The sequence below is a fragment of the Isoptericola sp. NPDC056573 genome (assembly GCF_042793335.1).
GTDB lineage: Bacteria > Actinomycetota > Actinomycetes > Actinomycetales > Cellulomonadaceae > Isoptericola.
This window is the reverse complement of the sequence record NZ_JBHTUY010000018.1, coordinates 1-57,671: the sequence shown is the minus strand read 5'-3', so window position 1 is coordinate 57,671 and position 57,671 is coordinate 1. Positions and strand designations below refer to the sequence as shown.

Annotated in this window: 38 protein-coding genes; 24 read left to right on the top strand and 14 right to left on the bottom strand. The window is 73.4% G+C overall.

The window, feature by feature from the left end:
- The first annotated feature begins 27 nt into the window (after positions 1–27).
- The gene (locus ACFQ8E_RS21165) at positions 28–3,606 is read left to right on the top strand and encodes an ATP-binding cassette domain-containing protein (RefSeq protein WP_430552538.1); all 3,579 of its coding nucleotides are present in this window, start codon (positions 28–30) and stop codon (positions 3,604–3,606) included.
- 28 nt (positions 3,607–3,634) lie between these two features.
- Here ACFQ8E_RS21165 and ACFQ8E_RS21160 read toward each other — a convergent pair whose 3' ends face one another.
- The 8 genes from ACFQ8E_RS21160 to ACFQ8E_RS21125 are packed head-to-tail and all read right to left on the bottom strand — an operon-like array spanning position 3,635 to position 15,263.
- Positions 3,635–5,671 carry an FAD/NAD(P)-binding protein gene (locus ACFQ8E_RS21160; protein ID WP_430552537.1) on the bottom strand — a complete coding sequence of 679 codons (2,037 nt, stop codon included), beginning with the start codon at positions 5,669–5,671 and terminating at the stop codon, positions 3,635–3,637.
- The gene (locus ACFQ8E_RS21155) at positions 5,668–7,731 is read right to left on the bottom strand and encodes a hydantoinase B/oxoprolinase family protein (RefSeq protein ID WP_430552536.1); all 2,064 of its coding nucleotides are present in this window, start codon (positions 7,729–7,731) and stop codon (positions 5,668–5,670) included. The genes ACFQ8E_RS21160 and ACFQ8E_RS21155 overlap by 4 nt, the downstream gene beginning before the upstream one ends.
- Positions 7,732–7,733: 2 nt before the next feature.
- Entirely contained in the window at positions 7,734–9,866 is a 2,133-nt protein-coding gene (locus tag ACFQ8E_RS21150; protein ID WP_430552535.1) for a hydantoinase/oxoprolinase family protein, read from the bottom strand.
- Positions 9,867–9,869: 3 nt separating this feature from the next.
- Complete coding sequence (locus ACFQ8E_RS21145) at positions 9,870–10,691, bottom strand: ABC transporter permease (RefSeq protein ID WP_430552534.1); 822 nt, start codon at positions 10,689–10,691, stop codon at positions 9,870–9,872.
- Positions 10,684–11,613, bottom strand: coding sequence for an ABC transporter permease (locus tag ACFQ8E_RS21140; protein WP_430552533.1), 930 nt, complete (start codon positions 11,611–11,613; stop codon positions 10,684–10,686). The genes ACFQ8E_RS21145 and ACFQ8E_RS21140 overlap by 8 nt, the downstream gene beginning before the upstream one ends.
- Before the next feature lies 1 nt (position 11,614).
- A complete protein-coding gene (locus ACFQ8E_RS21135; RefSeq protein ID WP_430552532.1) occupies positions 11,615–12,673 on the bottom strand; it encodes an ABC transporter ATP-binding protein in 1,059 nt (352 codons plus the stop codon).
- Positions 12,673–13,797 (bottom strand): PotD/PotF family extracellular solute-binding protein, encoded by a 1,125-nt coding sequence (locus tag ACFQ8E_RS21130; protein WP_430552531.1) that lies wholly within the window; start codon positions 13,795–13,797, stop codon positions 12,673–12,675. Before ACFQ8E_RS21130 ends, ACFQ8E_RS21135 begins: the two co-directional genes overlap by 1 nt.
- The gene (locus ACFQ8E_RS21125; RefSeq protein ID WP_430552530.1) at positions 13,794–15,263 is read right to left on the bottom strand and encodes an amidase; all 1,470 of its coding nucleotides are present in this window, start codon (positions 15,261–15,263) and stop codon (positions 13,794–13,796) included. Before ACFQ8E_RS21125 ends, ACFQ8E_RS21130 begins: the two co-directional genes overlap by 4 nt.
- A 184-nt stretch (positions 15,264–15,447) precedes the next feature.
- Here ACFQ8E_RS21125 and ACFQ8E_RS21120 point away from each other — a divergent pair, with 184 nt between their 5' ends.
- The 7 genes from ACFQ8E_RS21120 (at position 15,448) to ACFQ8E_RS21090 (ending at position 29,285) form a co-directional block, all read left to right on the top strand.
- Positions 15,448–16,842 (top strand): aminotransferase class I/II-fold pyridoxal phosphate-dependent enzyme, encoded by a 1,395-nt coding sequence (locus ACFQ8E_RS21120; protein ID WP_430552529.1) that lies wholly within the window; start codon positions 15,448–15,450, stop codon positions 16,840–16,842.
- A 175-nt stretch (positions 16,843–17,017) separates the two neighbouring features.
- Positions 17,018–22,879 carry a pullulanase-type alpha-1,6-glucosidase gene (gene pulA / locus ACFQ8E_RS21115; RefSeq protein WP_430552528.1) on the top strand — a complete coding sequence of 1,954 codons (5,862 nt, stop codon included), beginning with the start codon at positions 17,018–17,020 and terminating at the stop codon, positions 22,877–22,879.
- 309 nt (positions 22,880–23,188) lie between these two features.
- Positions 23,189–24,349: a multiple monosaccharide ABC transporter substrate-binding protein gene (gene chvE / locus ACFQ8E_RS21110; RefSeq protein ID WP_430552527.1), complete on the top strand. Its 1,161-nt coding sequence runs from the start codon at positions 23,189–23,191 to the stop codon at positions 24,347–24,349.
- A gap of 141 nt (positions 24,350–24,490) precedes the next feature.
- Positions 24,491–26,050 (top strand): multiple monosaccharide ABC transporter ATP-binding protein, encoded by a 1,560-nt coding sequence (gene mmsA / locus ACFQ8E_RS21105; protein WP_430552526.1) that lies wholly within the window; start codon positions 24,491–24,493, stop codon positions 26,048–26,050.
- Positions 26,047–27,225, top strand: a complete 1,179-nt coding sequence (gene mmsB, locus ACFQ8E_RS21100; RefSeq protein WP_430552525.1) for a multiple monosaccharide ABC transporter permease — start codon at positions 26,047–26,049, stop codon at positions 27,223–27,225. The genes mmsA and mmsB overlap by 4 nt, the downstream gene beginning before the upstream one ends.
- Before the next feature lie 114 nt (positions 27,226–27,339).
- A complete protein-coding gene (locus ACFQ8E_RS21095) occupies positions 27,340–28,554 on the top strand; it encodes an ROK family transcriptional regulator (RefSeq protein ID WP_430552543.1) in 1,215 nt (404 codons plus the stop codon).
- On the top strand, positions 28,551–29,285 hold the full coding sequence (locus ACFQ8E_RS21090; protein ID WP_430552524.1) for an ATP-binding cassette domain-containing protein: 735 nt from the start codon (positions 28,551–28,553) through the stop codon (positions 29,283–29,285). Before ACFQ8E_RS21095 ends, ACFQ8E_RS21090 begins: the two co-directional genes overlap by 4 nt.
- Before the next feature lie 49 nt (positions 29,286–29,334).
- Here the strand turns inward: ACFQ8E_RS21090 and ACFQ8E_RS21085 are convergent, their stop codons facing one another.
- Positions 29,335–30,717 (bottom strand): endo-1,4-beta-xylanase, encoded by a 1,383-nt coding sequence (locus ACFQ8E_RS21085; protein ID WP_430552523.1) that lies wholly within the window; start codon positions 30,715–30,717, stop codon positions 29,335–29,337.
- 186 nt (positions 30,718–30,903) lie between these two features.
- Positions 30,904–31,425, bottom strand: a complete 522-nt coding sequence (locus tag ACFQ8E_RS21080; RefSeq protein WP_430552522.1) for a MarR family winged helix-turn-helix transcriptional regulator — start codon at positions 31,423–31,425, stop codon at positions 30,904–30,906.
- Positions 31,426–31,539: 114 nt separating this feature from the next.
- Between ACFQ8E_RS21080 and ACFQ8E_RS21075 the strand changes: the two genes are divergently transcribed.
- Positions 31,540–32,154 carry an NADPH-dependent F420 reductase gene (locus ACFQ8E_RS21075; RefSeq protein WP_430552521.1) on the top strand — a complete coding sequence of 205 codons (615 nt, stop codon included), beginning with the start codon at positions 31,540–31,542 and terminating at the stop codon, positions 32,152–32,154.
- A gap of 31 nt (positions 32,155–32,185) precedes the next feature.
- Complete coding sequence (locus tag ACFQ8E_RS21070; RefSeq protein ID WP_430552520.1) at positions 32,186–33,058, top strand: VOC family protein; 873 nt, start codon at positions 32,186–32,188, stop codon at positions 33,056–33,058.
- A gap of 24 nt (positions 33,059–33,082) precedes the next feature.
- Here ACFQ8E_RS21070 and purU read toward each other — a convergent pair whose 3' ends face one another.
- The 4 genes from purU to ACFQ8E_RS21050 form a co-directional block, all read right to left on the bottom strand.
- A complete protein-coding gene (gene purU / locus ACFQ8E_RS21065; protein ID WP_430552519.1) occupies positions 33,083–33,940 on the bottom strand; it encodes a formyltetrahydrofolate deformylase in 858 nt (285 codons plus the stop codon).
- 78 nt (positions 33,941–34,018) lie between these two features.
- Positions 34,019–35,998: an FtsX-like permease family protein gene (locus ACFQ8E_RS21060; protein WP_430552518.1), complete on the bottom strand. Its 1,980-nt coding sequence runs from the start codon at positions 35,996–35,998 to the stop codon at positions 34,019–34,021.
- Positions 35,999–36,150: 152 nt separating this feature from the next.
- On the bottom strand, positions 36,151–36,819 hold the full coding sequence (locus ACFQ8E_RS21055) for an ABC transporter ATP-binding protein (protein ID WP_430552517.1): 669 nt from the start codon (positions 36,817–36,819) through the stop codon (positions 36,151–36,153).
- Positions 36,819–37,220, bottom strand: a complete 402-nt coding sequence (locus ACFQ8E_RS21050) for a hypothetical protein (RefSeq protein ID WP_430552516.1) — start codon at positions 37,218–37,220, stop codon at positions 36,819–36,821. The genes ACFQ8E_RS21055 and ACFQ8E_RS21050 overlap by 1 nt, the downstream gene beginning before the upstream one ends.
- A gap of 225 nt (positions 37,221–37,445) precedes the next feature.
- Here ACFQ8E_RS21050 and ACFQ8E_RS21045 point away from each other — a divergent pair, with 225 nt between their 5' ends.
- The 14 genes from ACFQ8E_RS21045 (at position 37,446) to ACFQ8E_RS20980 (ending at position 57,614) form a co-directional block, all read left to right on the top strand.
- Positions 37,446–38,000 (top strand): GNAT family N-acetyltransferase, encoded by a 555-nt coding sequence (locus ACFQ8E_RS21045; RefSeq protein WP_430552515.1) that lies wholly within the window; start codon positions 37,446–37,448, stop codon positions 37,998–38,000.
- Entirely contained in the window at positions 37,997–39,076 is a 1,080-nt protein-coding gene (locus tag ACFQ8E_RS21040; RefSeq protein ID WP_430552514.1) for a LacI family DNA-binding transcriptional regulator, read from the top strand. Before ACFQ8E_RS21045 ends, ACFQ8E_RS21040 begins: the two co-directional genes overlap by 4 nt.
- A 94-nt stretch (positions 39,077–39,170) precedes the next feature.
- Positions 39,171–40,607: a glycoside hydrolase family 43 protein gene (locus ACFQ8E_RS21035; protein WP_430552513.1), complete on the top strand. Its 1,437-nt coding sequence runs from the start codon at positions 39,171–39,173 to the stop codon at positions 40,605–40,607.
- A 239-nt stretch (positions 40,608–40,846) separates the two neighbouring features.
- Positions 40,847–42,484 (top strand): xylulokinase, encoded by a 1,638-nt coding sequence (locus tag ACFQ8E_RS21030; protein ID WP_430552512.1) that lies wholly within the window; start codon positions 40,847–40,849, stop codon positions 42,482–42,484.
- Positions 42,485–42,528: 44 nt separating this feature from the next.
- Complete coding sequence (locus ACFQ8E_RS21025) at positions 42,529–43,239, top strand: L-ribulose-5-phosphate 4-epimerase (protein WP_430552511.1); 711 nt, start codon at positions 42,529–42,531, stop codon at positions 43,237–43,239.
- 53 nt (positions 43,240–43,292) lie between these two features.
- Positions 43,293–44,804: an L-arabinose isomerase gene (araA, locus tag ACFQ8E_RS21020; protein WP_430552510.1), complete on the top strand. Its 1,512-nt coding sequence runs from the start codon at positions 43,293–43,295 to the stop codon at positions 44,802–44,804.
- Between the two features lie 94 nt (positions 44,805–44,898).
- Positions 44,899–45,921: a LacI family DNA-binding transcriptional regulator gene (locus ACFQ8E_RS21015; protein WP_430552509.1), complete on the top strand. Its 1,023-nt coding sequence runs from the start codon at positions 44,899–44,901 to the stop codon at positions 45,919–45,921.
- Positions 45,918–47,483, top strand: a complete 1,566-nt coding sequence (locus ACFQ8E_RS21010) for a sugar ABC transporter ATP-binding protein (RefSeq protein WP_430552508.1) — start codon at positions 45,918–45,920, stop codon at positions 47,481–47,483. Before ACFQ8E_RS21015 ends, ACFQ8E_RS21010 begins: the two co-directional genes overlap by 4 nt.
- A gap of 185 nt (positions 47,484–47,668) precedes the next feature.
- Entirely contained in the window at positions 47,669–48,676 is a 1,008-nt protein-coding gene (locus tag ACFQ8E_RS21005; protein ID WP_430552507.1) for an ABC transporter substrate-binding protein, read from the top strand.
- 85 nt (positions 48,677–48,761) lie between these two features.
- Positions 48,762–50,333: a sugar ABC transporter ATP-binding protein gene (locus tag ACFQ8E_RS21000; protein ID WP_430552506.1), complete on the top strand. Its 1,572-nt coding sequence runs from the start codon at positions 48,762–48,764 to the stop codon at positions 50,331–50,333.
- Positions 50,333–51,430, top strand: a complete 1,098-nt coding sequence (locus ACFQ8E_RS20995) for an ABC transporter permease (RefSeq protein WP_430552505.1) — start codon at positions 50,333–50,335, stop codon at positions 51,428–51,430. The genes ACFQ8E_RS21000 and ACFQ8E_RS20995 overlap by 1 nt, the downstream gene beginning before the upstream one ends.
- On the top strand, positions 51,427–52,449 hold the full coding sequence (gene yjfF, locus ACFQ8E_RS20990; protein ID WP_430552504.1) for a galactofuranose ABC transporter, permease protein YjfF: 1,023 nt from the start codon (positions 51,427–51,429) through the stop codon (positions 52,447–52,449). Before ACFQ8E_RS20995 ends, yjfF begins: the two co-directional genes overlap by 4 nt.
- A gap of 112 nt (positions 52,450–52,561) precedes the next feature.
- Positions 52,562–56,449 carry an alpha-L-arabinofuranosidase C-terminal domain-containing protein gene (locus ACFQ8E_RS20985; RefSeq protein WP_430552503.1) on the top strand — a complete coding sequence of 1,296 codons (3,888 nt, stop codon included), beginning with the start codon at positions 52,562–52,564 and terminating at the stop codon, positions 56,447–56,449.
- Between the two features lie 148 nt (positions 56,450–56,597).
- Complete coding sequence (locus tag ACFQ8E_RS20980; protein ID WP_430552502.1) at positions 56,598–57,614, top strand: LacI family DNA-binding transcriptional regulator; 1,017 nt, start codon at positions 56,598–56,600, stop codon at positions 57,612–57,614.
- Positions 57,615–57,671: the final 57 nt, after the last annotated feature.

Below are 57,671 nucleotides of genomic sequence, written 5' to 3'. Positions count from 1 at the left end.
GGGGGCGCCGCATAGGCTTCTCGGGCCATGATCGACGCCCCTGCCGCGCGCGCGGACCACGCCACGTCCACCTCGACCACGACGACCGACCCGGCCCGCCGCCTCGACTGGCGGCGGCTGCGCGGACCGGTGGCCGCGGTCGCGCTGGTCGCGCTCACCCTCGGAGCGGTGGGCGCGGCGCTCGGCACCGTCGTCGCGGGGCGCCTCGCAGAGGACCCGACGGGCGCGCTGCTGTCGCTGCTCGCGCTGTGCGTGGTCGGCGCCGCCCTGTTCGACGCGGCCGGGCAGGTCGTGTGGGCGGGCGTCGTCGACCGCGCCGAGGGGCGGCTGCGCGGCGACCTGCTCACGGCGGCGCTGCACCAGCCGCTCGCCACGCTCACCGAGCAGGCGGTGGGCGAGGTGCTCGACCGCGTCGACGACGACACGCACGCCGTCGGCACGCTCGTGCGCCGCCAGCTCTGGGGCGCGGGGCGCACGGTCGTCGGCGTCGTGCCGATGTACGTGGTCGCGGGCCTCACCTGGTGGCCCGCGTGGGCGCTCTTCCCCCTGCTGGGTGCGCTCGCGGGCGTCCTCGTGCGGCCGATGCTGGGGGAGATCGCCCGCCGCAAGGTGATCGAGGAAGCGGCCTGGACCGACCACGCCGCCGCGTTCGAGGAGTCGGTCGCCGCCCGCGACGACCTGCGCACCAGCCTCGGCCAGCCGTTCGCGGTCCGCCGCCTGGCGCAGCGCTCGGCGGACGTGCACCGCAAGTTCCGCGACGTGGTGGTCGTCGAGTCGACGATGCTGCGCCGGGCCGGCCTGGTGCTCGCCGCGCTGCTCGCCGGCGTGGCCGTGGCCGGTGCCGCGCTGGCGTCGGGCGGCACCCTGGAGGTCAAGGACCTCGTGACGTTGTTCCTGGTCACCTCGATGTTCGTGGGGCAGGTGGACAACCTCATCCACCACCTGCCGGACATCCAGGAGGGGCTGGGCGCGATCACGCGCATCAGGCAGATGCTGTCCGTGGAGCCGGAGCCGACCGGCGGTCGTGACCTGCCCGAGGGGCCGGTGGGCATCGAGCTGCGCGACCTGCACTTCTCGTACGCCGAGGGCACCTTCGCGCTGCAGGGCGTGAACCTGCGCGTCCCGGCGGGGCAGACCGTGGCGCTCGTCGGGCGCACCGGATCGGGGAAGTCGACGCTCGCGTCGCTGCTGTCCCGCGCCGTCGAGCCGGAGCCCGGCACGGTGTTCCTCGGCGGCGTCGACGTGCGCGACCTCGACCTGCAGAAGCTGCGCGCCGCCGTCGGCGTCGTCACGCAGCGCACCGAGATCCTCGCCGGCACGCTCGCCGAGAACATCGCGCTGTTCGCCGACGTCCCGCGCGAGGACGTCGAGGCGGCCGTGCGCGAGCTGCGCCTGGACGCCTGGGTCGCCGGCCTGCCCGACGGCCTGGACACCCTGCTCGGCCCGGGCGGCACCTCGCTGTCCGCGGGGGAGGAGCAGCTCGTCGCGTTCGCGCGCCTGCTCGTGCGCGACGTCCAGGTGGTCGTGCTCGACGAGGCCACGGCGCGCATGGACCCGCTCACCGAGGCGCGCGTGGTCGCGGCGTCCGAGCGGCTGCTCGCCGGCCGCACGGGCGTGCTCGTCGCGCACCGGCTCACGACCATCGAGCGGGCCGACCTGCTCGCCGCGCTCGACCACGGCCGCATCGTCCAGCAGGGGCCCCGGGGCAGGCTCGCCCGCGAGGACGGCCCGTACCGCGACCTGCTCGTGGCGAGCGACGCCGCGGACGCGCCCGTCGCGAGCGCCGGTGCCGCCGAGGAGGTCGCGTCGGCCCTCACCGGGCACGAGGCGGCGCCGGCGAGCACCGCCGTGGCGGCCGCGCAGGCGACGTCGCACGTGGGCGGCAGGCGACGCCGCGGCGCGGCGCCCGAGCTCGCCGACCCGGGGGAGGGCCCGAGCCTGGCGCGGGGCGTGCTGCACGCGCTGTTCGTGCGGCCCGCGTGGGGCGTGGTCGGCGCGGCGCTCTTCCTCGTGGCGAGCCTCGTCTCCGCGCAGGGCGCCCTCACCGGGTTCCTCTGGGGGCGGGCGGTCGAGGGCCTCGACGCGGGCTTCCCCACCGCGCTCATGGTCGCGTTCGTCGTGCTCCTCGTCGTCGCGCCGCTGGCGCTGGCGTGGGCGCTGTACGTCTACCCGCGGTGGTGGGTGGAGGTGCTGCTCCGGGTGCGCATGTCGGTGATGTCGGGCCAGACGCGCCAGGAGCGCCTGCGCGCCACCCCGCCCGGCGAGGTCGTGGCACGGGCCATGGACTCCGACCGCTTCGTGCGCTACGCCGACCGCTGGGTCGACTTCGTCAACGGCCTGCTCATCGCCGGCGTGACGGCGCTGCTGAGCGGGTCGTGGCTGGCCGGTGGCGTGCTGCTGGCCGTCATGGTGGTCTCCGCGGCCGCGTCGGCGGTCGGCCGGCCGATCGCGGGCCGCTCGGCCACCCGGTCGTCGGCCGCGCGCGCCCGGTTCGGTCGCGCCCTCGTCTCGGCGCTCGACTCCGCCCGCACGGTGAAGCTCGCGGCGCGCACGCCCGAGGTGCACGGCCACCTGCGGCAGGTCGACGCCGGCCGCGTGCGGGCCGCGATCTTCGAGCACCGGATCCAGGCGGCCCTCGACGGCGTGCCGATGATCATGGTGCAGCTCGGTGTCGTCGCCGCCTGGGCGGGCCTTCTCACCGGCACGTGGGGGCTGGCGACCGCGCTGCTCGTCGCGAACGCCGTGAACGGGTTCGGCTGGTTCGGCGTCGTGGCGGGGGCCGTCGTGACGGAGGCGCCGGGCACCCGGTCGTGGCAGCGGGCCACCGGTCGGTTCGCCGCCGGAGCCGACCTCATGGACCTGCCCGCGGGCGTCGACCTGCTCACGGGCGACGCGCCGCGGCCGTCCGCCGGCCCGCGCGAGGCCCTGGAGCGGCTGCGCCTCGAGGGCGTCACCGCCGTGCACGACGACGGCACCATCGGCGTGTCGGGGGTGGACCTGGAGGTGCGGCGCGGCGAGCTCGTGCTGCTGCTCGGCCAGGTGGGGTCGGGCAAGTCGAGCCTGCTGTCCGCGCTCAGCGGCCTCATGGAGCACACCGGCAGCATCCGGTGGAACGAGCGGGAGGTCGCGGACGCCCAGGCGTTCCTGCGCCCGGGGCAGGTGGCGCACGTCGCGCAGGTGCCCCGCGTGCTGTCGGGGACGTTCAGCGAGAACGTGCGCCTGGACCACGAGCGCGACGTCGACGGCCCGGTCGCGGCCGCGCGCCTCGGGCAGGACGTCGACGAGGCCGGCGGGCCGGACGCGCTCGTCGGGCACCGCGGGGTCCGGCTGTCCGGCGGCCAGGTGCAGCGGCTCGCGCTCGCCCGCGCCCTGGCGACGGACGCCGAGCTGCTGCTGGCCGACGACGTGTCCAGCGCCCTGGACGCCACCACGGAGATCGAGCTGTGGGCGTCGCTGCGCGAGCGCGGCACCACCGTCGTCGGCGCGACCTCGAAGCGCGCGGCGCTGTCCCGCGCCGACCGCGTCGTCGTGCTCGCCGACGGCGAGATCGCCGAGATCGGCCCGTGGCACGAGCTCGCCCCGCGCTGGGGGCACCTGGCGGGCTGACCTGCCAGGTGCCGGGCCGGTCGTCGGCTCAGCCGGCGGCGGGCCCGGCCGCGGCGCCGAGCACGCGGGCCGCGGCGACGTCGGCGCCGGCCAGCAGCGGGGACGGCACGCCGGGGCTGGCGCCGATCGCCGACCCGCGCTGGACGGCCTCGGCGGGGATGCCGAGCACGACCACCCGGTCGTCGGCGTCCCCCGCGGCGTCGACGAGGGCGAAGCCGTCCCGGGTCACGTCGAGGCTGTCCGAGGCGACGGCGCCGCCCGCCCCGGTGGGGAGCGGGTGCGCCCGGGCGCGGCCCGTGTCGAGGAGCGCGCGCAGCAGGGGGTCGTCCGTGGGCCCGACCGCCCCGCGGGACATCCGGGTCTCGACGAACGCCCGCGCGCGCACGGGCCCCCGCACGTCGCTGCGCGCCACGAACGCCCCGTCCTCCACCGTCACGCGGGTGCCCTCGCCGAGCAGCTCGACCACACCCGCGCGCACGAGCGCGAGCAGCTGGGCGGCGCGCCGCGGCGGCGGGCCGGACGCGAGGGCGAGCCCGAGGGGGACCAGCATCCCCTCGCCGGTGGACTGGAGCGACGCGCCGTCGACGACCCCGGCGCGGGTGAGGCGCGCGACCTCGCCGCGGAGGGTCTCCATGGCCTGGTTCACGCGGGCGCGCGGGGACGTCGCCGGCGAGGCCACGGACTCCTGCTCGTCGTCGACCCAGCGCGCGACCCACGCGGGCCAGGCCGCGGCGCCGACGCGCGGCGGCCGGTCGGCCCGGGCGGGGTCGAAGGCGTCGGCGGGGTCGCGCACGAGGTCGGCGCACAGGGCCGCCGGGTCGTCCGCCGCCGCGACCAGGGCGACGAGGTCGTCGGCCGCGACGGGGGAGCGCAGGGCCGACGGGCGGTGCTCGGCCAGCGCCGTGAGGTGCGCCAGCACGAGCTCGCGGGCCAGCAGCGGCCAGACGTCCCGCGCCAGGTCGAGCACCGGGCGCCCGCCCGCCCGGTCCCGCAGGGCGTCGAAGCGCTCGCGGGTCGCGTACCGCGCCGCGTACGGGGCGGGGACCCCGTCGGCCAGCGCGCCCTTCCCGCGGTAGGGCAGGCCGCGGCGCGAGCCGGCCAGCAGGTGCGGCTCGGCCCCGCTCGGCACGTAGCGCAGGGCGTCGCCGGCGTGCGGGCCGTCGGCGCCGCCGTCGTCGCACGACCGCCCCGCGGCGTCCACGGGCGAGCCCGTGCGGGCGTCGACGAACCGGCCGCCGCGCCCCACCGTGAGGAGCGCGAGCACGTCGAAGAAGTTCGCGCCGAGGCCCACCACGAGGACGTCCTCGCCGGCGGGCACGGCGGCCCAGTCGCGCTCCGCGGGCATGCCGGGCTCCACGTAGACGAGGCCGTGCCGTCGCGCGGCGTCCCGGTGCTCGCGGGTCTGCGGGGAGCGGACCGCCTGCACCATGCCCTGCGCCAGGACGACGACGGGGGCCGCGAGCACCGCGGGCCCGGCGGCGCCGGGGCTGTCGGGGCTGTCGGGGCCGGCGTCGTCGCCCGGGGCCGGTGCGAGGACCACGTGCCGCACGCCGGGCTCGGGCGAGCGCACGTCCACGACCTCGCCGTGCACCGGCACGACCTCGACGGCGCCCCGCCGTGCGGCCTCCGCGAGCTGGTCGCGGTAGTACGCGCCCTGGAGCCGGCGGCTGGGGTACGAGCCGGGGCCGAGGGCCCGCGCCTCCGGGCGCGCCCACGCGTCGCCCGGCGCGGCGTGGGCCCACGCCACCAGGTCCGGTCCCGGCACGACGGGGCCGGTCATCGGCGTCGTGGCGTCGGCGTGCGCGGTGGTCCGCGCGGCCCAGGTGTTGTTGAGCAGCAGCGGCGACTGATCGGTGCGCCAGGTCGCCCCGGCACCCACCTCCACGCGGTCGACGACGGCGACCCGCAGCGGGGGCAGCGCGGGGTCCGCGGGGGCTCCCCAGGGCGCGTCGGGCCGGCGCCGCGCGGCGAGGCGTGCGACGACGGCGACGGCGCGCGGGCCGCCGCCCACCACGACGGCGTCGAACGGCGTGGGGCGGCCGCCCGCCTGCGCGGGCGCGGTCACGCGGGCTCGGTCACCGCGGCGACGGCCGCGGCGAAGGACCGCCCGGCGGCGTCGATCGCCGCATCGTCGGCGTCGACGCCCGGGAAGCGCGGCGGCAGGCCGGCGAGCACGCCCCGCAGGATCTCCCGGCGGCGGGCGGCGCGGGTCGTCGTCGGCAGCGTGCGCAGGTGCACGTCGAGCCGGTCGGCCAGCCCGGGCGGGAAGACCCGCTCCCAGCGCTCCCGCTCCGGCCCCAGCCCGTGCCGGGACGCGCCGGCCGCGCTCGCCCCCACGGTGGCCCGGCGGCCGCGCTCCGCGGCCGTAGCGCCCTCGTCGAGCGCGCCGTCGCGCAGCACGACCCCGTAGGCGTCCAGCGCGTGCGCCGTCGTGACGAGCCCGGCGCCGACGTCGGCGAGCACGGCGTGCGGGTCCCGCTCCAGCGGGTCGCCGTAGCCGCCCGCGCCGGACGTGCGCAGCACCACGCGGTCGCCCGCGCGCAGCGGGTGGACGTCCACGACCGACAGGCGCTGCTCGTCCGCGCGCCCCTCGTTGACCACGAGCTCGGTGAGGGCGCCCGGCAGGCCGCCGGCGAAGCCCCACGGCCGGAACCGCAGCCGCTCGAGCCCACGGGCCAGGAGGCCGCCGTCGGTGAGAGCCTCGAACTCGAGCTCGAGCCCGCTGCCGCCGCGCCACCGCCCGGCGCCGCCCGAGTCGGGGCGCAGGGCGTAGCGCCGCACGCGCACGGCGACGTTCGCCTCGACGGTCTCGACGGGGTTGTTGGACAGGTTGGAGATGCCGGAGTCGCGGCCGTCCGCGCCGTCGGCCCCGTGCCGGGCGCCGGTGCCGCCCACCATCGGCTCCACGACGTCCACGCGCGACCCGTCGGCCGCGGCGAAGACCACGGGCACGACGAGGCCGCTCGACGCGGCGGGCAGCACCTCGGGCGCCGCCTGGACGAGGGCGCCGGAGACGACGTCGTTGACCCGCGAGGTCGTGGCGTGCCGCACGCCTGTCGCGGCGGTGCCGGTGGCGTGGAGCAGCGTGCCCTCGGGGGCCGTGAAGCCGATGACGTCCATGAGCCCGCCGTTGAGCGGTACCGCCGGGTCGAGCGTGCCGATCAGGGCGAACAGCCGCGTCACGACCCACGAGTGCGCGCGCCCGAACGTCACCATGTTCAGGGCTGCCTCGACCTGCGGGTCGGTGCCCGTGAGGTCCAGGTGCACGGTGCCGTCGTCGACGGTCGCCGTGACGACGACGCGCAGCGGGACGTCGCTCACGCCGTCGTTGTCGAGGAAGTCCTCGAAGCGGTACGTGCCGTCGGCCAGCGTGCGCAGCGCGGCGCGGGCGCGGGCGGCGCTCTGCTCGCGGGCGAACGCGCCGACGTCCGCGAGACCGGCGGGCCCGAGGTCGGCCGTGAGCTCGGCGACGCGCCGCCGGCCCGTGTCGAGGGCGGCGAGCATCGCGTGCAGGTCGCCGCGGTTGGCGTCGGGGGTGCGGGAGTTCGCCGCGAGGATCGCCTCGACCTCGGGCACCACCTCGCCGCCGCGCACGTACCGCACGGGCGGCACGCGCAGCCCCTCGGCGAAGACGGAGTCGCTGACGACGCTCACCGAGGACGGCACGCGACCGCCCACGTCGGAGACGTGCACGAACGCCCAGCCGTAGCCGACCAGCTCGTCGCCGTCGAAGAACGGCGCGACGGCGTGCACGTCGGGCAGGTGGGTGGACAGCCCGCCCGACAGGTACGGGTCGTTGGTCAGGACGACGTCGCCGGGGCCGAGCGGCCCGTGCGCGGTCGCGGCCTCGATCGTCGGCGTGAGGTCGAGCCCCACGAAACCGGAGACGCCCACGTCCTGCGGGTAGGCGACGAACCGGCCCGACAGGTCGGCCACCGCGCAGGCGAAGTCCGCCGCGTCGCGCACGTACAGGCTGCGGCTCGCCCGCCGCAGCGTGAGGCACATCTCCTCGACGGCGGCCTGGAGCCGGGTCTGCGCGACGTCCTTCTCGACGGTCGTGAGCCCGGTGCCGAGCCCGGTGCCGAGCCCGCTCGTGGGTCCTGTCGTCGGGGTGTGCGTCGGCACGGTCAGTCCTCCTGCTCGGAGCGGTCCCGCACGAGGTGCAGGTTCCCGCCGTCGTCGGTCGTCGCCGTCCAGCCCGCGGGGACCAGCACGGTCGTGTCCGCCTTCTCGACCACCGCGGGGCCGGCGACGGACGCCTCGCCGCCGTCGGCGGCGAGGGCCCACACGCCCGCGGGGCGGGGCACCGCGTCGTACCGGACGTCCCGCGCGCCGGTCTTGACGAAACCGGAGCCGCCCCGGCCGGTCCGCACCTCGCCCGGGTGCACGGTGACGCTCGCCCGGACCGTCTCGGCGCGCACGGTCGCGGCGGCGTCGACGAAGCCGTGCACCCGCTCGTGCTGCTCGGCGAACCGCCGCAGCCCGACGTCGGCGGCGAGCCGCAGGGGAGCGGTCGCGGCGTCGGTCGTGGACCGCGCGGCGAGCTCGACCTCGAGCGTCGTCGGCTGGCCGGCGTAGCGCAGGTCCGCGCTCAGGGTCACGGTGCCGACGGCGTCGACGTCCTGCGTGCGCAGCCAGCCGAGGACCTCGGCCTCGAGCTCCGCGCACGCCGCGGTGAGGTCGTCGAGGGTGGCCTCGGCGACGACGGTGCGCACGGTGCGGGCCACGTCGCGGCGGACCGGCGCGATGGCGGCGCCGAGCGCGCAGAACGTGCCCGCGGCGGCCGGGACCAGCACGCGCGAGACACCGACCTCGTCGGCGAGCAGCGCGGCGTGGGTGCCGCCCGCGCCGCCGAACGCGACGAAGGTGTAGCGCTCCGGGACCTCGCCGTGCGCGGCGAGCACGGTGCGCAGCCGCGCCGCCATGCCCGCGGACGCGACGCGGAACGCGGCGTCGGCCGCCCCGTCGGCCCGCGCGTCCGGCGTGCCGACGTCCGTGCCGTCGTCCGTGCCGTCGTGCTCGGCCACGCGCGCCAGCGCCGCCGTGGCGAGGTCGCCGCGCAGCGGGAAGGTGCCGCCCAGGAACGTCGCCGGGTCGATGATCCCGGCGTGCACGTACGCGTCGGTGAGCGCGGGCTCGGTGCCCCCCGCGTCGTACGCCGCCGGGCCGGGGACGGCGCCCACGCTCGTCGGGCCGACGCGCAGGACGGAGCGGGACCCGGAGCGGTCGTCCCAGACCACGGAGCCGCCGCCGGCGCCGATGGCCGACACCTCGACCACGGGCGTCATGAGCGGGTGCGGGCCCACGGTGGCGGTCGTCGTGAGGACGGGCCGCCCGCCGCGCAGCACGCCGATGTCGCTGCTGGTGCCGCCCATGTCGAGCGTCACCATGTCGGTGCCGGGCCACGCGGTGGCGGCGGCGGACACGCCGCCGGCCGGGCCGGACAGCACGGTCTGCACGGGCCGCCGGATCGCGGAGTCGATGGACACGGACCCGCCGTTGGAGGTGGTGATGTACACGCGGGCGTCGACGCGCAGCCGCGCCAGGCGCTCGCGCAGGGCGGTGAAGTAGCCCGTCATGAGCGGCGTGATCTGGGCGTCGAGCAGGGCGAGGGTGGTGCGCTCGTACTCGCCGGCCTCCGGCCATACCGCGGCCGCCGACGTCACGGGCACGTCGAGGGCCCGCGCGAGCCGGTCCGCGAGCTCCTGCTCCGCCTCGCGGGCCGCATAACCGCCGAGGAGGCTCACGGCGACCACCTCGGGCGCCAGCGCGCGGAGCCGGGCCACGAGGCGGTCGAGCTCCGCGGGATCGACGCCGGCGCCCACCGCGTCGCCGTCGGACGCGAAGCGGTGGTCGGTCTCCAGCACGTGCTCGCGCGGCACGATCGGCGCGGCGGGCGTCGCGTGCAGGTCGAACGACCGCGGCATGCGGGCGCGGGCGATCTGCAGCACGTCCCGGTGGCCGCGGCTGGTCACCAGGGCGGCGCGGGCGACCCGGCCCTGCAGGATCGCGTTGAGCCCGATGGTCGTGCCGTGCGCGACGGACGCGACGTCCGCGACGTCGATCCCCCGCTCCAGGAGCTGCGCGAGCCCGGTCTCGACCCCCTCCGACGGGTCGTGGGGCGTGCTCGGCACCTTGTGCGTGATCGCGTCGGCGAGCGACCAGGAGGAGCCGTCGCCGGGGACGGCGACCAGGTCGGTGAAGGTGCCGCCGACGTCGATGCCGATGCGCCACCGGCGGGGGGCTGCGGGTGCTGCCATGGTCTACAGGAACCTCGAGACGTGGACGGTGCGGTCGAGCACGGCGATGGTCACCACGCTCACGAGCAGCAGCAGCGTCGAGACGGCGGCGACCGTCGGCTCGAGCTGGACCTGCACCGCGGAGTAGATGCGGACGGGGACGGTGGCCTCGCCGGCGCCCGCGACGAGCACGGACACCGCGACCTCGCCGAGCGAGATGACCGCGCCGAGGAACGCCCCGGCCACGATGCCCGGCCGCAGCAGCGGGACGGTGACCGTGAGGAACGTGCGCAGCGGCGACGCGCCGAGGGAGCGCGCGGCGCGCGGCAGCGCGGGGTCGAGCGCCGCGGCGCTCACCGCGACGACGCGCACGCAGAACGGGAACGTCACGACGAGGTGCGCCAGCCACAGGCCGGTGGCCGAGCCCACCGTCCCGGTGCGCTGGAGCTGGTAGAGCAGCGCGAGCCCGACCATCACGCCGGGCACCGCCATCGGCGACAGGAACAGCAGGCCGAGAGCGCGCCGTCCGGGGAACGTGCCCGCTCCGACGGCGTAGCCGCCGAGGGTGCCGAGGATCACCACCACCGGCACGACCAGGAGCACCAGGGTCAGCGAGTAGCTGAGCGAGTCGAGCCACTGCGGGGAGCCGAACACCTCGCCGTACCAGCGCAGCGAGAACCCGGACGGCGGGAACCGGAAGTTGTTCTCGGCGTTGAACGAGCTCAGCGCCACGACGGCGAGCGGGAGCAGCAGGAACGCGCAGACGAGGACGACGGGCACGAGGCTCAGCGCGCGGCGGGCGCGGGCGCCGCGGCCGACGGCGCGGGGGAGGCGACGGTCAGCCACGACGACCCCTCTCGGCGAGGCGGCCGAGGAGGCCGACGAGCCCGCAGACGACGAGCGTCACCGCGAGCAGCACGAAGCTGAGCGCGGCGGCGCGGGGCTGGTCGAACGCCACCATCGCCTCCGTCTGGATGCGCAGGCCGGCGAGCGACTGGTTCGCCCCGCCCACCATGAGCGGCGTGACGTACACGCCCATGCTCAGCGAGAACACGATGACGGTGGCCGCCACGACGCCCGGCGTGGCCAGCGGCAGCACGACGGACCGGAACGTGCGCAGCCCCGACGCGCCGAGGTCGGCGGACGCCTGCAGCAGGCGGGGGTCGATCGCGCCGAGCGAGGCGGACAGCGCGAGCACGGCGAACGGCAGCAGCACGTGCACGACGGCGAGGAACACCGTCCACGGCGAGCGCAGCAGCGGCAGCGACTCGTCGATCAGGCCGAGCGACTGGAGCAGCACGTTCACCGGCCCCTCGCCGGCCATGACGACCCGCCAGCCGAAGGACCGCACGACCTCGCTCGTGAGCAGCGGGGAGAGGGTGACGACGAAGACGAGGCTCTTGCCGACGGGCGACGTCGAGCGCGCGAGGTACCAGGCGACGGGGAACGCCAGGATCAGGCAGGCGGCGCACACCCGGACCGCGAGCCACAGGCTCTCCACGACCGAGCCCCACAGGTAGGGCGTGGAGAAGACCTCGGCGTACTGCGCGCCGGTGATGCCGGGCAGCACGTTGTTCATCGCGTCCGTCGGGCGCAGGCTCAGCACGAGCAGGCCGGCGAGCGGCACCAGGAAGGCGACCACCACGAACAGGGTGGGCACGATCGCGGCGACGTGGCCGCGCAGGTCGCGCGGGCGGCGGGTACGGCGGGTCCCGGCCGCGCGGGGCGGCGCGGCCGACGCGGCGGGGGCGGGGGCGGCGAGCGTCACGTCAAGCCGCCCCGAGCGGCAGCAGGGCGTCGTCCGACCAGGTGACCCCCACGGCCTCGTCCTCGGCGAACCGCCGCGACGCGCCCGCGGGGCTGGCGAGCAGGTCGGTGCCGTCCGCGGTGCGCAGGCGGTACTCGTACCGCTCGCCGGCGAACCCGACCGACAGCACGGTGGCCGGCGCGGCGTCGCCGCCCGGCTCCACGAGCCGCACGTGCTCGGGGCGCAGCGCGACCGTGGCGCCGGCGTCGTCGGGCGCCGGCCGGCCGAGCACCGTGCGGCCGCCGTCGGCGTCGCGCACCGCCAGCAGGTTGGCGGCCCCCACGAAGTCCGCCGCGAAGCGGGTGCGCGGGGCGCGGTACAGCTCCTCCGGGGTGCCGAGCTGCTCGAGACCGCCGTGCGCGAGCAGCGCGACGCGGTCGGACAGCGCGAGCGCCTCCGCCTGGTCGTGCGTGACGAAGACGGTCGTCGTGCCCACCTCGCGCTGCAGCTCGCGCAGCTCGTGCCGCATCTGGCGGCGCAGCTTGGCGTCGAGGTTCGACAGCGGCTCGTCGAGCAGGAGCACGCGCGGCCGCGTGACCAGCGCCCGCGCGATCGCCACGCGCTGCTGCTGCCCGCCCGAGAGCTGCTGCGGGTAGCGGCCCGCGAACTCCTCGAGGTCGACGAGCCGCAGCGCGTCGGCCACGCGGGCGGCCCGCTCGTCGCGCGGCACGCGCCGCGTGCGCAGCCCGTACTCGAGGTTGCGCCGCACCGTCATGTGCGGGAACAGGGCGTAGCTCTGGAACACCAGCCCTGTCTCGCGGCGGTTCGGGGCGACGTGCGTGACGTCGTCCCCGTCGATCGCGACCGTCCCGGTGGTCGGCGCGACGAACCCGGCGAGCACGCCGAGCAGGGTCGACTTGCCGCAGCCCGACGGGCCGAGGACGGACACGAACTCGCCCGCCTCGATCGTCAGCTCGTCCAGCTCGAGCACCGGCGGGCCGCCGTAGCCGACGCTGAGCCCGCGGATCTCCACCCGTCCCTGCGTCGTCGTCGTGGACGCCGGGGTCGTCGTCGCCGTCATCAGCCGAAGATCTCCTGCCAGCGCGCCTGCAGGTCGGGCAGCTGCGGGGTGATCGCCTCGTAGTCGACCCACACGAAGTCGTCGTAGGCGCCGGGCCCGCTGGTGATCTGCTCGTCGAACTGCTCGGTGTACGTGTTCTCGTCGTTGGACGCGGCGTACCAGGTGCCCTCGGAGAACACGGGCTGGTAGTCGCTCGAGGCCACGTAGTCGAGGAACGTGTACGCGAGCTCCTCCTCCTCGGTGCCCTCCGTGACGAAGAGCGACGTCAGCGCGCCGACGGAGCCGGACTCGGGGTAGGCGAAGCCGATCGGCTCGCCCGCGTTCTGCTGGACGAACGCCCGGCCGTCCCAGTGCGCGGCGATCCACGCGTCGCCGTTCGCGAGCGCGGTCTCGACGCTCGTGCCGTCGGCGGGGAACGCCGACGCGCAGTCCTTGAGCGTCTGCAGCTGCTCGAACGCGGCGTCGACGTCGGCCGGGTCGGTGATGGACCCGCCCGCCTCGTTGATCAGGCCCGCGACGAACTCGATGCCCGTGTTGAACGTCAGCGGCGAGACGGCGACGTGGCCGCAGTACTTCGGGTCGAGCAGGTCGGACCAGTCGGTGGGCGCCTCGTCGACCTTGTCGGTGCGGTAGGCGATGCCGGTGGAGCCGACCGTCAGGGGGACGCCGTACTGCGTGCCGTCGACGTCGCTCTGCTCGGCGAGCACGGTGTTGAGCTGGTCGAACTCGGCGATGCGGTCCGTGTCCAGCGGGGCGACGACCCCGGCCGAGACGGCGCTCGGGACGACGTTGGGCGTGAACGCGACGACGTCGTAGGCGGGGGTGCCGCCCTTCGACGAGCGCAGCGCCGTGAGCCAGTCCGCGGGCCCGCCGGGCACCAGCTCGACGGTCGCGCCGGTCTCCTCCTCGAACGGGTCGACGAACGCCTGGGTGAAGGACTCGCCCCAGGAGCCGGCGTAGACGGCGACCTTGAGGGTGCGGCCCGACAGGTCGCCCGACGCGGCGTCGCCCCCGCCGTCGCCGGACGAGCACGCGGCCAGCCCGCCGGTGAGCGCGAGCACGGTCGTCACGGCGAGCGTGCGGGTCAGGGGCCGGGCGGCCCGGCGCGTGGTGCGGTGGGTCATCGCAGTCTCGTTCCTTCGGGTGCGGCGCCGGCAGGGTCGCCGGCGTGGTGGGGCGGGAGGCGTCGGTCCCAGGCGTGGTGCCGTTCCAGGACGTGGCCGAGGCGCAGCAGCAGACCCTCCCCGCCCTGCGGGGCGAGGAGCTGGGTGCCGAGCGGGAGGCCGTCGTCGTCGAGGTGGGTGGGCAGGGTGAGCGCGGGGACGCCGATCATGCTGGGGACGGTGGTGAAGGCGAGCGTGCGCTCGTAGACGACCGCGTCGCGGGCCGGGGCGTGCCGCCGCAGCTCGTCCAGGACGACGCCGACGCGCGGCACGCGGGTCGCGGTGGTGGGCGTGACCACCACGTCGACGTCGCGGAACAGGTCCGCGGTGACCTCGCGGGCGAGCGCGCGGACCCGCACGGCAGCGCGGACGTAGTCGGCGGCGCCGAGGGCGTCCGCCTGCGCCATGACGCGGTGGATGTAGGGCTGCAGACGCTCGGGGCGGTCGAGCGGGACCTGCCGCAGCCACGCGGGGATGACGACGGAGGGGTAGAGCTCCATGAGCTCCGCGCCCTCGTCGGTCGCGCCCAGCCCGACGACGGTGTGGCCCGCGGCGCGCAGCACCGCCGCGGTGTCCTCGGCCGCGGCGACGCACGCGGCGTCCACCGCGATCCGCGCGTCCCACGAGCGCGTCAGCACCCCGACCCGGAGCGGCGCGGGCGCGCGCTCGAGGTCGGCGAGGTAGTCCGGGGCGGCGGTCGCGGTGCGCGTCCAGGCGAGCGGGTCGGGGGCGGCGAGGTGCCCGACGACGGCGGCGGTGTCGCGCACCGTGCGCGTGACGACCCCCTCGGTCGCGCCGCCCTCCCAGCCCTGCACGCGCTGGGGCAGCAGCCCGCGGCCGGGCTTGAGGCCGACGACGCCGCAGAACGCCGCGGGGATCCGCAGCGACCCGCCCCCGTCGCTCGCCAGGGCGGCGGGCACGATGCCGGCGGCGACGGCCGCGGCCGACCCGCCGCTCGACCCGCCGGGCGACCGGTCGAGGTCCCACGGGTTGTGGGTGGTGCCCGAGCGCGGGCTCTCGCACGACGTCGTCATGGCCAGCTCGGGGGTGGCCGCCCGACCGACCTGGACGAAGCCCGCGGCGAACGCGGCGGCGGGCAGCAGGTCGGTGGTCGTGGCCGGGGTCTCGTCGACGGCGAGGGAGCCGCGGGTCCAGGGCTGGCCGGCGACGGCGAACGTGTCCTTCACGGTGACCGGGACGCCGGCGAACGGGGGGAGCGGGGCGCCGGCGGCGCGCGCGCCGTCGACGGCATCGGCCGCCGCGAGGGTCGCGGCGTCGTCGCGCCACACGAGCGACCGCACGGCCGGGTCCACGGCGTCCGCGCGGGCGAGGGCGCGCTCGGCGACCGAGCGCGCGCTCTCCCGGCCGGAGCGGATCCGGTCGGCCGTGTCCATCACCGACATATGTGATGGAAGATTCGTGGTCACGGGGAGACGTTAAACCATGGCAGGGCGATCGACTCAAGCCCGGTGCCGTCAGCGTCCGCCAGATGAGACCAGCAGGGCGGGAGGGCGCCAGCGGTCGAGCGAGCCGTGCCCCACCTGATATATATCTGGATGAAATAGCGTCCCCGTCGCCGCGGGGTGCGCTGGCCACGACGGGCGAGGAGCGATGACGACCACAGGACCCGACGCCGGACCCGACGCCCCGGGCCTGCCCGCCGACCTCGTCGCCGAGGTGCGCGGGCTGTCCGGCCCCGCGCTGGCGGAGCGGCTGACCGACTGGATCGAGGAGGGCGTGCTCGCGCCCGGCACCCGGCTGCCCACGATCGAGGAGCTCGCCACCGCCGCGGGCCTCGGGCGCTCCACCGTGGCGGGCACCTGGTCCCTGCTCGTCGACCGCGGCCTCGTGCGCACGCGGCGCCGGGGCGGCACGTTCGTCGTGGGCCCGGTCGCGGCCCCGGGGTGGCCCCGGGCCGGGCGGGCGCCGGAGTTCGCCGGCTGGTCGTCGGTGGACCTCGCCTCCGCGCACCCGACCACCGATCGCCTACCCGACCTGCTCGAGGCGTTCGCGCACAGCCTGCGCGAGCCGCAGACGAACTCGCTGCGGCGGGAGGCGATCTCGCCCGCCCTGCTGGAGGCGGTGCGGGGGGACTGGCCGTTCGAGGCGGCCGAGTGGGTCACGGTGAGCGGCGCCGGCGAGGCCACGCTGCTCACCGCGGAGGCCGCCACGCCCCCCGGCGGGGCGATCGCGGTCCAGGAGCCGGCCGTGTCCGGGACGATCGGCAACCTCCGGTCGGTCGGGTTCGACGTCCTGGGGGTCGCGTCCGACGCGTCCGGCCCGCTGCCCGACGCGCTGGAACGGGCGCTGGTCGCGGGGGCGCGCACGGTCGTCTACCAGCCCGGGGGCGAGTTCTCCCTCGCCGGCGGCGTGACCCCGCGGCGGCTCGCGGAGCTGGCCGACGTGATCCGCACCCACGCCCCCGACGCCTGGGTGCTGGAGGAGGACGTGCTCGGCCCGCTGGCCCCGGTGCGCCCGCTCAGCCTCGGCGAGCTGCTGCCCGGCCGCGTGGTCCGCGTGACCTCCTTCTGCCGGGCGTTCGGCCTCGACCTGCGGACCACGGTGGTGGGCGGGGCCCGCGACGTCGTGCTCGGGGTCCGCCGCCTGCGCAGCCACGGCATCCTCGCGCAGAGCCGCATCCTGCAGAACGCGCTCGCGCACCTGCTGACCACCCCGAGCGTCGGGGAGCTGGTCGCGGACTCGGGCCGCTGGTACGCCGCGCGCGCCGCCGACCTGGCGGCCGCTCTGGGCCGTCACGACGTGCCGACCGCGGTGCCGCCGGGCGGCCTCGTCGTCTGGCTGCGCGCCGAGAACGAGGACGAGGCCCTCGCGGAGCTGGGCGCCCGCGGGATCGTCCTGACGCCGTCGTCGCGCACGTTCGTCGCCCCGCCCCGGCCCGCCTGGCTGCGCGTGGCCACGCCCCAGCTGCCGGCAGACCCCGAGCGGGTCGAGGAGCTGGCCGACGTGCTCGCGAGCGCCGCCCGGGGCGCGCTGCTCGCCGGCTGATCACGCCGGCGCGGCCCGGCACAGCACGGCACGGCACGGCACGGGCGGGGCGGTCCGGCGACGACGCTGGTCGTGGGCTCGGAGACCTTCCGTGATGTCTTGCTGCAAGATTGCAGCAACGGTACAGTCGCGGCGGGTCGCGACCCGCGCGCCCGGACGACGAAGGAGTCCTCCCATGCCTCGTGCTGCCCAGGCCCGCGCCGGTCGACGGCGCCCGACCCGTCGCGCGGCGGCATCGCTGACCGCCGTCGCGCTCACCGTCCCTGCGCTGTCCGCCGGACTCGGCGGGCTCGCCCTCACGTCGGCGCCCGCGGCGGGCGCGGCGGACCGCACCGCCACCCTCGTCGGGAGCCTCCAGACCGAGCTCGGCTGCGCCGAGGACTGGGACCCGACCTGCGCGGCGACGGCGCTCGCGCCGGCCGGCGACGGCACGTTCGGCGCCGACGTCGACCTGCCGGCGGGCACGTACGAGTACAAGGTCGCGCTCGACGGCGCCTGGGACGAGTCGTACGGCCGCGAGGGCACCGACGAGAATGCGCCCCTGGTGCTCGGCGGCGACGCGCGCGTGCGGGTCACCTACGACGACACGACGCACCGCGTCGCGCTCACGCCGCTCACGCTGGCGGGCGCCTACGACGACGCGGCGGACGCCGACCTGGTGGCGCCGCCGGTGCGCCAGCCGGGCTCGGACGAGCGGTTCTACTTCGTCATGACCGACCGGTTCGCGAACGGCGACACGTCGAACGACACCGGCGGGATCGACGGCGACCGGCTCGACCACGGCTTCGACCCGACCGACAAGGGCTTCTACCAGGGCGGGGACATCGCCGGACTGCGCGAGCGGCTCGACTACGTCGAGGGCCTGGGCACCACGGCCATCTGGCTCACGCCGTCGTTCCTCAACCGGCCGGTGCAGGGCACGGGCGACGACGCGAGCGCGGGCTACCACGGGTACTGGATCACGGACTTCACGCGGATCGACCCGCACCTGGGCACCAACGACGAGCTGCGCGCCCTGATCGACGAGGCCCACGCGAAGGGCATCAAGGTCTACTTCGACATCATCACCAACCACACGGCCGACGTGATCGACTACGCCGAGGGCGAGTACGGGTACGTCGACCAGGCCACGTCGCCGTACACCGACGCCGCAGGGAACGCCTTCGACCCGGCGGACGTCGCGGGCTCCGCGGACTTCCCGGAGCTGGACGCCGCGACGTCGTTCCCGTACACGCCGGTGGTCGCGGACGAGGACGCCGACGCCAAGGTCCCGGCCTGGCTCAACGACCCGACGCTCTACCACAACCGGGGCAACTCGACGTGGACGGGCGAGTCGGTCACGTACGGCGACTTCGACGGCCTCGACGACCTCATGACCGAGGACCCGCGCGTCGTGGACGGCTTCGTCGACGTCTACTCCGACTGGATCGACCTCGGCATCGACGGCTTCCGCATCGACACGGTCAAGCACGTGAACCCGGAGTTCTGGGAGACGTGGTCGGCCGAGGTCATGGACTACGCGCACGCGCAGGGCAAGGACGACTTCTTCATGTTCGGCGAGGTGTACGACGCCGACGCGGCCAAGACGTCGCCGTACGTGCGCGACACGGACATGAGCTCGGTGCTCGACTTCTCCTTCCAGGCGGCCGCGACCAGCTACGCGAGCGGCAACAGCGCCCGCGGCCTGGCGAGCCTGTTCGCGAGCGACGACCGGTACACGACCCCGACGAGGTCCGCCTCCGCCCTGCCCACCTTCCTCGGCAACCACGACATGGGCCGCGTCGGATACATGCTCGCGGGCACCGACGAGCCCTTGGCCCGCGACGAGCTGGCGCACGACCTCATGTACCTCACGCGGGGTCAGCCGGTCGTCTACTACGGCGACGAGCAGGGCTTCGCGGGCGCGGGCGGGGACAAGGACGCCCGCCAGACGCTGTTCGCCACGCAGGTCGACGAGTACGCCGACCAGCCGCTCGTCACCGGCGAGCCGGCGGGCAGCACCGACCGGTACGCCACCGACGCGCCCCTCTACTCGCGCATCGCCGACCTGGCCGCGCTGCGGGAGGCGCACCCGGCGCTCGCCACCGGCGCGCAGGTCGAGCGGTACGCCGAGAACGGGGCCGGGGTCTACGCGTTCAGCCGGATCGACCGCGAGGAGAAGGTCGAGCACCTGGTCGCGGTGAACAACGCGGCGCAGGCGAAGAGCGCCACCTTCACCACGCTCACGCCCGGGGCGTCGTACGACGTCCTGTACGGCGGCGGCGAGCCCGTCACCGCGGACGACGCCGGCGAGGTCACGGTGCAGGTGCCCGCCACGTCGGCGGTCGTGCTGCGCGCGGACCGCACGGTGGGCGCGGACTCGGACGGCACGCTCGAGGTCGCGGTCCCCGCGGCGGGCGCGGCGGTCTCGGGCACCGCGGCCGTGGCGGCCGACGTCGACGACGACGCCTGGGCGGAGACGTCCTTCGCGTGGCGCGAGGTCGGCACCGACGAGTGGCACGCGCTCGGCACGGCGGAGGACACGACGCCGCGCGTCTTCCAGGACACGAAGGGCCTGGCCGAGGGCACCCTCGTCGAGTACCGCGCCGTGACGCAGGACGCCGACGGCGACCGGACGGCCGCCTCGACGTTCGCCTCCGTCGGCGTCGACGTGTCCGGCGTGGTCGGCGACGAGGAGCCCGAACCCGAGATCGACCTGGTGACCGTGCCGGGCAGCCACAACAGCGAGATGGGCTGCGCCGGCGACTGGACGCCGGACTGCGAGGGCGCCCGCCTCACCGAGCGCCCGGACGGCGTGTGGGCCGGGACGTTCGACCTGCCGGCGGGGGACTACGAGTACAAGGTCGCCGTGAACGGCTCGTGGGACGTCAACTACGGCGCCGGGGGAGTGCGCGACGGCGGCAACGCGACGTACTCGCACGAGGGCGGCGAGGTCACGTTCTACTGGGACCCGGTGAGCCACGACTTCTCGTCCACCGCGCAGGGCCCGGTCGTCACGCTGGCGGGGTCGTTCCAGGACCAGGTGGGGTGCCCGGGATCGTGGGCGCCCGACTGCCTCGCGTCGTGGCTCAAGGACCCCGACGGCGACGGCACGTACACGTGGTCGACGGACGACCTCGCCGCCGGCGCCTACGAGGCCAAGGTGGCGCACGGCCTGAGCTGGGCCGAGAACTACGGCGTGGGCGGTAAGCCCGACGGCGCCAACTACTCCTTCAGCGTGGGCGAGGGCGAGACGGTGGCCTTCTCCTACGACCTCGCCACCCACGTGCTCGAGATCGGCGTGGAGAACCCGCCGCTGCCCGGCACGGGGCAGCAGGCCGCGCACTGGGTCCGCCAGGGCCTGGTGCTCGCGCCCGGCGACCTCGGCTCCGGCGACGACTGGACCCTGTGGACCGCGCCGGAGGGCGGCCTGGCCGTCGCCGACGGCCAGGTCCGCGGGCCGGACGGGGGAGACCTCCCGGAGGGGGCCGCGTCCTACGACCTGGCACCCGCGGGGGACGTGCCCGACGACGTCGCGCGCGACTTCCCGGCGCTTGCCGGCCACACGGCGCTGGCCCCGGTGGGCGACGACGGGAAGCCGCTGGGCCGCGCGGCCGTCGAGAAGCTCCTGACGGGTCAGCTCCTGGTGACCCGGGCGTCGGGCGAGGGTCTGTCGGCGGCGACCGGCGTGCAGGTGCCCGGCGTCCTCGACGACCTGTACAGCGAGCAGGCATCGAAGCGTACGTTCGGCGTTCAGCGGCACCCGAGCGGCAGGTGGGCGTCGTTCGCCCTGTGGGCGCCGACCGCGCGGGACGTGGACCTGCTGGTGTGGCCCGCGGGCCGTGACCTGGGCGAGGACCCCGAGCGGTTCGACGCCGTCCGCGAGCGCGACGGCTCGTGGACCCTCGACGGCAAGCGGGCGGCGAAGAAGCTCGCGTGGGACGGCGCCCGCTACCGGTACGCGGTGACGGTCTACGTGCCGGGCACCGGGAAGGTCGAGACGAACGTCGTCACCGACCCGTACTCCGTGGGCCTCACCCTCGACTCGACGCACTCCGTGGTCGTGGGGCTGGACGACAAGCGCTGGCAGCCGAAGGTCTGGCGCACCACCCGCCAGCCGGTCGTGGAGCGGGCCGTGGACCAGACGATCTACGAGCTGCACGTGCGTGACTTCTCCGTCTCCGACGAGACGGTGCCGGCGAAGGAGCGCGGCACGTACCTCGCGTTCGCGCAGCGGCGCTCGGACGGCATGACGCACCTGCGCGAGCTGGCCGACGCCGGCATGACGACGGTGCACCTGCTGCCGACGTTCGACATCGCGACGATCCCCGAGGACCGCGCGGACCAGGCGACCACGGGCGACCTGTCCGGGTTCGCTCCCGACGGCGAGGAGCAGCAGGCGGCGGTGGCCGACACCGCCGCGAGCGACGGCTTCAACTGGGGCTACGACCCGTTCCACTTCTCGGTCCCCGAGGGCTCGTACGCCGTCGACGCCGAGGGGGGCGCGCGCGTGGCCGAGTTCCGCACGATGGTGGGCTCGCTGCACGACGCGGGCCTGCAGGTGGTGCTCGACCAGGTGTTCAACCACACCGCGGCGAGCGGGCAGGACGCGAAGAGCGTGCTCGACCGGGTCGTCCCGGGCTACTACCAGCGGCTGAACCCGACCACGGGGGCGGTCGAGACCAGCACCTGCTGCCAGAACGTGGCCACCGAGCACGCGATGGCGGGCAAGCTCATGGTCGACTCGGTGGTCACGTGGGCCCGCGACTACAAGGTGGACGGCTTCCGTTTCGACCTCATGGGCCACCACTCGAGGGACAACATGCTCGCCGTGCGCGAGGCCCTCGACGCCCTCACGCCGCGCAAGGACGGCGTCGACGGGTCCGCCGTCTACCTGTACGGCGAGGGCTGGAACTTCGGCGAGGTCGCGGACAACGCCCTGTTCACGCAGGCCACGCAAGGGCAGCTCGGCGGCACCGGCATCGGCACGTTCAGCGACCGGCTGCGCGACGCCGTGCACGGCGGGTCGCCGGTGGACGCCGCGTCGCGGTTCACGCAGGGCTTCGGCACGGGGCTGTTCACCGACCCGAACGGACGCGAGGCCAGCGAGGGGGACGCCGGCAGCGTCAACGACGGCTCCGCCGACGAGCGCGCGGACCTCGGCCACCAGAGCGACCTGGTGCGCCTCGGCCTCGCGGGCAACCTGCGGGACTTCGCGTTCCGGGCCTCGGACGACGGCGCCGGCGAGACGACGCGGGGCGAGGAGCTCGACTACCGCGGCGCGCCCGCGGGGTACGCGGACTCGCCGGAGGAGGTCGTCACGTACGTCGACGCGCACGACAACGAGACCCTGTTCGACCTGCTGACGCTGAAGCTGCCGCAGGACACCGCGATGGCGGACCGGGTCCGGATGAACACCGTGTCGCTCGCGACGACGGCGCTCGCCCAGACCCCGTCGTTCTGGCACGCGGGCACGGACCTGCTGCGTTCGAAGTCGCTGGACCGCAACTCCTACGACTCGGGCGACTGGTTCAACGCGATCGACTGGTCGGGGCGGGACAACGGCTTCGGCCGCGGCCTGCCTCCGGCGGCGGACAACGCCGACGCGTGGCCGGTGATGGCGCCGCTCCTGGCGGACCCGTCGCTCAAGCCCGCGCCGTCGGACATCGCGGCGGCCTCGGGGGCGGCGCGCGAGCTGCTCGAGCTGCGCTCGTCGACCCGGCTCCTCCGGCTCGGCAGCGCCGCGGCGATCGAGCAGAAGGTGTCGTTCCCGGGCGCGGGTCCGGACGCGACGCCCGGCGTCGTCGCGATGGCGGTGGACGACACCGTGGGTCGGGACGCGGACCGTCGCCTCGACGGTCTGCTGACGGTGTTCAACGCGTCGCCGGAGCCCGTGACGCTCGAGCTGTCCGAGCTGCGCGGCCGGGACTTCCGGCTCTCGGGCGTGCAGCGCTCGGGGAGCGACGCCGTCGTCAAGCGCACCCGGTGGGACGCGCGCACGGGCACGGTCACCGTGCCCGCCCGGACCGTGGCGGTGCTGGAGGACCCGCAGCGCTGACCGACGCACGCCCTCGCCGTCATATTCGTCGTTGTGTTCGACGTACGAACTGACCGCCGAGGGTCCGCCATCTCGAGGGCCACGGGACGGAACGCCGTCCCGTGGCCCTCGTCGCGCTGTCAGGGCTCGGGCGGCGGGCCGTGACGCGATCGTTATCGCTTTCCACCCGCCGAGGCTTTGACTTCGGAACTCGAACGCAGCAGTCTGTACCGCGGACCGGCTCGGCCGTCCGGGGGAGACCTCGGCGTCCGGGCGCCGGCGGCGACGGTCGCTGCCGGGGGACACTCGACGACGAGAAGGAGCGCGAGGATGCGACTCGCCAAGACGATGGGCGCGGTGGCCGCCGGTGCGGCGCTGACGCTGGGACTCGCCGCGTGCGGCGGCTCCGGGGCCGGCGGCGGCGGCGGTGCGGACGGCGCCGCGGGGAACGGCGACGACGACGTGAAGATCGGCGTCGCGATGCCGACGCAGACCTACGAGCGCTGGATCCAGGACGGCAACAACGTCAAGAAGGGCCTGGAGGACCTCGGCTACTCCGTGGACCTGCAGTTCGCCAACGACGACATCCCGACCCAGACGCAGCAGATCGACTCGATGATCACCGAGGGCGTCGACGTCCTCGTCATCGCCTCGATCGACGGCACCGCGCTGACCAGCCAGCTCGACGCGGCCGCCGCGGCGAACATCCCGGTCATCGCGTACGACCGCCTGATCCGCGACAGCGAGAACGTCGACTTCTACACGACGTTCGACAACGAGGCGGTCGGCGTGGCGCAGGCCAACGCCCTGCTGCGCGGCCTGGGCTACCTCGACGCCGACGGCAAGGAGACCGGCGAGAAGGGCCCGTACAACATCGAGCTCTTCGCCGGCTCGCCGGACGACAACAACGCCGGGTTCTTCTTCGACGGCGCGATGTCGGTGCTGCAGCCGCTCATCGACGACGGCACGATCGTCGTCCCGTCCGGCCAGACCGACTTCGGCCAGGTCACGACGCAGCGCTGGGAGCTGGAGACGGCCCAGAAGCGCATGGAGGACCTGCTCACCTCGACGTACCAGGGCGGCGAGAAGCTGGACGGCGTGCTCGCGCCGGCCGACGTGCTCTCCCGCGGCATCATCAACGCGCTCCAGAGCGCGGGCATGGGGCCGACCCTCGAGGAGGGCCTGCCGGTCGTCACCGGCCAGGACGCCGAGATCGCCAACATCAAGCTCATCGACGACGGCGTCCAGTCCTCGACGATCTTCAAGGACACGCGCCTCCTCGCCGAGCAGGCGGTCAAGGCCACCGAGTCCTTCGTGAAGGGCGAGGAGCCCGAGGCGAACGACACCGAGACGTACGACAACGGCGTCAAGGTCGTGCCGTCGTACCTGCTCGAGGTCCAGACGGTGTTCAAGGACGACATCCAGCCCGTGCTGATCGACGCCGGCTACTACACCGCCGACGAGGTCAAGGCCGGTCAGGCGGACGACTGATCCGCAGGTCATGACCCGCACGGGCGGGCCCGCCCGTCGCCGCTCCCGCTCCGGGACGGACGACGGGTGGGCCCGCCCCCGGGGCCGCCGCGGACCTGTCCGGCGGCGGCGCACCCCACCGAAGGAGGGACGAGAGCGCAGATGAGCACGATCCTGGAGATGCGCTCCATCACCAAGGAGTTCCCCGGCGTCAAGGCGCTGTCGGACGTCACGCTGACGGTCGAGCAGGGCGAGATCCACGCCATCTGCGGCGAGAACGGCGCCGGGAAGTCCACGCTCATGAAGGTGCTGTCGGGCGTCTACCCGCACGGCACCTACGACGGCGAGATCGTCCTGGACGGGACGCCCGCGGAGTTCGGGTCGATCAACGACTCCGAGGACCGCGGCATCGTCATCATCCACCAGGAGCTCGCCCTGGTCCCGTACCTGTCCGTCGCCGAGAACATCTTCCTCGGCAACGAGACCCGGGGCCGGTTCGGGATGATCGACTGGAACGCGGCGAACCGGAAGGCCCACGCCCTGCTCGAGCGGGTGGGCCTCGACGAGAACCCGACGACGCCCGTCAGCCAGCTCGGCGTCGGCAAGCAGCAGCTCATCGAGATCGCCAAGGCGCTCTCCAAGGAGGTCAAGCTGCTGATCCTCGACGAGCCGACCGCTGCGCTCAACGACGACGACTCCGAGCACCTGCTCGAGCTGCTGCGCCAGCTCAAGGCGCACGGCATCACGTCGATCATCATCTCCCACAAGCTCAACGAGATCGAGGAGATCGCCGACCGCACGACGATCATCCGCGACGGCCGGACCATCGAGACCCTCGACATGTCCGAGCCGGGCTCCACCCAGGACCGCATCATCCGCGGCATGGTGGGCCGAGACCTCGAGCACCGTTACCCCGAGCGGGCGTCCGTCGTCGGCGACGAGGTGCTCCGTGTGGAGCACTGGAACGTCGACCACCCCACGCAGATCGGTCGGCAGATCATCGTCGACGCGTCGTTCAACGTGCACGCCGGCGAGGTCGTCGGGATCGCCGGCCTCATGGGTGCCGGGCGCACCGAGCTCGCGATGAGCATCTTCGGCCGCACCTACGGGCGCAACATCCGCGGCGAGATCTTCAAGGACGGCAAGCCGATCCAGGTCCGCAACGTGTCCGAGGCGATCGGGCACAACCTCGCGTACGCGACCGAGGACCGCAAGCACTACGGCCTGAACCTCATCGACGACATCCGGCACAACATCTCCGCGGCGGGCCTGCCCAAGCTCGCCCCGCGTGGTTGGGTCAACGGCAACGAGGAGCTCCGGGTCGCCGAGGACTACCGCGGCTCCCTCAACATCAAGACGCCCAACGTCCTGGTCGACGTCGGCAAGCTCTCCGGCGGCAACCAGCAGAAGGTCGTGCTGTCCAAGTGGCTGTACACCGACCCCGACGTGCTCATCCTCGACGAGCCCACCCGAGGGATCGACGTCGGCGCCAAGTTCGAGATCTACACGATCATCAACAAGATGGTCGCGGCGGGGAAGGCGGTCGTCGTCATCTCCTCCGAGCTCCCCGAGCTGCTCGGCATCTGCGACCGTGTGTACACCCTCGCCTTCGGTCGGATCACCGGTGAGCTCCCCGTCGCCGAGGCGACGCAGGAGCGCCTCATGGAGCTCATGACGATCGAGCGCGACCAGCCCCTGCCCACGAAGGAAACCGCCTCATGAACGCCATCGACTCGGTCCGGGACATCCTGACCCGGAACATGCGCCAGAGCGGCATCGTCATCGCCTTCCTGGCGATCGTCGTGCTCTTCGCCGCCCTGAACCCGAACTTCCTCTCGCCTACGAACCTGACGAACATCGTCCTGCAGTACTCGTACATCCTGATCCTCGCGATCGGGATGGTGATGATCATCGTGGCGGGGCAGATCGACCTGTCCGTCGGCTCGGTGGTGGCCCTCACCGGGGCCGTCAGCGCCGTCGTCGTCGTGCGGCAGGGCCTGCCCTGGTACGTCGGCGTGCTGGCCGCCCTCCTCGTCGGCCTCCTCGTCGGCATCTGGCAGGGCTTCTGGGTGGCGTACGTCGGGATCCCCGGCTTCATCGTGACCCTGGCCGGCATGCTCCTGTTCCGCGGCCTGACGTTCCTCGTGCTGGACAACAAGTCGCTGTCGCCGTTCGGCGGCACCTACTACGACATCGCCAACGGGTTCCTCAACGGCCTGCTCGGCGGCAACGGGTTCGACGTCTTCACGCTCGTCATCTTCGGCATCGCCGTGGTCGGGTTCGGCGTCAGCCAGTGGCGCACCCGCCAGGGCAAGATCGCCTACCAGCAGACGGTCGAGTCGATGCCGCTGTTCGTGGTCAAGCTCGTGGCGGTGGCGGCCGTGGTGATGTGGTTCGGCTACCAGCTGTCGATCTCGCGCGGCCTGCCGATCGTGCTCATCATCCTCGCGGTGCTGATCATCGCCTACACGCTCGTCACGCAGAAGTCGGTCTTCGGCCGGCACGTCTACGCCGTGGGCGGCAACCGGCACGCGGCCGAGCTGTCCGGCGTCAAGGTCCGGAAGGTCAACTTCTGGATCTTCGTGAACATGGGCGTCCTGGCCTCGGTGGCCGGCGTGGTCTACTCCTCGCGCATGAACGGCGCCCAGCCGGGCGCGGGCAACATGTTCGAGCTCGACGCGATCGCCGCGTGCTTCATCGGTGGCGCGTCGACTACCGGCGGCGTCGGCCGCGTGGGCGGCGCCATGATCGGTGGTCTGATCATGGCCGTCATGTCCAACGGCATGCAGCTGATGGGCGTGCCGCAGTCGATGCAGCAGGTCGTCAAGGGCCTGGTGCTGCTGCTCGCGGTCGCGTTCGACATCTACAACAAGCGTCGCGCCTCGGTGCTGCGCTGACCTGGGGGTCCGGCCGGGGCCGGACCATCCCGCCTCGACGCGCGGGGCGGCGGACGACCGCCGCCCCGCGCGTCGTCGCACCATAGAATCCCCGGCGTGAGAGGACGGCTGCCGATGGTGGGATCGCAGTCGTCGCTGCGCGAGGCGAACCGCGCGCGCGTCGTCGACGCGGTGAAACGGCACGGGGGGCTGACGCAGGTCGAGCTCACCGGGGCCACCGGGCTCTCGCCCGCCACGGTGTCGACCATCGTCAAGGAGCTCGTCGCCGCCGAGCTGGTCGAGGTGCGCAACACGATCCGCTCGGGCCGGCGCGCGCAGCTCGTCACCCTCGCCCACCGCGTGGGGCTCGTCGCGGGCGTGCTGGTGGGCACGCGGCACCTCACGGTGGCGATCGCGGACGTGTCGCACGAGATCCTCGCCGAGCAGGTGCTGCCGCTGCCGGCGGAGCACCGCGCCGACACGAGCCTCGACCGCGCGGCCCTGCTCGTCGTCGACCTGCTGGAGCGCGTCGGGTCGGAGCTCGACGAGGTGCTCGGCATCGGCCTCGGGCTGCCGGCGCCGGTCGACGCCGCCAGCGGCCAGGTCACCGTGCGGGGCATCCTGCGCGGCTGGGACGGCGTGCCCGTCGCGCAGGTGCTGTCCAAGCGGCTGGCCCGGCCGGTGTTCGTGGACAACGACGCGAACCTGGGGGCGCTGGCGGAGAGCACGGTCGGCGCCGCCCGCGAGGTGCACGACGCGCTGTACGTCCGTGCCGGGCACGGCGTCGGGGCGGGCATCGTGCTGGCGGGCCGCGTGCACCGCGGGGTCGCGGGCACGGCGGGCGAGATCGGCCACGTCCAGGTGGACCCCGCCGGCAACATCTGCTCGTGCGGCAGCCGTGGCTGCCTCGACACGGTCGTCGGCGACCGGGCGCTGCTCGAGCCGCTGCGCAGCAGCCACGGGAACCTCACCCTCGCCGACGTCGTGCGGCTGACGAACGAGGACGACCCGGGCTGTCGGGAGATCGTCGCCGACGCCGGTACGGTGGTCGGCGGCGTCGTGGCCGGGCTGGCGACGTCGCTCAACCCGGAGCTCGTCGTCGTCGGGGGAGCGCTGGCCGCCACGGGCGAGGTCTTCCTCGGGCCGCTGCGCGAGGCGCTGCGCCGCCGGACCCTGCTGCAGCAGGTCACGCCTCTCGAGGTGGTGCCCGCGGCGCTGGGGACGCGCGCCGAGCTGGAGGGAGCCCTCGCGCTCGCGCTGCAGCACACCGACCTGCTGGAGCAGCCCGACGACGGGCCGCACGGCGCGGTCGCCGTCGGCCAGGTCCGCACAGGAAAGGGGAACCGGTGAGGGGACGCACGCCGCTGCTCGCGCTGCGGCAGGTCAGCAGGTACTTCGGTGCCGTCGAGGCCCTCGTCGACGTGGACCTCGAGGTGCACGCGCACGAGGTGGTCGCCCTGGTCGGGGACAACGGGGCGGGCAAGTCGACGCTCGCCCAGATCGTGGCGGGCGTGCTGAGCCCGAGCTCGGGGCAGCTGGAGATCGACGGCGAGCCCGTGTCGATCCCGTCGCCCTCGGCGGCGAACCAGCTCGGCGTGGCGAGCGTCTTCCAGGACCTCGCCGTGTGCGAGAACCTCGACGTCACCGCCAACGTCTTCCTCGGGCAGGAGCTGCGCGGGCGCGCGGGCCTGCTGCGCGACGGCGAGATGGAGACCGAGACCCGCGCGCTCCTCCAGCACCTCACCATCCGGATCCCGTCGGTGCGCACCCCGCTGCGGCACCTGTCCGCCGGTCAGCGCCAGGCGGTCGCCATCGCGCGCACCCTCATCGGGCAGCCGCGCATCGTGGTGCTCGACGAGCCGACGGCGGCGCTCTCGGTGGCACAGACCGCCGAGGTGCTCACGCACATCCAGCGCCTGCGCGAGCTGGGCCTCGGCGTCATCCTCATCAGCCACAACCTCAACGACGTGCGCGCGGTCTCCGACCGCATCGAGGTGCTGCGGCACGGCCGCAACAACGGGTCGTTCCCGGCGACGGCCGCGCACGAGGAGATCCTCGCCGCGATCACCGGCGCGACCTGAGCGCCGCGGGCCCGGGGCCCGCGGCGCTCAGGCGCACGTGCTCAGCCGCTCAGGACGCCGAGCAGCTGACCTTGGGCCAGGCCCAGTCCCCGCCGTGCATCACGGTGAAGCCGAACGACGTGGACTGGCCGGCGGCCAGCGTCCCGTTGCCGGCCGGGCGCATCGTCATGACCTTGCCCGACGAGTCCCACGTGGGCGTGCCGTTCCAGGTGGCGCTGATCCGCTGGCTGGAGCTGACGGTCACGGTCGAGGTCCACGAGGTGATGTTCCGGTCGGCCCGGACGGTCACGGTCCCGTTGAAGCGGTCGCCCCACTTCTGGCCCTCGGAGTAGGTGGCGGTGCACCCGCTGCCGCCGGTGGGCGGCGGCGTGGTCTCGCCCGGGTCGGGGTCGCCGCCACCGGGCACACCCTGGCCGTCGTTGAGGACGTTCAGGACAGAGGTGTAGGCGGCCTTCTTCTGGCCGTTGCCGTCGAAGAGCAGCGGGGTGCCGCTCGCCCGCCACGAGTCGGAGTCGCGCACGCCCCACACGGTGATGCCGGTGCAGCGCGAGACGGCGAGGCACGCCTGCGTGACGCCCTGGTACTGCTCGGCTTGCGAGCTGCCCGAGCCCTCGATGTCCAGCTCGGTGATCTGCACGTCCACGCCGAGGTCGGCGAAGTGCTGGAGCGTCTCGTGGTAGTTGTTCGGCACCGGGTTGCCGCTGTTGAAGTGGGCCTGGAAGCCGACGCAGTCGATCGGCACGCCGCGGGCCTTGAAGTCCTTGACCATGGTGTAGACGCCCTGCGTCTTGGCGTGGGACCAGTTGTCGGTGTTGTAGTCGTTGTAGCAGAGCTTCGCGTTCGGGTCGGCGGCCCGGGCGGCACGGAAGGCGGCCTCGATCCAGTCGTTGCCGGTGCGCTGGAGGTTGGAGTCCCGGCGGGCGCCGGAGGAGCCGTCCGCGTACGCCTCGTTGACGACGTCCCAGGCGTAGACCTTGCCCTTGTAGTGCGTCGCGACCTGGGTGACGTGGTTGAGCATCGCCTGGCGCAGCTGCGAGCCGCTCATGTTCTGCATCCAGCCCGGCTGCTGGGAGTGCCACGCCAGCGCGTGGCCGCGCACCCGCTTGCCGTGGCTGGTGGCCCAGTCGAGGATCCGGTCGCCGGAGGAGAAGCTGAACTGCCCCTGCTGCGGCTCGGTGGCGTCCATCTTCATCTCGTTCTCGGCCGTGATCATGCCGAACTCGCGGTCGGCGATCGTCGTGTACTGCGAGTCGCCCAGCTTGCCGGCGGCGATCGCGGTGCCGAAGTACCGGCCCTGCTCGGAGGCCGCCGCGTGGAGCGTGCTCCCGGCAGCCTGTGCGCTCAGTGCCGTGGCGGCGAGGATGCCGATCCCGGCCACCGCCGCTCCCACGGACGCGCGCCATCTCTTCGTCGTGCGCTTCATCGATCCCATCCTTCGTTCTCGAGCCTGCTCATCCTTGAGTGGTGCTCGGCCACGAGGCCTCGTCATCGAGCGGTCGGGGTCGCCGACGTCCCGAGAGTAGGTAGAAAACGTTTTCGAAACAAGCCCCGGGCATGGATCTTCCTCAGGGTCGCCGGGGCGCGGGGCCTGGTCGGAGGGGTGGACGACGGCCGGGGGTCAGCGGGCGGAGCGCTCGCCGAGGCCGAAGCGGTCGTGCGGGTCGATGTGCGCGAGGACCTTGTCGAGCGCGCCGGCGAGGGTGCGGACCTCGTCCGGGTCGAGGTCGTCGAAGACGTCCTGCAGCACCGTGCGTGCGTGGCCGGGGGCGCTCGCGACGACCTTGCGCCAGCCCTCGTCGGTGAGGTGGGCGATGGTCGCGCGGCGGTCGTCCGGGGCGGTGCAGCGCTCGACGTAGCCGCGCGCCTCGAGCCGGCGCGCCACGTGCGAGAGGCGGGGGAGCGTGGCGCTGGTGAGGCGGGCGAGCTCGGTCATGCGCAGGGCACGCTCGGGCGCCTCGGAGAGCATCGCCAGCACCATGTACTCGAAGTGGGTGAGGTCGGCGTCGCGGCGCAGCTGCTGGTCGAGCGTGGCGGGCAGCAGCTCGATCACCGCCTGGAGCCGGAGCCACGTGCGCATCTGCTCGGCGTCGAGCCAGCGCGGCTCGTCGTCGGCCGCCGTCGTGCGCCGGGTCGTCGTCACGTGATCGCCCTCCTGGTCCGTCACCCTCGATCGAAGGTTGACGCTACAACTATAGCGGTCTATGTTGGTTGTAGCGTCAACCAAATGGTCGACGACGGATCCTCAGGAGGAACCATGACCACCATCAGCATCCTCGGCACCGGGAACATGGGCTCCGCGATCGCGGGCCTGGCGCTCGCCGGCGGGAACGACGTGCAGGTCGTCGCCCGCGACGTCGCCAAGGCCGCGGCCGTGGACCCCGCCGTCACCGCGGCCGCGTTCGGCGAGCCGCTCACGGGCGAGATCGTCGTCCTGGCCCTGCCGTACCCGGCGCTGGACGACGTCGTCGCGACCTACGGCGACCAGCTCGCCGGCCGCACCGTCGTCGACCTCACCAACCCGCTCGACTTCGCCACCTTCGACGCGCTCGTCGTGCCGGCGGACTCCTCCGCCGCGGCCGGGTTGTCGGAGAAGCTCCCCGGCGCTTCCGTGCTCAAGGCGTTCAACACGAACTTCGCCGCGACGCTCGTGAGCGGCACCGTCGGCGACGTGCCGACGACCGTCCTCGTCGCGGGCGACGACGCCACGGCCAAGTCCGCGTTCGCGGCCGCGTTCGACGGGTCCGCCGTCCGTGTCGTCGACGCCGGGTCGCTGAAGCGCGCCCGCGAGCTCGAGGCCCTCGGGTTCCTGCAGCTCACCCTCGCCGCGGGGGAGAAGACGCAGTGGACCACCGGGTTCGCGCTGCTCTGACCCTCGTCCACCCCAGCACCAGGAGCCGATCATGACCCGCCACCCCGACCTCCTCGCCGCCGAGACCGCGATGGGCGCCGTCACCCTGCACGTGGGCGACCTCGGCGCGATGAGCGCCTACTACCGCGAGGCGATCGCGCTCGAGGAGATCCCGGCCCTCGGCGCCCCGGACCGGGTGGTGCTGGGGCGCGGCGGGGTGCCCGTCGTCGCGCTGCAGCACACGCCGGGGCTGCCGGCGACGTCGCGGAACCAGGCCGGGCTGTTCCACACGGCCGTGCTTTTCGACACCGAGGAGGCGCTCGCCTCCGCCGTCGCGCACGCCGCGCAGCACCCGCTGTCGCGGTTCGCGGGGAACTCCGACCACTGGGTGTCGCGGGCGTTCTACTTCACGGACCCCGAGGACAACGGCATCGAGCTCTACTGGGACCGGCCGCGCGAGGTCTGGCAGCACGACGGCGGCGGGCGCGTGGCGATGGGCTCCGACTGGTTCGACCCGCAGGTCTTCCTCCAGCGGCACCTCACCGAGGACGCCCTGGCGGGCGCCGCGGGGCAGGCCGCGCAGGTCGGGCACGTCCACCTCCAGGTCGGCGACATCCCCACGGCGCAGCGGTTCTACGTCGACACCCTCGGCTTCGAGATCATGGCGACGTTCCACGGCGCCCTGTTCGTCGCGGCCGGCGGGTACCACCACCACATGGCGATGAACACCTGGAACAGCGCGGGCGCCGGCCCGCGTGCCGCGACGCTCGGCCTCGGGCAGGTGGCGCTCACGCTGCCCACGCGCGACGAGGTCGGCGCGCTCGCCGACCGGCTGAAGCACGCCGGCGTGGCGACGCGCGACGACGGCCGGACCCTCCGGTTCGACGACCCGTGGAACACGCTGGTCGAGGTGTCGGTCGCCTGACCCCGTCCCGCCGGCGGCGAGCCGTCAGCGGAAGACGACCGTGCGGTGGCCGTCGAGCAGCACGCGGTGCTCGGCGTGCCACCGCACGGCGCGTGCGAGCGTGCGGCGCTCGACGTCCTCGCCGATCGCGACGAGGTCCGCGACCGCGCGCGAGTGGTCCACGCGCTCGACGTCCTGCTCGATGATCGGGCCCTCGTCGAGGTCGCCCGTGACGTAGTGCGACGTCGCGCCGATGAGCTTGACGCCGCGGTCGTGCGCCTGCGCGTAGGGGCGCGCGCCCTTGAAGCTCGGCAGGAACGAGTGGTGGATGTTGATGACCTGGCCCGCGAGGTCGCGGCACAGCTCGTCCGACAGGATCTGCATGTACCGCGCGAGGACGACCAGCTCGACGTCGAGCTCGGCGACCAGCTCCCGCAGGCGGTCCTCCGCCTGCGCCTTCGTGTCCTTCGTGACCGGCACGTGGTGGAACGGCTTGCCGTAGAACGCGGCCATGTCCTCGAGGTCCGGGTGGTTGCCGACGACGCCGACGACCTCGACCGGCATGCCCTGGTACCGCTCGCGGTACAGCAGGTCCACCAGGCAGTGCGGCGCCTTGCTGACCAGCACCAGCGTGCGCAGGCGGCGGCCGACGACGTCGAGCTGCCAGGTCATGCCGAACCGTTCCGCCACCGGCGAGAGCGCGGCGGTCAGGGCCTCGCGTCCCGCCTCGGCGTCGACCTGCACCTCCACCTGCACGCGCATGAAGAACAGGCCCGACGCCGGGTCCCCGAACTGCTGCGACTCGGTGATGTTGCCGCCGTGCTCGGCGAGCACGCCCGCCACGGCGTGCACGATCCCGGGGCGGTCGGGGCAGGAGAGGGTCAGCACCCATTCGGTCGTCACCCGCCCATTGTCACCGAACCTTCTCGACGTGCGCCGATTCGTCCGCCGGTCCTGAGGAGCTTCGCGGCATGCGGCCCGTCAGGTCCTGCCCGTCAGGTCGCTGTCCTGGGGCGCGACCAGGCTGCCCACCCACGCTGCCGCCCACGTCACCGCGACGGCACCGAGAGCCGCAAGCGAGATCCACACGGGCGTGTAGGTCGTGAGGGAGATGCTCGTGCCTCCGAGTGACGCGGCCAGGCCGCAGAGGTAGCCGAGCGGCACGACGGCGAGCACCGGGATGAGAACCGACCAACGGCCGACGCTCAAGGCGTCCGCGGGCAGCAGCCCGAGCCGCGCCAGTCGCCCGCGGTCAGCGAATGCGCTCCGTGACCGCTCGATGAGTTCGCGGACGACCGCCGTCCCGAGAATCAGCAATGCGGAGAGTCCCCCCGAGATCACCCAGCCGGTCGCAGGGTTCCACGTGGTCAGGTCTCCGGAGACCTGTGCGGGGTTGAAGGCAGCCAGACCCTTCCCTGCCCGGTAGACGGCGGTCATGGGAGCATGGCCGTCCGTCAGGACGAGGACGTCACCGCTCCCTACGTCGGGTGGCGGCGCGGTGGTGAAGCTGACCTCGAGCATCATCTGGTCGAGGATCTGAGCCGCGCCGTCGGCGAGCCCGCCATCCGGTGAGCAAGGGTCGCCTCCCAGCTGTGCGGCCACCGGACGGAGGCTGGCGCACGAGTCGGCGTACGCGACCTGCCCGTACTGGCCGCCCTGGCGAAGGGGCAGCACGACCAGCCCGGCGAACAACTCGTCCAGGTTGCGCACGAGGCGCTGAGTGTCTCCCGGCCGGGGGTCGACCCAGTTGGCGACGACGACGAGCGGTGAGTCGTCGTGACTTCGGGCACGTTCACCGGCCCACGCGGCACCGACGCTCAGCGCGACAGACCCGAGCAGCACCATGACCGACAACAGGCTGGCGGTGGCTGACAACGTACGGGGGCGGATCCCCACCCGTGCGGTGGCGACCCACACGGACGGACGCGGGGTGCGCTTCCGCCAGGCCTTCGAGAGCAACGAAGCCAGCAGCGGTGCCGCCAGTGGGATGCCGAGTGCGGCCGACAGCACGCCTGCCCCGTAGAGGGTTGCTCCGTCTGCTCCGAACGCGAGTGAGCCGCACATGAGCACCACGCCGGCGAGAGCGGGGACGATGCGCCATGCGGAGGTCTTCTCGGCGCGCTCCGCGCGCAACGACGCGGTGAGGGGCACCGTGACGGACAGGACCGCGATCACTGCGAGGGAACCCAGGACCACGGTGGCGACGACGCCTCCCGGCAGCGCAAGAGCACACTGCACGAAGACGGTGTCGGTGAACGGGAGGTGGTTGATGCGGGCGCCTGCCAGCAGGTACAGCGCCGCCGCCGGTATGCACCCGAGCAGGGCCAGTGCGAGGGTCTCGATCATCAAGACCTGCCGCACGCGTGAGTCGCGCACGCCTAGTCGGAGCAGCGTCTCCGACCTGCGGGTGCGTGCCTCAGAACGGGCGCGGCAGGAGAAGAGCAGCAGGAGGAAGGCAGGCAGCACGAGCGCGAGGAGGACGAAGAACTGCATCTGGCTCGGGGACGGAAGAGGAGCTCCGGGTGAGAGAGGGTCTTCGAGAGGCAGCCCCTGGTCCCTCAGATGCTGGGCCTCGGCCATGGTCGAGAAGCGGGCGACCGCCACAGCTCGGTCGGTGAGGGTGCGGTCCTCGACGGGACGCACCCACGCCATCGGCTCGTCCAGCGTGGCCAGACCTTGCTCGCCGATCGCCCCTCCCGGCCCGGAGCCCGCGTCCGAGGGCTCAAACCCCAGCTCCTCGGCCGTGACACCCAGGGCAAGCAGTCCAGGGGACAGGACTGCTTCTCCTGGTCCGGGCATCCGGCTGATCCCCGGCGGGAGACTCTGTGCGGGCACGTCGTCCACGAGCGGTTCGATCCACCGGACCGTGATCGACCGGGCGTCGATCTCGAAGCCACGGAGCTCCACTCGCACCGTCCCGTCGCTGGCGCTGACCGCCGGGATCGGGGCACGGGCTGCCATCCGGAGCTCCGCGGTCTGGGCGGCTCCGATCAACGCCAGACCGAGGCAGGCGGCGAGGACCGCCAGCGCGGACGCCGCAGCGACGCACACGCACCGCCACCGCGCCGACCGCGCGAACGCCAGGTGCAGAGCAAGGGTGAGCGAAGTCCTCATCATCGCGGCCGGTGTGCGACGTGGGACCGCAGGGCCACCTCTCGGCCGCACCGATCTGCGACGTACCGGTCGTGCGTGGCCAGGAGGACCGTGAGGTCTCGCGTCCGAGCCGCCGCGAGGATCACGTCCATCACCTGGCGGACGTTGTCCGCATCGAGCGACGCGGTGGGCTCGTCCGCGACCAGCAACCGTGTCGTCTCCGGGGCCAGGGCGCGCGCGATGGACGCCCGCTGGGCTTCACCTACCGACAGTGCCGTCGGGCGCAGGCTCCCGGCGCCGGAGAGCCCGACCGTGTCGAGCGCCTCCTCGGCGCGTTCCAAGGCTCGGCGTCGACGCATCCCCGAGAAGATCAGCCCGACCGCGACGTTCTCGGCCACGGTGAGTTCCGGCAGGAGGTCGGGAGTCTGGGAGACCTGTCCCATCTGTTCTCTCCGCAGATCCGCGATCTGCCGCGAGGACATTCTTTCGAGATGGTGACCAAGGACTTCCACCCGTCGGGCTGTGGGCTGACGCAGCCCTAGAACGACGTCCAGCAGTGTGGTCTTCCCGCTGCCCGAGGGGCCGGTCAGCGCCACCACCTCGCCATAGCCGAGGTGGAGGTCGACCTCCGGCAGCACGAGGGTGCTCCCGGAGACGACCTCCACCTTTTCAAGGAGCGCTGCGGTCATCAGTGGGACGGATAGCGCGTCGATCCGCAATCGTCCGGAACGATATTGATCCGCGTGCACCCCTTGTGGTAGTAGACCCAGGTATTGGCGTAGGTACCAGCCTTGGTAGTCTGTCCCGAACCCAATTGGTTGGTCAGCCGCATCTGGACACTGTAATTGTCTGTCGCGGTGTTGAAAGTCTTGAAATCTGAGTAGACAGAACGGCTGTCGGCCTTGGTGTCCTTGACGTAGAGGCTACCCATATATCCGGTGGTGGACGTGTCCGTGTTCCAAGACGAGACGCCCGTCGTTGTGCTGTAGAGCGTCGGCTGCTTTGCGACCGCTGAACCTGCACTGGTGACCACAAGGCCAACCAAGATCAGGCCTCCTGCAATTGACCTGGACATGCGTGACTCGATCACTGTTCCTCTTCTCTGGGGAGGTGAATGGGTCGTGCGATGACGAGGCGCAGAAATATCGTCGTCGATCCTGGCTGTCGGCCCGAAAGTACACGGAAAGGGGTCGATCTGCAACGCCCTGTCTCGCTCTCGATCAGTTGCTCGGTTGCGACGAGTTGGCGGCGCCTTCGGGGGCGGGTGGCGATGCAGGCTGCAGCGAACCCCCGCGCCGTCTGCCACGATGTCCTCATGAGCGAGGCACGCGGCACTGACGCCCAGGAAGTCCAGCAGGGGAACGGCGACGACACGCTGCGGATCGCGCTGGTCGAGGACGCGCAGGCGGGCGAGCTGCTGACGCTGCGGCGGGCGGCGTTCGTCAGCGAGGCGCAGCTGTACGACGACCCGCACATCCCGCCGCTGACGCAGACGCTGCACGAGCTGCGCGACGACATGGCGCGGGACGACGTCGTGACCGTGGGCGCGTGGGAGGGGCACCGCCTGGTGGGGTCGCTGCGCCTGGAGATCGAGGGCGCCAGGGCGACGCTCGGGCGGCTCGCGGTCGCGCCGGACCAGCAGGCCAAGGGCATCGGCACGTCGCTGATGTTCGCGATCCTGCAGTTCCTGCCGTCCGAGGTGACCGAGGTGTGGGCGTTCACGGGCAAGGACTCGAAGAAGAACCTCGCCATGTACACCAAGCACGGCTACGAGGAGCAGTACGACCGGGCGGCGGGCAAGCTCACGCTGACCTACCTGCGCCGGGTGCTCGACGAGGTCGACGCGAGGAACGCGGCGCAGGAGCCATGACCGACGCCGGCGGGCAGGCGACGCGTCCTCGGTCGCGGCGCCCGTCCATGGCCGACGTCGCGGCCGTCGCCGGAGTCTCCCACCAGACGGTCTCCCGGGTGCTCAACGAGCACCCGAGCGTGCGCGGAGAGACCCGCGAGCGGGTGCTGGACGCCATCGCGACCCTCGGCTACCGGCGCAACAGCGCCGCGCGGGCGCTGGCGACGGCGCGCTCGGCGACGCTCGGCGTGGTGACCACGGGGTCGGCGCTGTTCGGCCCCACCAGCACGCTCATCGCGATCGAGGGCGCCGCACGGGACCAGGGGTACTTCGTCTCCGTCGCGACGCTGCGGAGCTACGACGCCGCGGCGATGCACGAGGCGCTGGAGCACTTCATGGACCAGGGTGTCGAGGCGATCGTGGTCATCGCGCCGCAGGACGACGTCGCGGCCGCCGTCGAGTCCTTCCGCGCGCCGGTGCCGGTGCTGGTCGTCGCCGCGCTGGAGAAGCTGCCGCGCGACGCGGGCACGACGGCGGCCGGCCCGACGACGCTCTCGCTCGCCGTCGACCAGCGGGCGGGCGCGCGCGCCGCGACCGACCACCTGCTCGGCCTGGGGCACCACGACGTCCTGCACGTGGCCGGCCCCCAGGACTGGTTCGACGCCCGCGAGCGCGCCGCCGGCTGGCGGGAGGCGCTCGAGGCGCGGGGGATCGCGCCGAGCCGCCCGCGGTACTGCAGCTGGTCGGCGGAGGACGGGTACACCGCGGGACGCGACCTGGCCGAGGCCGTGGTGGCGCACGAGGGCCCGACGGCGGTGTTCGCCGGGAACGACCAGCTCGCGCTCGGCATCCTGCGGGCGTTCTGGGAGCGGGGGCTCTCCGTGCCCGACGACGTGTCGGTGGTGGGCTTCGACGACGTCGCGGGGGCCGCGTACTTCGTGCCACCGCTGACCACGGTGCGCCAGCCGTTCGGGGTGCTGGGGGAGCGCAGCGTGGCGATGGTCGTCGCGGCGCTGGCCGGCGGGAGCGTGCCGACCGAACGGATCGTGCCCGAGCTCGTGGTGCGCTCCAGCACGGCGCCGCCGCCCGCCCGCTGACCGCGGTTCGTCGACCACCGCTCGTTGACCGCCGTCGTGGCGGCTGGGTAGATTCGGCGCGTTCGCAGTTCTACATCGTTGTAGAGGAGTCACGATGCGCAGATCTCTCAGGCGGGCCCGTGCCGCGGCGGCGGGGGTGCTCACGACGGCGCTGCTGGGCGCGTCGCTGGTCGCCGCCACCACCGTCGGTCCGGCGACCGCCACGCCCGGCGCCGCCGAGCGCGGCCGCCCGGCACCGACCGCCCCGACCGGCGGCCTCTCCGTGACCGGGGAGACCTCGCCGGTGCACGACCCGGCGCTCGTCGTCGACGACGACGGCACCTGGCGCGTCTACACCACGGGCCTCGTGAACCGGGAGAACGGCGGCACGATCCAGATGTGGTCGAGCCACGACGAGGGGGTCACCTGGGCCCACGACGGCACGGTCTGGGACGAGATCCCCGCGTGGATCGACGAGCGCTTCGCGGCGGACGGCGACGGGGCGCTGCCCGACAACCTGTGGGCGCCCGAAGTCTACGAGCACGACGGCACCTACTACCTCTACTACTCGGCGTCGCGCTTCGGCACGAACACCTCGGTGACGGCCCTCGCGACCAACACGACCCTCGACCCGGACGACCCGGACTACGCGTGGGTCGACCAGGGGCCGGTGATCGACTCGCCGCAGGAGATCGCCGGCGGCAAGACGTTCAACGCGATCGACGCGGGCATCGTCGAGGGTGCGGACGGCACCCCGTACATGGCGATCGGGTCGTACTGGTACGGCATCTTCCTCGTCGAGCTCGAGTGGCCCACCGGCAAGCTCGCCGACGGCGCGCTCGAGAACGCCACGCACCTGGTGGACCGCATGATGCCGGGCAACCCCGTCGAGGCGCCGTACCTCACCAGGCACGACGGCTGGTACTACCTGTTCGTCTCGTTCGACAGGTGCTGCCAGGGTCTCGACAGCACCTACCAGGTGGCGGTCGGGCGGTCGCGCGACGTCACCGGGCCGTTCCTCGACCAGGACGGCAAGGACCTGGCCGACGGCGGCGGCACCGTGCTGCTCTCCTCGCACGGCGCGGTGGTCGGGCCGGGCGGCCAGTCGGTGTCCGACGGCGTCCTCGCGTTCCACTACTACGACGGCGCGAACGCCGAGATCCCGGGCTTCCCGACCCTCGGGCTGCAGCGCCTGGGCTGGGAGGACGGCTGGCCCGTGGTCGACCAGGCCGTCGAGGAGCCGACCGTGACGAAGGGCCCCCGCGACGCGACGGTGCGGGGGAACCGCCCCGCGACGTTCGACGTCCGCGTGACCGGCACGCCGGTGCCGGTCGTCACGTGGGAGACCTCGGACGACGACGGCGCGACCTGGTCGCCGGCCCCGGCTCCCGCGACGCGGGCCACCGGCGGCACGGCGCGCTGGACGCTGAAGCACGCCGGGCGCGAGCCGGACGGCCTGCTCGTGCGCGCCGTCGTCGCCAACGCCCACGGCGAGGTGCGCAGCGAGCCGGCGCGGCTCGACGTCGTCGCGCCCGGCCGCCCGACGAGGTAGCCCCCACCGCGTCGAGGTAGTCCACCTCGCGGCGAGGTAGTGCCGAGCCTGCCGAGGTAGTGGACCAGTCCACTACCTCGGCAGGGTCACGACTACCTCGGCACGCAGTGAACTACCTCGGCCAGACTGGGACTACCTCGGCGAGACCAGAACGACCTCGCGGGTGGGGAGCACCCGATGTGAGCGCTAACATGGATCGACCACCACGACGCCCGGGGCCGGGCGGGGACGGAGCAGGGATGGCGGAGCAGGCCGCGCAGGCGGACGACGTGCGCGAGATCCAGGAGGCGATCGTCGCCGGGAGGGCGGCGCTGGGCATCGAGCTCGGCTCCACCAACATCAAGGCGTGCCTGATCGGGCCCGACCACGCGCCGCTCGCGAGCGGCTCGCACGCGTGGGAGAACGAGCTCGTCGACGGGGTGTGGACCTACGCGCTCGACACCGTGCACGCCGGGCTGCAGGGCGCGTACGCCGCGCTCGTCGCCGACGTCGAGCAGCGCTACGGCGTGCGGCCCACCACCTACGCCGCGCTCGGCGTCTCGGCGATGATGCACGGCTACCTGCCGTTCGACGCCGACGGCGAGCTGCTCGTCCCGTTCCGCACCTGGCGCAACACCAGCACCGGGCCGGCGGCCGCGGAGCTGTCCGCCCTGTTCGGGCACAACATCCCGCTGCGCTGGTCGATCGCCCACCTGTACCAGGCGATCCTCGACGACGAGCCGCACGTGCCCCAGGTCGCGTCGTTCACCACGCTCGCCGGCTACGTGCACCGGGCCCTGACCGGCCGGCACGTGCTCGGCGTCGGCGACGCGTCAGGCATGTTCCCGATCGACCCGGCCACCGGCGACTACGACGCGCGGATGCTGGAGCAGTTCCGCCACCTCGCCGCCGCCAAGCGGCCGGGGCTCGACGTCGAGGGCCTGCTGCCCCAGGTGCTGACGGCGGGACAGGACGCGGGCCGCCTCACGCCCGAGGGCGCGGCCCTGCTGGACCCGTCCGGCACCCTGCAGCCCGGCGTGCTCCTGTGCCCGCCGGAGGGTGACGCCGGCACCGGCATGGTCGCCACCGGTTCCGTCGCCCCGCGCACCGGCAACATCAGCGCGGGCACGTCGATCTTCGCGATGGTCGTCCTCGAGCGGCCGCTGACCACCGTGCACCACGAGCTCGACCTCGTCACCACGCCCGCCGGGGACCTCGTCGCGATGGTGCACTGCAACAACGGCGCCAGCGAGCTCGACGCGTGGGCCGGCGTGTTCGGCCAGTTCGCGGCCGCGCTCGGGCAGCCGGCCGAGCCCGACGCCGTCTTCGGCGCGCTCTTCCGCGCCGCGCTCGACGGCGCGCCCGACGGCGGCGGGCTCCTCGCGTACAACTACCTCGCCGGCGAGCCCATCACGGGCCTCGACGAGGGCCGACCCCTCGTGGTGCGCACCCCCGACAGCCGCCTCACGCTCGCGAACTTCGCACGCACGCAGCTCTACGGCGTGTTCGGCACGCTCGCGCTCGGCATGCGCGTGCTGCACGGCGAGGGCGTCGCGATCGACACGATGTTCGCGCACGGTGGCCTGTTCAGGACGGCGGGCGTCGCCCAGCGGCTGCTGGCCGGGGCGATCGACGCGCCCGTCGCCGTCGGGCAGACGGCGGGGGAGGGTGGCGCCTGGGGCATCGCCCTCCTCGCCGCGTACGCCGGTGCGCGGGCCGAGGCCGGGACGGACGGCGGGGCGCCCGCCCTCGACGCCTACCTGGCCGAGCGCGTCTTCGCCGACGCCCGGCTCGACGTCGCCGAGCCCGAGGCCGAGGACGTCGCCGGCTTCGCCGCCTACCTGGAGCGGTACTCCGCCGGCCTCGCGGTCGAGCGCGCCGCCACCGCAGCCCTCTGACGACACCCGCAGTCGACGAACCACACCCCGCACTGGAGAAGCACATGAGCACCGTCACCGAGGTCCCCGCGCACCTGCGCGCCGCCGTCGACGCCGCCAAGGAGAAGGTCGCGGCCCTGCACGCCGAGCTGCCCCGCTGGGAGCTCGTCGTGTGGACCGCCGGCAACGTGTCCGAGCGCGTCCGTGACGACCGCACCCCCGACGGCTCGGGCGACCTCCTGGTCATCAAGCCGTCCGGCGTCGCCTACGACGACATCACCCCGGAGTCCATGGTGGTGTGCGACCTGGACGGGAACCTCGTCGAGGGCGACCGCTCGCCGTCGTCGGACACCGCCGCGCACGCCTACGTGTACACGCACATGCCCGAGGTGGGCGGCGTCGTGCACACGCACTCCACCTACGCGACGGCGTGGGCCGCCCGCGCGGAGGAGATCCCCTGCGTGCTCACGATGATGGCCGACGAGTTCGGCGGCCCCGTGCCCGTAGGGCCGTTCGCGATCATCGGCGACGACTCCATCGGCCGCGGCATCGTCGAGACCCTGAGCGGTCACCGCAGCCCGGCGGTCCTGATGCGCAACCACGGCCCGTTCACCATCGGCAAGGACGCCCGTGCTGCGGTGAAGGCCGCCGTGATGGTCGAGGAGGTGGCCCGCACGGTGCACGTGTCGCGCCAGCTCGGCGAGCCGCTGCCCATCGCGCAGGAGCACGTGGACTCCCTGTACGCCCGCTACCAGAACGTCTACGGCCAGCACTGAGCCCGGCCGCCCGCGAAGCAGACCTGAACCAGACTGATCCAGAGAGGACACCCATGAGCAAGCCGTACGCCGACCGCGAGGTCTGGTTCTTCACCGGCAGCCAGGACCTGTACGGCCCCGAGACGCTGGAGCAGGTCGCCCAGCAGTCGCAGGAGGTCGCCCGCGCGCTCGACGCGTCGTCCGACGTGCCCGCGAAGGTCGTGTGGAAGCCCGTGCTCAAGGACGCGGGCTCCATCCGCCGCGCCATGCTCGACGCGAACGCGGACGACAAGGTGCTCGGCGTCATCACGTGGATGCACACGTTCAGCCCGGCGAAGATGTGGATCTCCGGCCTCGACGCGCTGCGCAAGCCGCTGCTGCACCTGCACACGCAGGCGAACGTCGAGCTGCCCTGGGCGGACATCGACTTCGACTTCATGAACCTCAACCAGGCCGCGCACGGCGACCGCGAGTACGCCTACCTGGCCACGCGCCTCGGCGTCGCGCGCACCACCGTCGTCGGGCACGTGTCGAACCCGGCCGTGACCCGCCGGGTGGGCACCTGGGTCCGCGGCGCGGCGGGCTGGGCCGCCACGCACGAGCTGAAGCTGGTGCGCTTCGGCGACAACATGCGCAACGTCGCCGTCACCGAGGGCGACAAGACCGAGGCCGAGCTGCGCTTCGGCGTCTCCGTGAACACGTGGGGCGTCAACGACCTGATCGACGCCGTCGAGGCCGTGGACGACGCCGCGATCGACGCGCTGGTCGCGGAGTACGAGGAGCTCTACGAGGTCGTCCCCGAGCTCCGCCGCGGCGGGGAGCGGCACGAGTCGCTGCGCTACGCGGCCCGCCAGGAGATCGCCATGGAGGCGTTCCTCGTCGAGCGCGGCGCCAAGGCGTTCACCACGAACTTCGAGGACCTCGGCGCCCTGCGCCAGCTGCCCGGCATCGCCGTCCAGCGGCTCATGAGCAAGGGCTACGGCTTCGGTGCGGAGGGCGACTGGAAGACGGCCGTCCTGGTGCGCGCCGCGAAGGTCATGGGCGAGGGCCTGCCCGGCGGCGCCTCCCTCATGGAGGACTACACCTACGACCTCACGCCCGGCTCCGAGGTCATCCTCGGCGCCCACATGCTCGAGGTCTGCCCGTCCCTCACGACGTCGAAGCCCCGCGTGGAGATCCACCCGCTCGGCATCGGCGGCAAGGAGGACCCGGTCCGCATGGTGTTCGACGCCGACGCGACCGAGGGGGCCGTCGTCGTCTCGCTCGCCGACATGCGCGACCGCTTCCGCCTCACCGCGAACGTCGTGGACGTCGTCCCGCCGACGCAGGACCTGCCGAACCTCCCGGTGGCCCGCGCCGTCTGGGCGCCGCGTCCCGACTTCACCACCTCCGCCGAGGCCTGGCTGACCGCGGGCGGCGCGCACCACACGGTGATGTCGACGGCGGCCGGCGTCGAGGCGTTCGAGGTGTTCGCGAACATCGCGCGCACCGAGCTGCTCGTCATCGACGAGGACACCACGCGCCGCGGCTTCGCCGACCAGGTGCGCTGGAACCAGGTGTACTACCGCCTCGCCCAGGGGCTCTGAGCACCACCACCGGCGCCGTGCCGGCGGTTCGGTAGGCTGACGCCGCCGAGCCGCCGGCCGGTCGTCCGGTGGACGCATCCCGTGGAGGCCCCGCATGGCGAGTCCCGCCGCCGACAAGCCGAACATCCGGCAGGTCGCGCAGCTCGCCGGCGTCTCGCACATGACGGTGTCGCGGGTGCTCAACGACCACCCGAACATCCGCGAGGCCACCCGGCGCCGGGTCGAGGAGGCCATCGAGCAGCTCGGCTACCGGCCGAACATGACGGCACGGGCCCTGGCCACCCAGCGCAGCCGGCGCATCGGCGTCCTCGTGGAGAGCGCGGCGACGTTCGGGCCGACCAGCACGCTGTACGCCGTCGAGTCCGCCGCCCGCGCGTCCGGGTACGTGGTGAGCTCCGTGCTCCTGCGGGCGGGGGAGGAGATCACCCCCCAGGAGGCCGTCGACCACCTCGTCGCGCAGGGCGTCGACGCGCTCTGCGTCGTGGCGCCGCGGTCGTCGTCGATCGCCGCGCTGCGCCGCATCGCCGTCGGGGTCCCGGTGCTGGTCGTCAAGCCCGACAAGGACCCGACGTTCCTCACCGTGACCGTCGACCAGCAGGCCGGCACGGCGCTCGCCGTCGACCACCTCGTCTCGCTCGGCCACCGCGACATCCTGCACCTGGCCGGGCCGCTCGACTGGCTCGACGCCCGCACGCGCGAGCGGTCCTTCCACGCCCGGACGAAGTCGTGGGGGCTGCGCGAGCGACCCATCGTCGTGGGGGACTGGACGGCGGACTTCGCCTACGACTTCGCGCGCGGCATCCGCGAGCTCCCGGAGTACACGGCGATCTTCGCCGCGAACGACGACATGGCCGTGGGCCTCGTGCACGGCCTGCACGACCGTGGCTTCTCGGTGCCCGACGACGTGAGCGTCGTGGGCTTCGACGACATCCCCCTCGCGCGGCACGTCATCCCCCCGCTGACGACGGTGCGGCAGAACTTCCACGCGCTCGGCGTCTCGGTCGTCGACGTCCTGCGGTCCGCGATCGAGGAGCAGGAGATCCCGACGGTCACGAAGATCCCCCCGGAGATCGTCGCGCGCGCGTCGAGCGCCCCGCCGCGGAAGGCCGCCCGATGACGTCCCGGTCCGAGGCGCAGGCCCCCGTGGTCGTGCTGCGCGGGATCACGGTGGAGCGCTCGGGGGTGCGGGTCCTCGACGACGTGGACCTGGCGCTGCGGCCGGGCGAGGTGCACGCGCTCATGGGGGAGAACGGCGCGGGCAAGTCGACCCTCATCGGTGCGCTCACGGGGACGCTGCCGATCCTGGCGGGGACCGTCGTGGTCGACGGCGTCGCGACCCCGCCGACGAGCGTCGCGCAGAGCCGCGCGGACGGTATCGCGACCGTCTTCCAGGAGACGCACCTGAGCCCGCACCTGACCGTCGCCGAGAACGTGATGATCGGGCACGAGGTGCGCGGCTGGTTCGGCATCGACTGGGGCCGGACCAGGGCGCGTGCGGCGGCCGCCCTCGCCGCGCTCGGGATCGAGGACATCGACCCGCGCGCCCCGTTGTCCGCGCTGTCGCCCGCGACCAAGCAGCTCGTGGCGGTGGCCCGGGCGATCGTCCTCGAGCCGCGCGTGCTCGTGCTCGACGAGCCGACGTCGAGCCTGGACGCGGACGAGGCCGCCCGCCTGCTGGGCGTCGTGCGCCGCCTGTGCGACCAGGGGGTCGCGGTGCTGTTCGTCTCGCACTTCCTCGAGCAGGTCTTCGAGGTGAGCGACCGGATGACCGTGCTGCGGGGCGGCCGCGTCGTCGCGGAGTTCCGGACGGCGGACGTCGAGCGCGCCGAGGTGATCTCCAAGATGCTCGGCGAGGACATCGACGCGCTCCAGGCGCTGCGCTCCCAGCGGCTCGCGCACCACTACGCGGGCACGGGCGAGGCGACGCTGCGGGCGTCGTCCCTCGGGCGCCACGGCGTCCTCGAGCCGACCGACCTCGAGCTGTCCCGGGGCGAGGTCGTGGGCTTCGCGGGGCTGCGCGGGTCGGGGCGCACCGAGCTCGCCCGGCTGATGAGCGGGGTGGAGCGCCCCGACCGCGGGGAGCTGTGGCTCGACGGCGTCCGGGTGCAGCTTCGCAGCCCGGGGGCCGCCCTGCGGCACCGGATCGCGATGTCGAGCGAGAACGTGCGCGACGACGGCATCGTCGCGGGGCTCACGGTGCGGGAGAACATCGTGCTGGCGCTGCAGGCGCTGCGGGGCTGGTCGCGGCCGCTGTCGCGGGGCGAGCAGGACGCGGTCGTCGACACGTACCTCGACGCCCTGCACCTGTCGGCCGAGGACCTGGACCGGCCGGCCGGCGAGCTGTCCGGGGGCACGCAGCAGAAGGTGCTGCTCGCCCGGCTGCTGGCCACGCGGCCGCACGTGCTGATCCTCGACGAGCCGACGCGGGGCATCGACATCGCCGCCAAGCTGGAGATCCAGCGCCGGGTGGCGCGGCTGGCGGGCGAGGGGGTCGCCGTCGTCTTCATCTCCTCCCAGCTGGAGGAGGTGGTGCGCCTCGCCGACCGCATCGTGGTGCTCAAGGACCGCGAGAAGATCGGCGAGCTGAGCAACGGTCCGGGGGTCACGGTCGACACCATCGTCGAGATGATCGCGGCGGACGTCGACGAGCTCGACGAGCTCGACCCCGGCCACTCCTGACGGTCTCCGCGCCGCGCGCGGAGCACCGGTGGCGGCGTTACGGAACCGTGACGTGGAATCGTGGAGCACCTCTATGTGACCGGTCACATCTCCGCTATGTTAGCGGTCACACAAGCGTTGCCGGAGGGTCAGAGCAGACCCACGGACCGGGTCCCCCGGTCGGCCGGCGTCTCGAGGAGGAGATCATGAGCAAGAACTTCCGGCGCGCCGGAGCGGCGATGTTCGTCGCGGCCCTCACGGCAGCCTCGCTCGTCGCGTGCAGCAGCGAGCAGGCGCCCCAGGGCGGCGGGGACGGGGGCGGCGAGTCCGCCGCGGCCTCGGACACGATCGTCCTCGGCTTCTCGCAGGTCGGGGCCGAGTCCGGCTGGCGCGCGGCCAACACCAAGTCCATCCAGGACACGCTCACCCAGGAGAACGGGTTCGACCTCAAGTTCTCCGACGCGCAGCAGAAGCAGGAGAACCAGATCCAGGCGATCCGGTCCTACATCCAGCAGCAGGTCGACGTCATCGCCTTCTCGCCCGTCGTCGAGACCGGCTGGGACGCCGTGCTCGAGGAGGCCAAGGCCGCGGGCATCCCGGTGATCCTCACCGACCGGGCCGTCGACTCCGAGGACGACACCCTGTACGAGTCGTTCATCGGGTCGGACTTCGTCGAGGAGGGCAAGCGCGCCGGCGAGTGGGCCGTGGAGCAGTACGACGGCGAGGGCTACAAGGCCGTCGAGCTGCAGGGCACCACCGGCGCCGCGCCGATGATCGACCGGCAGCAGGGCTTCGCCGACGCGATCGCGGGCTCCGACATCGAGATGATCGACTCGCAGACCGGCAACTTCACCCGCACCGAGGGCAAGCAGGTGATGGAGGGCTTCCTGCAGAAGTACGACGACATCGACCTGGTCTTCGCCCACAACGACGACATGGGCCTGGGCGCCATCGAGGCGATCGAGGCCGCGGGCAAGGTGCCGGGCAAGGACATCAAGATCATCACCGTCGACGGCGTCAAGGACGGCATGCAGGCGCTCGCCGACGGCAAGATCAACTACATCGTCGAGTGCAACCCGCTGCTCGGCCCGGACCTCGCGGAGATCGCGAAGAAGGTCGTGGCGGGCGAGGCGGTCGAGAAGCGCATCGTCACGCAGGACGAGGCGTTCGACCAGGAGGCGGCGAAGGCGGCCCTGCCGGACCGCCAGTACTGATCGTCGGTACGCTCCACCGAGACCCGCGGTGGGTGCGGAGCGGGACGCCCGCGCCGCACCCACCGCGCTCCACGGAAGGTCAAGGATGACGCCATCGGACGCCGGTGCCGCCGGCAGCAGCCGCGCCGCAGGCCCGGAGGACGTGCGCCCCGTCGTCGAGATGACCGGGATCTCCATCGAGTTCCCGGGCGTCAAGGCGCTCGACGGCGTGGACCTCCGGCTCCTGCCCGGCGAGGTGCACGCCCTCATGGGCGAGAACGGCGCGGGAAAATCCACGCTGATCAAGGCGCTCACGGGCGTCTACGGCATCGACTCCGGCGAGATCCTCGTCGGCGGCGAGCCGCACCGGTTCTCCGGCCCGGGCGAGGCGCAGGCCGCGGGGATCGCCACCGTGTACCAGGAGGTCAACCTCTGCGAGAACCTCACGGTGGCGGAGAACATCATGCTCGGCAACGAGCCGCGGCGGTTCGGCGCGATCGACTGGCCCCGCACGCGCCGCCGGGCGGCCGAGCACCTCGCCACCATGGGGCTCGACGTCGACCCCGCGTCGTCGCTCGGGTCGCACTCGATCGCCGTGCAGCAGCTCGTCGCGATCAGCCGGGCGATGGTGGTGGACGCCAAGGTGCTCATCCTCGACGAGCCGACGTCCAGCCTCGACGCCGACGAGGTCGCGCGGCTCTTCGCCGTCGTGCGCCGGCTGCGCGACCAGGGCGTCGCGATCCTGTTCGTGTCGCACTTCCTCGAGCAGGTGTTCGAGCTCTCCGACCGCATGACCGTGCTGCGCAACGGCGCGCGCGTGGGGGAGTACCGGACGTCGGAGATCACCCGGAGCGAGCTCGTCTCGCGCATGATCGGCCGGTCGATGGAGGTGCTGGAGGACCTCGAGGTCCGCACCGAGCACACCGTCGACGCGGCCCAGGGCACGCCCTTCGTCCAGGCCGTGGGGCTCGGGCGGCGCGGCTCCGTGCAGGCGTTCGACCTGGACGTCCACGAGGGCGAGGTCGTGGGGCTGGCCGGCCTGCTCGGCTCCGGGCGCACGGAGGTGGCCCGCCTGCTCGCCGGGGCGGACCGGGCCGACACGGGCACGCTGTCGGTGAAGGGCGCCCTGACCCGGCTGCGCACCCCGCGCGCGGCGATCGAGCGGAAGATCGCGTTCTCGTCGGAGGACCGCAAGGCCGAGGGCGTGGTCGGCGACCTGACGGTGCGGGAGAACATCGTGCTCGGCCTCCAGGCGGAGCGCGGCTGGCTGCGCCGGCTGCCCGGCAAGCAGGTCGACGAGATCGTGCACCGGTACATCGAGGCGCTGAACATCCGCCCCGCCAACCCGGACGCCCTGCTGCGCAACCTGTCGGGCGGCAACCAGCAGAAGGTGCTCCTGGCCCGCTGGCTCGCCACCGCCCCCGAGCTGTTCATCCTCGACGAGCCGACGCGCGGCATCGACGTCGGCGCCAAGGCGGAGATCCAGCGCCTGGTGTCCGACCTGGCCGGCCGGGGCATGGCGGTGCTGTTCATCTCCGCCGAGCTCGAGGAGGTGGTGCGGCTCAGCCACCGCATCGCCGTCATGCGCGACCGGCAGAAGGTCGCCGAGCTGACCAACACCGACACCGTCGGCGTCGACGACGTCGTCGAGCTCATCGCGAGCGGAGGGGACCGCTGATGCCCACATCCCAGGCCACCGGCGGGTTCGGCGCCGTCGCGCGCCACCACCTGTTCTGGCCGGTCGTCGCGCTCGTCGCGCTGCTCGCCGTGAACACGGCCGTCCGACCGGGCTTCCTGTCCGTGTCGATCCTCGACGACCACCTCTTCGGGTCGCCGATCGACATCCTGCGCAACTGCGCCCCGCTGATGCTGGTCGCCCTCGGCATGTCGCTGGTGATCGCCACCCGCGGCATCGACCTGTCCGTGGGCGCCGTGGTCGCGATCTCGGGGGCGGTGGCCCTCACCTTCATCGCGGGCGCACCGGACCCGGCGTCGACGACGACCGTGCTGCTCGCGATCGGGATGGCGCTCGCGCTCGGCCTGGTGCTCGGCGTCTGGAACGGGTTCCTCGTGTCCGTGCTCGGGATCCAGCCGATCATCGCCACGCTCATCCTCATGACCGCCGGCCGCGGTGTCGCCATGCTCATCACCGAGGGGCAGATCACCACGGTCACGAGCGCCCCGTTCAAGATGCTCGGCGCCGGGTACTGGCTCGGGCTGCCCGTCGCGACCCTGGTCGCCTTCGGCGTGTTCGCCCTCGTCTCGCTGCTCGTGCGGCGCACGGCGCTCGGGATGCTCGTCGAGTCGGTCGGCATCAACCCCGCCGCGAGCCGGCTCGCCGGCGTGCGCGCACGGACCATCGTGTGGACGGTCTTCGCGCTGTCCGGCCTCTTCTCCGCGCTGGCCGGACTGATCCTGTCGTCCAACGTGATGGCGGCCGACGCGAACAACGCCGGGCTGTTCATCGAGCTGGACGCGATCCTCGCCGTCGTCATCGGCGGCACGTCGCTGGCCGGGGGCAAGTTCTCGCTCTCCGGCACCTTCGTCGGCGTGCTCATCATCGCGACGCTGTCGCTCACGGTGACCAACGTCGGCATCTCGCCGCTCGTGACGCCGCTGTTCAAGGCGCTGGTGGTCGCCGCGGTGACGCTGCTCCAGTCGCCCGCCATGCGGCGCAAGCTCTCGGAACGCACGCGACGGCGCGGCAGGACGGCGCCCGTCGCGCCGTCGGACAAGCCCGCGGACGTCGCCACGGACAAGGTGGTGGCCTCATGACGACCCTGGCATCCTCGCGTCCCGGGGCGCCGTCCCCGGACCGCGTGCCCGCCGTCGGACGGCGCCTGCGCGTCGACCGCCGCTACCTGCCCGTGGTCGGCACCCTGGTGGTGTTCGTCCTGCTGCTGGTGGTGGGCGGCGCCCGCTACGACAACTTCCTGTCCGTGGGCGTGCTCGCGAACCTGTTCATCAACAACGCGTTCCTCATCGTGCTGGCCGTCGGGATGACGTTCGTCATCCTCACCGGCGGCATCGACCTCTCGGTCGGCTCGGTGCTGGCGCTGTCGGGGGTGACCGCGGCCTACCTGCTGCGCGCGGGAGTCCCGGCGGGGGTCGTGATCCCGCTCGTCGTGCTCGTCGGCTCGCTGATCGGGCTGCTCGTCGGCGCGATGGTGCACGTCTTCGAGGTGCAGCCGTTCATCGCGACGCTCGCGGCGATGTTCTTCGCCCGCGGCCTGTGCTTCCTCGTCGCCCCGGAGTCGATCCCGATCGACGACGAGACCTTCGTCGCCCTGGCCTCCTGGGACACGTGGGCCGGGGGACAGTGGCGGATCACGTCGAGCGTCGTGATCGCGCTGGTCGTCGTGGCGGTCGCGTTCTACCTGCTGCACTACACGCAGTTCGGCCGCACCGTGTACGCCATCGGCGGCGGGGAGCAGTCGGCCAAGCTCATGGGCCTGCCCGTCGCGCGCACCAAGGTGCTCGTGTACGTCATCAGCGGCACGTGCGCCGGCCTCGGCGGCCTGCTCTTCGCGATGTTCTCGCGGTCGGGCTACTCCCTGACCGGCGTGGGCATGGAGCTGGACGCGATCGCGGCCGTCGTCATCGGCGGCACGCTGCTCACCGGCGGCACCGGCTTCGTGCTCGGGTCCGTGCTCGGCGTCCTCGTGCTCGGCCTCATCCAGACGATCATCACCTTCGAGGGCACCCTCAGCTCGTGGTGGACCAAGATCGTCATCGGCGCGCTGCTGCTGGTCTTCGTGGTCCTGCAGCGGCTGCTCGCCCTGCGGCGCTCCTAGCCGTCCTCCGGCTCAGCGCCTGTCCGGGCGTCGGGTCGTCGGCACACGCCGCCGGCCCGGCGTCCCACCCCCGCACCTGTACGACGACGTACGACACGGAGGTTCTACAACGATGCACACCCGAGCCCGGCAGCACAGACCCCGATGGTCGACGCCCCTGGCGGCAGCGGTCCTCGCCCTCGCGCTGCCCGCCACGGCGGCCGCGGCCGTCCCGCCGCGGGCGGCCCCCGAAGCCGCCGCCGACGACGGCTACGGCGCCTACGTCTTCCCCTACTTCGCCGGCGAGCAGGACGGCGGCGAGAAGATCTACCTGGCCGTCAGCGAGGCGGACGACCCGACCGCGTGGGCGACCCTCAACGGCGGCGAGCCCGTCCTCGAGTCCACGCTCGGCACGAAGGGGCTGCGCGACCCGTTCCTCACCCGCAACCCGGAGACCGGCACGTACTACCTGCTGGCGACCGACCTGAAGATCGCGGGCGGGGGGAACTTCGGCGACGCGCAGGAGACCGGCAGCCGGTCGATGATGGTCTGGTCGTCCGAGGACCTGATCCACTGGTCCGACCAGCGCGAGGTCGAGGTCGCGCCGCCGGGCGCCGGCAACCTCTGGGCGCCCGAGGCGACGTGGGACGCCGCCGCCGGGCAGTTCGTCGTCTACTGGGCGTCGGCGCTGTACCCGGACGACGTCGCGCCGGAGGACCGGGACATCGCGACGTCGTACCAGCGGATGCTGTCGGCCACGACGCCCGACTTCTCCGCGGGGAGCTTCTCCGAGCCGCAGGTGTGGATCGACGAGGAGCGCGGTGCGGGTCGGGGCATGATCGACTCGACGGTCGCGGTCGAGGACGGCACCTACTACCGGTTCACCAAGGACGAGGCGGACATGACCGTCCGCGAGGAGTCGTCCGACGACCTGTCCCGCACGCAGGGCGTGACCGACGGCGACGGGTGGGACCTCGTCGCCGAGCGTGTCGGGGTGGGCGAGCCCAACCCGTGGGGCGGCGAGTTCACCGCGGGCGAGGGGCCCACGGTCTTCCCGTCCCTGACCGACGACTCCTGGTTCATGATGATCGACCAGCCGTCGTACCACGGCGGCCAGGGGTACATGCTGTTCCGCACCGACGACCTGGCGAGCGGCGACTGGACCTCGGTGCCCGACGCCGAGCTGCCGAGCCACCCGCGGCACGGCACGGTGCTGCCGATCACCACCGCCGAGCAGCAGGCGCTGCTCGACGCGTACCCGGAGGGCGAGCCGGAGGTCGTCGAGCAGCGGCTGACGATCGACTCCGCCGCCGAGCGCACGGAGATGAGCGACGACCTGTACGGCGTGTTCTACGAGGACATCAACTACGCCGCCGACGGCGGCCTGTACGCCGAGCTGGTGCGCAACCGGTCGTTCGAGTTCGCGACGGAGGACAACGCGGGCTTCACCGGGATGACGGGCTGGGAGCAGACCGGCGGCGGCGAGGTCGCCGTCGAGTCCGAGCGCGGCGAGTGGCTGAACGACAGCAACCGGCACTACCTCACGGTGACCTCCGACGGCACCACCGGCGTCGCGAACTCCTCCTACAACGAGGGCGTCGCGCTGAGGGAGGGGGCGTCGTACGACTTCTCGGTGTGGGCGCGGTCCGACGTCGCCCAGCACCTCACGGCCACCCTCGTGTCCGCCGACGGCGCGACGACGTACGGCACGGCGACGGTCGCCGTCGACGGCTCCGACGACTGGGCGCGGTACACGGCCACCGTGACCGCCTCCGCGACGACGAACGCGGCGCGGCTGCGGGTGGCGACGGGCGCCGAGGGCACGCTGCGCCTCGACATGGTGTCGCTGTTCCCGCAGGACACGTGGGTGGGGCCGGTCAACGGCAGGAGCACGCTGCGCAAGGACCTCGCGGAGAAGGTCGCCGCGCTCGACCCGAGCTTCCTGCGGTTCCCGGGCGGCTGCGTCACCAACGTCGGCACCTTCGACTCCTACCTCGAGTCCGACGGCCAGGACCGGCAGCGGACGTACCAGTGGAAGGAGACCATCGGCCCGGTCGAGGAACGCCCGACCAACTGGAACTTCTGGGGCTACAACCAGTCGTACGGCATCGGCTACCTCGAGTACCTGGAGTTCGCCGAGGACCTCGGCGCCTTCGCGCTGCCCGTCGTGTCCGTGGGCGCCAACGGCTGCGGGTCGCGCATCCCGGAGATGACTGACGAGCAGCGCCCGCGCTGGATCCAGGACACTCTCGACCTCATCGAGTTCGCCACGGGCGGCACGGACACGGAGTGGGGCGCGAAGCGTGCCGAGCTGGGGCACCCGGAGCCGTTCGACCTGCCGTACATCGGCCTGGGCAACGAGGAGAACACGCCGAAGTTCCAGGAGAACTTCCCGGCGTTCCGCGACGCCATCGAGGCGGAGTACCCCGACATCACGGTGATCTCCAACTCCGGGCCCGACGACGCCGGCACGCGGTTCGACGAGCTCTGGGACTTCAACCGCGAGCAGGGCGTCGCGATGGTCGACGAGCACTACTACAACGACCCGTCCTGGTTCCTCACGAACGACGCACGGTACGACTCCTACGACCGGAACGGCCCGCACGTCTTCCTCGGAGAGTACGCGTCGAAGGGCAACACCTTCGGCAACGCGCTCGCGGAGGCGGCGTACATGACCGGGCTGGAGCGCAACTCCGACGTCGTCGAGCTCGCCTCGTACGCGCCGATGTTCGCCAACGAGGACTACGTGCAGTGGTCGCCGGACATGATGTGGTTCGACAACGACCAGTCGTGGGGCTCGGTGAACTACTACACCCAGCAGATGTTCATGACGAACGCCGGCGACCAGGTGGTCCCGTCGGAGCTGGGCGACGGGCCCGACGTCGTCCCGCCGGACGTCGACGGCGGCGTCTTCCTGTCCACGTGGGCCACGCAGGCGCAGTACGACGACGTGCGGGTCACCGACAACGCGACGGGCGACGTCCTGTTCGCGGACTCGTTCGACGACGCGTCGCGCTGGGAGGCGCAGCGCGGGGACTGGTCGGTCCAGGACGGCCGGTACGTGCAGTCCGACGCGGGGGTCGAGGACGCCCGGAGCATCGTGACCGGCGCCTACGACGAGGACTGGCACGACTACACGATGGAGGTGACGGCCCGGAAGGCCGGCGGCGCCGAGGGCTTCCTCGTCGGGTTCGGCGCGAGCGCGAGCGACGACTTCTACTGGTGGAACGTGGGCGGCTGGGGCAACACCCGGTCCGTGCTGGAGCGGGCCGACGGCGCGCGCCAGGGCGAGGTCGCCGCGGCGGAGTCCTTCACGCCGCTGGAGAACGGTCGTGACTACCGGATCAAGGTCGTCGTCGAGGGACGCACCGTCACGCTCTACCTCGACGGCGAGCTGCAGCTCACCTACACGGAGCCGGTGACGAAGTCGCTGTTCCAGGTCGTGACCCACGACGAGGAGACCGGCGAGCTCGTGGCCAAGGTGGTCAACGTCGGCGACGCCGTGGCGCGCACCGACGTCGAGGTCACGGGCGGGTTCGAGCCGGCCGCGACGGCGACGGTCACCGAGATGAAGGCCGACCCGTCGGCGACGAACACCAAGACGCGGCCCGAGCGCGTGGTCCCGGTGGACCGGGTGTTCGAGGGGGCGGGGACGTCGTTCACCTACGACTTCCCGGCGCACTCGATCACGTTCCTCCGGCTCGCCGAGGACGGGGCGGAGCCCGAGGAACCGGCCTGGGACGCCGGCGTGACCTACACCGCCGGCGACCGCGTCGCGCACGACGGGGCCGTCTGGGAGGCCGCCTGGTGGACGCGGGGCCAGACGCCGGGGGAGTCCGACTGGGGCCCGTGGCAGGAGGTCGCCGAGACGGCCGACGGCACCGCGGTGTGGACGTCGTCGCGGATCTTCGACGCCGGTGACGTCGTCGAGCACGAGGGCCGGTCGTACACCGCGAGGTGGTGGACCAGGAACCAGGAGCCGGGCGACCCCCACGGTCCCTGGCGGCCCGCGGGCGCCTGACGCACCGACGGCGACGCGCCCCGGGCGGCGAGCTGTCAGGGCCACGTGCAGGGAAACCCGCACGTGGCCCTGACAGCTGCCGGAGAACGATGCGCAAACGCTGCAAGTCACGCAAGCGGCTTGCGTGATCGCGTGTACAGTCGAGGACATGTCGAGACGACTGGCCGACGTGGCCGCGAAGGTGGGGGTCAGCGAGGCGACGGTCAGCCGGGTGCTCAACGGCAAGCCCGGGGTGTCGCAGGCGACCCGGGACGCCGTGCTCACGGCGCTGGACGTGCTGGGCTACGAGCGGCCCACCAAGCTGCGCGGCGACCGGCCGCGCCTGGTGGGACTGGTGCTGCCGGAGCTGGCCAACCCGATCTTCCCCGCCTTCGCGGAGGTCGTGGGCGGCGCGCTGGCGCAGCAGGGGTACACGCCGGTGCTGTGCACGCGCACCGCGGGCGGCATCTCCGAGGCGGAGTACATCGACCTGCTGCTGGGCCAGCAGGTGTCGGGGGTCATCTTCGCGGGCGGCTTCTACGCCGAGCGCGACGCCGACCATGCGCACTACGAGCGGCTCCAGGCGCTGAACCTCCCGGTGGTGCTCATCAACGCGTCGATCGAGAGCCTCGACTTCCCGCACGTCTCCTGCGACGACCTCATCGCCACCCACCAGGCGCTGGAGCATCTGGTGTCCATGGGGCACACGCGCATCGGGCTGCTGCTGGGCCCGCGCGACCACGTGCCGTCCGAGCGCAAGCTCGCGGCGGCGCGCGGCTTCGCGGAGCGGCACGGCGTCGAGCTCCCCGACGAGCTCGTCGTGCACAGCCAGTACTCGCTCGAGAGCGGGCAGGCCGCGACGGGCCGGCTGCTCGACGTCGGCGCGACGGCGATCCTGTGCGCGTCCGACCCGCTCGCGCTCGGCGCCGTCCGGGCGGTGCGGCGCGCGGGGCTCGACGTGCCCCGCGACGTGTCGGTGGTCGGCTACGACGACTCCGCGCTGATGAACTCCACGGACCCTGCCCTCACGACCGTCCGGCAGCCGATCGACGCGATGGGCCGGGCCGCGGTCGACATCCTGGCCAGCATGATCGCGGGCGCCACGGTCTCGCGCGACGAGCTGCTCTTCGAGCCGGAGCTCGTCGTGCGGCGCTCGACGGCGGCGGCGCCCCGCCCTGGCGGCTGACCGCCGCACCGCCACCCGCTCCGACCCCGGCGGCCGGCCGGGCGACCTCGTGTCGCC

What these genes read in the sequence shown, in the direction of transcription:
- ACFQ8E_RS21165 (WP_430552538.1), top strand. Translation starts at nt 28, where the DNA reads ATGATCGACGCCCCTGCCGCGCGCGCGGACCACGCCACGTCCACCTCG.
- ACFQ8E_RS21150 (WP_430552535.1), bottom strand. Translation starts at nt 9,866, where the DNA reads ATGGCAGCACCCGCAGCCCCCCGCCGGTGGCGCATCGGCATCGACGTC.
- ACFQ8E_RS21135 (WP_430552532.1), bottom strand. Translation starts at nt 12,673, where the DNA reads ATGACGGCGACGACGACCCCGGCGTCCACGACGACGACGCAGGGACGG.
- ACFQ8E_RS21130 (WP_430552531.1), bottom strand. Translation starts at nt 13,797, where the DNA reads ATGACCCACCGCACCACGCGCCGGGCCGCCCGGCCCCTGACCCGCACG.
- ACFQ8E_RS21120 (WP_430552529.1), top strand. Translation starts at nt 15,448, where the DNA reads ATGACGACCACAGGACCCGACGCCGGACCCGACGCCCCGGGCCTGCCC.
- pulA (WP_430552528.1), top strand. Translation starts at nt 17,018, where the DNA reads ATGCCTCGTGCTGCCCAGGCCCGCGCCGGTCGACGGCGCCCGACCCGT.
- chvE (WP_430552527.1), top strand. Translation starts at nt 23,189, where the DNA reads ATGCGACTCGCCAAGACGATGGGCGCGGTGGCCGCCGGTGCGGCGCTG.
- mmsA (WP_430552526.1), top strand. Translation starts at nt 24,491, where the DNA reads ATGAGCACGATCCTGGAGATGCGCTCCATCACCAAGGAGTTCCCCGGC.
- mmsB (WP_430552525.1), top strand. Translation starts at nt 26,047, where the DNA reads ATGAACGCCATCGACTCGGTCCGGGACATCCTGACCCGGAACATGCGC.
- ACFQ8E_RS21095 (WP_430552543.1), top strand. Translation starts at nt 27,340, where the DNA reads ATGGTGGGATCGCAGTCGTCGCTGCGCGAGGCGAACCGCGCGCGCGTC.
- ACFQ8E_RS21085 (WP_430552523.1), bottom strand. Translation starts at nt 30,717, where the DNA reads ATGGGATCGATGAAGCGCACGACGAAGAGATGGCGCGCGTCCGTGGGA.
- ACFQ8E_RS21075 (WP_430552521.1), top strand. Translation starts at nt 31,540, where the DNA reads ATGACCACCATCAGCATCCTCGGCACCGGGAACATGGGCTCCGCGATC.
- ACFQ8E_RS21070 (WP_430552520.1), top strand. Translation starts at nt 32,186, where the DNA reads ATGACCCGCCACCCCGACCTCCTCGCCGCCGAGACCGCGATGGGCGCC.
- ACFQ8E_RS21060 (WP_430552518.1), bottom strand. Translation starts at nt 35,998, where the DNA reads ATGGCAGCCCGTGCCCCGATCCCGGCGGTCAGCGCCAGCGACGGGACG.
- ACFQ8E_RS21055 (WP_430552517.1), bottom strand. Translation starts at nt 36,819, where the DNA reads ATGACCGCAGCGCTCCTTGAAAAGGTGGAGGTCGTCTCCGGGAGCACC.
- ACFQ8E_RS21045 (WP_430552515.1), top strand. Translation starts at nt 37,446, where the DNA reads ATGAGCGAGGCACGCGGCACTGACGCCCAGGAAGTCCAGCAGGGGAAC.
- ACFQ8E_RS21040 (WP_430552514.1), top strand. Translation starts at nt 37,997, where the DNA reads ATGACCGACGCCGGCGGGCAGGCGACGCGTCCTCGGTCGCGGCGCCCG.
- ACFQ8E_RS21035 (WP_430552513.1), top strand. Translation starts at nt 39,171, where the DNA reads ATGCGCAGATCTCTCAGGCGGGCCCGTGCCGCGGCGGCGGGGGTGCTC.
- ACFQ8E_RS21030 (WP_430552512.1), top strand. Translation starts at nt 40,847, where the DNA reads ATGGCGGAGCAGGCCGCGCAGGCGGACGACGTGCGCGAGATCCAGGAG.
- ACFQ8E_RS21025 (WP_430552511.1), top strand. Translation starts at nt 42,529, where the DNA reads ATGAGCACCGTCACCGAGGTCCCCGCGCACCTGCGCGCCGCCGTCGAC.
- araA (WP_430552510.1), top strand. Translation starts at nt 43,293, where the DNA reads ATGAGCAAGCCGTACGCCGACCGCGAGGTCTGGTTCTTCACCGGCAGC.
- ACFQ8E_RS21015 (WP_430552509.1), top strand. Translation starts at nt 44,899, where the DNA reads ATGGCGAGTCCCGCCGCCGACAAGCCGAACATCCGGCAGGTCGCGCAG.
- ACFQ8E_RS21010 (WP_430552508.1), top strand. Translation starts at nt 45,918, where the DNA reads ATGACGTCCCGGTCCGAGGCGCAGGCCCCCGTGGTCGTGCTGCGCGGG.
- ACFQ8E_RS21005 (WP_430552507.1), top strand. Translation starts at nt 47,669, where the DNA reads ATGAGCAAGAACTTCCGGCGCGCCGGAGCGGCGATGTTCGTCGCGGCC.
- ACFQ8E_RS21000 (WP_430552506.1), top strand. Translation starts at nt 48,762, where the DNA reads ATGACGCCATCGGACGCCGGTGCCGCCGGCAGCAGCCGCGCCGCAGGC.
- ACFQ8E_RS20995 (WP_430552505.1), top strand. Translation starts at nt 50,333, where the DNA reads ATGCCCACATCCCAGGCCACCGGCGGGTTCGGCGCCGTCGCGCGCCAC.
- yjfF (WP_430552504.1), top strand. Translation starts at nt 51,427, where the DNA reads ATGACGACCCTGGCATCCTCGCGTCCCGGGGCGCCGTCCCCGGACCGC.
- ACFQ8E_RS20985 (WP_430552503.1), top strand. Translation starts at nt 52,562, where the DNA reads ATGCACACCCGAGCCCGGCAGCACAGACCCCGATGGTCGACGCCCCTG.
- ACFQ8E_RS20980 (WP_430552502.1), top strand. Translation starts at nt 56,598, where the DNA reads ATGTCGAGACGACTGGCCGACGTGGCCGCGAAGGTGGGGGTCAGCGAG.